The following is a 49617-nucleotide window of genomic DNA, read 5'->3' as shown; positions in this document are numbered from 1 at the left end:
AGCCAAAATCATTACTTTAATATGGTAAAGAAACCATGTTGAGTTGGGAGCTATGTAACTGAATTGAGATACATTCGTTATGTATGGTTTGCCACAAAAAAACCGGGCGCATGAACGCCCGGTAAGAGATTACAAATCGTTCTTCTTGCGGAAGAAATTATAAGCAACGGCCACAAGCACTAAATTGTAGATAAAGCCAATCCCGATATACTGATAAAAGCCCAGATTCATCTCTGCCATACCCATGTCAATTAGCGGCTCCATGAGTGAATACTGTACCGCCTTGGCCGCCCAGTGAGCAGGGGCAATGCCAAACACCCACTCTACGGCGTCGGTGAAGAAAAATCCGGCTACCGGGAAGAGCAAGGTAAAACCAAACCCCTTCATGGTCACAAACCCCTCAACTTTATTTTGGGAGAAGGCGTTGATGAAGAAGGCGACAATTGGTGTCTGGAGGGCGCTGAGCGTGGTCAAGAGCAAAACATGCCCAAAGCTCAGCTCCAATACATCTGTAAACAAAATCATGAACAGCCCGGCAAAAATCGCAAGGATGAACGCAAAGATAATTTTAAACCAGATATACCACTGCACCGGCACCGGAGAAATTTGAATCGAGGACAGCACCTGATCATCCCTGTCATCCAGCAGCGAAAAGCCGGCCATGGCCCCGAAGATAAACCCAGCAAACAGAGTCATCAACAAAGCAGTAATCCCAATGCCCTGTCCTTCCACAATCTCCTGATGGACAAGAAGACGCCCGACGCCACCAAGGATTAAGGGATAAATCAACATGACCACAGTCATTTTTTCCCGGAGGATATTCTTCAGTTCATGCTTAATGAAAGTCGAAAGCATGTTTATACCCCCGTTTCCCGCATAGCGTAATCGTTGAGCTTCGGCTTGACAACAAACTTATAGATTATCACCGTCAAAGCCAATAGGTAAGCAAAACCGAAAATCACCCGCCAGGGTTCCACATCGTTGAAAATAGCATTGAGCAGGGTCAAAGAAGCGTCCGGCGGCAAAATTATCAGGAAATTAGCAGCCTGTTCGCCAATTACTTCCAACATCGCCAAAACTGTCGGGACAAGAAAAGCAAATATATAGATGATATAGTTCACTAGCATGGATGAGAATTTTTTGGCGTAGTAAGTGAGCCATATACCAATCACTGTGTGCACCGCAGTGATTACCACCACTGCGCCTGTTGCCAGCAAATAGTTAAACGTTACGTCCTTCATAAAGTACACTGCTATTGACAGAGCAATCAGGGTAATCATTGAATTGATTATGTTGACGATAACTTTCGAAATCAGATATTCATCTTCCCGCACCGGCGAGACCAGAATCGAGTTAACGGTATGCTCTTTTTTCTCATAGAACATAGTTGCACCAACCAAGACAATCGTCATCATCGTCGTGTCCATGAGCAGAATAATTGGGATAAACATCATCAGCTCATCGACGTCTAACAACCATGCCAAACCGATCCATATCAGCAATACCACGGAGGTGGCGGTGAACAGATTGTATTTGTTCAGCCGATCCAGTTCCCCCTTGACCAGAAATCCTAGCCTACTCATGGAGCGCAACCCCGGTTACCTTAATGAAGATATCCTCCAAAGTGGTTTCACCACTATGCAATGTCTCAATGTCCTTGGTGCGTAAAAGCTCGCAAAACGCGGGCTCTTTAATTTCGTCCATGGTAAACTCCTTGGCCACCACATCGCCATTCTCCCGGTATTCCACCTTGACAGTGCGTTTGCCATATTTGAGCTTGAGATTTCGAGGGGAATCTTCTTCCCGCAACTTCCCGTCAGCAATGAACGCCACCCGGTCACAAAGCTCATCCACATCGCTCATAATATGACTGGTAAGGAAGACCGTCCCGCCCTGCTCCCGGAATTCACGGATCATGTCCTTCATAATCCGGCCGTTTACAGGGTCAATGCCGTTGGTCGGCTCATCCAGGAACAACATCTTTGGGTTGTTAAGGAGCGCCCGCACAAAGTTCAGGCGAATCTTCATCCCCTTGGAATACTCGCCTGCCTTTTTGTTGCGGCTGTCCCACAAGCCAACCCGCTTTAGAAGCGGCTCGACGTCATCGGTACTCTTATACAGGCGTTTAAAGAATTCCAGGTTTTCCATGGCCGTAAGTTTGGAAAAAGAAATGGGCATTTCAAAGGAGACACCGATGTCCTGGTAGAAATCGTCTCCATACTCTGCCAGGGGCTTACCCTGATAGAGCACCTCCCCCTCAAAATCCTTGAGCAGCTTGATCAGCAGTTTTTGCGTCGTACTCTTGCCAGCGCCGCTGGGCCCAAGGAAGCCAAAAATCTCTCCTTCCTTAATCTCAAAATCAATTCCGTTGACCGCATACTCCTCGTTCTTGGGATACCTAAACTTTAAATCGCTGACCTTAAACATTTGCAATCCCTCCCCAGATAATTTTTAGCAGATCTTCCACCTGCCGGAGCATGGTCTCTTCATCGCCAGTCTCGTAAAAATCACGGAGAAAATACATGTTCAGAGCAATGAGCATATGAATCATTAAATCGCTGTCTACATCCCGGCGAATCCGGCCTAATTCCTTATCCCGCTCAATTAACTGCCGGAAGTTGCTCCAGGCATCGGGCACCCGGGCCTGGAGCCTAGCTATGAAAGCACTATCATCTTTCTCCATTAGAGCACCAATCTTATAAAATAGCGGTCTTTCCCGGGCCCAGGCTAAAATGTTCTTGACCATTTTAATGTAAGCAGTATAAAAGTCGGCATCTTCAGGCGTCTGCTCGGGAAACGCAAAACTCATCTTCTCTTTACCGATTTCACCCAAAACGTACAGATAAAGATCTTCCTTGCCGTCGAAATACTGATAGAAACTGCCCCGAGAAATGCCGGCATCTCTAACTATTTGATTGATGGAAGCTTCACTGAAGCGACGAGCGGCAAACTCACTGACTGCGGCATCAAATATGCTTTGTTTTTTTACCGCATCCAGGTTATAGAACGTGTCTGTTGGCACTCTGTCACCTCCTTTATTGGTATATTATCACAGGCGCAGAGAAATGACAACCTTGTCACATGACAAGCTTGTCATTTTTCTGCAGCGCAAATGTACCAAGTTACTTCCATACAAAATATGACCAGCCTTAGCCGGCCATACTGACATTATTATATTTCTGACAAACCCAGAAACCGTATAATCTCTTCCTGGTTACGCTCCCAGGCCTCCGGAGAAACCTCTACCGCCAGTCTGGCAATATCATAGGAATCAAACAGCTCTTTGGTCAAATCCTGGTAATGCTCCCAGAGAGTGATAGCGCCCTCTTCCCCCTGAAGGTGATTAGCAAGTGCATAGGGCGTAGCCGTGTCCACCCGAATAAACCACTGCTTCCATTGCTCGCCCCGGGTCGCCCAGATCCTGCGGATTGACTGGTTGACATCCCGGGTCCAAAGCCAGATTAATACCGGGTTCATAGGTCGAATAATCTCCAGCTGACGATGAGCAAAGGCGAAAATGCGCTCCCGGGCCACATTATTTTGGAACAATATCCGAATCGTGTCCTGAAAGATATAGCTTTCGATAATGAACACCTCATCCGAATCCAGAGCCGAGTGGACAAACCTTTGCCATAACGGCGGCATGGCGATGATAAAGTTCTCCACCTCCTCCGGGCCTAGTTCTTCGATATCGGCTGCGGTGTAATTCAGGGGGTGCCCCGGTTCTTCTTCCTCATATAAGCGATGGGCGATATTATTGGCCTTCAGTTGTTCCGCCAGGAAGCGTCCGGTGGTGGACTTCCCGGAACCGGTGATGCCATCTATAAGTATCAGTTTAGATTTGCGCATAAAAACCCCTCCTCATGTCAATCTTAACGGCTACCTCCAAAACGAACAAGGGGTTGTCGCCAGACAGCCCCTTGCCTTTCTACAATTTTAGACGAAGATAAACAGAGACATCGCCCAGACAACCGCCATGGCCGCCAGGCTGCCGATGGCGGTTCCCACCGAGACCAGCTCCAGACCCTGCTTCATCGGCAGGTCGCCGTTGGCCTTGAGGACAACCCAGAAATGGCTGGCGTTGGCATGGTAGAAGAAAGATGAACCGGCCGCAACTGCCAAGGTCGCAATGACTGGTGAAAGTCCCAGGGCCGGCATCAACGGCAGCACAATCGCCGAGCCGGTCAACAGTGAGACCGTTGCCGAGCCGTTGGCAACCGAGAGCATCAAAGAAATAAGGAACGGAATGAATACTGCAGGCAGAGCAGTCTGGGCGATTAATTCACCCAGATAAGTACCCACGCCGGACGCACGTAAAACTGCTCCAAACGCACCGGCAGCACCAGTGGCAAGAATGATGAAGCCAGACTTCTCCACGGAAGTGCTGAACCACTTATAGCACTGGGCCCAACTCCACTGGGCGCCGCCCATCATTAAGCTAAGGATAACACCAATAAACAGAGCAAAAATCGGATGTCCGATAAAGTTCAAATAGGGCAGGATAGCCGCGCCTTCATCCAAGAATAACGAACTGAAAGAAGCGACACAAATCAAGAGAACCGGCACCAGAATGCTGGCGAAGGCCAAAAATGCGCTGGGAAGCTCATCGGCATTCCCCAGAGACAAATCTTCATCGGTAGCTGTTTCTACATTGGCCACTTGGGCCAAATCCGGATACTTGCTCACCATATACCTGCTGCTGCACCAGAGGGTGCCTGCCGCTGTATAAGCAGCTGATGAAATAAGGCCCAAAACAATCAGAAACCCCAAGTCTGCCCCCAAAGTGCCGGCTGCTGCAATCGGGCCGGGTGTCGGCGGCACCATGGTATGGGTGGCCATAATTCCAGCGTTTAACGCACCCAGGAGCGCCACCAGCGGTATGCCACCCCGGGCGGAAAGTGCCCTAGCTACAGGCGACATAATGACAATCGCTGAGTCACTGAATACCGGAATTGAAACCAGATAACCGGTCAGGCCCATGGCCAGCTTGGACCGTTTCCTGCCAACAAACTTAAGAACTGAGTTGGCAAGGACCAGGGCGCCGCCTGTCTCCTCCAAAATTACTCCGATGGTACACCCAAGAACAATCACAATCCCGATATTCCCAATTGTACTGCCAAAACCGCTTGTTACAGTTGGAAATACCTCTTCAATTGGAAACCGGAACCCCAAAGCTGCAAGGATTGCCACCAAGACCAAGGCAAATACCGGGTGAACCTTGAGTTTCATAATCATAAAAACCAAAGCGAAGATGCTAAGCACCATAACAATTAATGAACCCAAACCTGCTTCCACTCGTTAATCCTCCTTAGAAATGTACTCTCGCTGACTACTAATACTCAGTACATGGCTCATTTCTCACCCCCTGCTCTCATACTCACTGCAGAAGCTAACAGCTTTCCTTGTCGTAGAGAATCAGAGCAATATATTCCAGATCTGTATCCCCGACATTCTCAATCGAGTGGCCACAGCCGTTCTTGGTTAGAATCGCGTCTCCCGGCTCCAAAGTATGTTCCTCACCGTTGTCATTCACCAGCGCCTTACCGGCAAGAATGTAATAGACCTCAAAATCTCCTTCGTGGGTGTGATAACCAATGGAGCTTCCCGGGGGCAATATGCTCTTGGCGAAAAGCCTGCCGCTACCGGCCGCGTTCTCCTTGTCCAGAAAATGAATATTGGTTAACGTTCCTTTACCTCCCAGAAATTGCGGGTGCACATCAACTTTCAACTTCTCTGCTCTCGTGATCATACAAGTCCTCCTTGACCAAATTTATCCGAAGGAGCTGTTAAGTTAACAGCTCCTTCATCAAGACGCCCACACCGCTGCCAAGCTCCAGCTTCTGCCCGGCCTTAAACAGTGCCCGCTCGATACCGGCAATTACCGCCACCAAATCATGCATATCGATATTGCCCATATGGCCTAACCTGAACATCCTGCCGGCATAGGCCCCCAGGCCGCCGGCGACGATGATTCCGTCAGCATAAAGAGACTTTCTGAACTCGACGTCACTGACACCCTCAGGGTAGATTAAATTGGAGAGTGTAACAGCCCGGCAATTCTCTTCAGCGAGCACTTTTAAGCCCAAGGTTTCCAGGGCGGCCTGCATCGCCCGGCCCGCACGTCGATGCCTTGCATATCGGTTTTCCAAACCTTCCTCCTTGATAATCGCCACCGACTCTTTGAGCGCCCAGACTAGGTTAACGGCCGGGGTAGCAAAATACTTTGTCGGGTCGTTCATGATCGGCAGCCACTTGTCAAAGTCGACGTAAAACTCAGGAATCAACCCCAATGTGCTTCTTCGGGCCATTGCCCGGGGGCCCGCCCAGAGTATCCCTAGACCAGGGGCAACACCAAAGGCCTTTTGTGTGCCCGTGAGCAAAACGTCGATATTCATCGGATCGACATATTCCTCTTCCCCGGCGGTAGCGCAAACGCCGTCAACGATGTAAAGAGTGTCTTCAAACTGTTGCATCATCTCGCCGATCTCTTTGATAGGAGCACTGACACCGGTGGAGGTGTCCACATGGGTAGCTGTCAGGGCCTGGTATGGCTTTTCTTTCAACTTGTTCTCAATCTCTTCCACAGGTACGGCGGTCCCCCACTCGCTGGCGAGAACATCTACATTCAACCCTTTGCGCTCGCAGAGATCGATGAAACGATCGCCAAAGAAACCATGGCTGACAATTAACACATTGTCTCCCCGCTTGAGGGTGTTGGCGATGGCCATTTCCATTGCCATAGTGCCGGTCCCGGCAACAACAAATACTTCCCCTACTGTCTGCCACAGCCCCTTGAGGTCGACCAGTAGCTCCTTAAAGTCCTTGACGAAGCTGGGGTCGCCAAAAGCAGTGGTTTCGCGGCCCATTTGATCCTGAATTGACCTTACAACCGGAGTCGGTCCTGGAATCATCACCAACTTTTTGTTGTTCACGCTGCAATCATCCTTTCTCCCGAAAATAGTGATTTATTTCGGTGCGCTAAATGCCTATTCAATCCCTATGCAAAAAATGCTCAATAATGACTCTTTGCAAGGGGAAATTTGTACAACCCTTTTTAAGTACAAAAAAATCCCCCAAACTCTGTTTGAGGGAAAGAAGGTCTTTCAGTTCCAGTTAGCACTAACTAGAATCTTAATCCATATCGGGCCAAGTGCACTTTAGCGATTGCCATACGGCAGGTAATCTGGGGATCAACTATCTGGCTGATTTGCAAGTCGCCAATCACACTCATCAACATACAGATTTCATTCTTAGTGAGCGGCAGCCTATCATTGAGAAATTTATAGGTCTGGTCCAGGGTGTAACGCGCAGCCGCGTCCAGGTCCGCTCCGGTGCCAATAATAAACCAATGGTCTTTGGACTCCACAATCGGAGTCGCTAAGTCGACTGCTTTTACCAGGTCAATGCGAACAGTCGCCCGGCCAGCAACTTCTACACCGCAGATCACGACTTCGCCGTCACCCATCACTGCATGGAAATCACCCATAGCCAGCAGCGCGCCTTCTTTAAACACAGGCAAATAGAGCCGGGCGCCTTTTTTGATCTCCTTGGTGTCCATATTGCCGCCGTGATGCCCGGGGGTGCCGGTGGGGACCGGTTCGTCAGCTGGTGCTGTCCCGATAACACCAATCATCGGATCCACCGGCAGTCGGATTGCATCGTTGAATTGCACAAAGCCGTGTTCAATTTTAAGTATCCGGGATTCCGACTCCTGAATGATATGGCCCAGCGCTCCCATACCAGGAACAGCAACCATCACGCCTGTATCGGCAACCTCTATATCCAGGATATCAACAACCAGCACATCACCCGGCTGCGCCCCCTTGACGGTCACAGGCCCGGTGGCCGGATTCACCGTCGACCAGTCGGCGCTTTCAAACAAATCCTTCTCGGTCTGAATCTGGTTGCCAAAGGCATCGATGGTCTCAAACACAACCAATTCGCCCGGCTGCACCTCCGCCACCGGCGCCTTGTCCTCGCCCAGGGCATATATTACTTGATTGCCACTAATAACTCTCAATCTATCCCTCCTTCAGGCCCAGCACGCTGGCCCTTGTTTGTACAGTTAAGACCATACCAGGGTGATAAACTGCCGGAAACAAGAATTAGTCGCTTTACTCAGATTTAAAACTGGCTACCACTTCATCCACTAGCGAGCCAACATAAGCAACAGCCGTGCGGATTGCATCGGGTTTGGTCATGTCGACGCCGGCCATCTTTGCCAACTCAACCGGCGGCTTAGTGCCACCTGCCTTAAGGACATCCAGCCATTTATCCACAACCGGTTGCCCTTCTTCCCGAATCGCTTTGGCAACAGCGGTGCCGATGGTCAGACCGGCGGAGTAGCTGTAGGGATAGAGACCCATGTAGTAGTGGGGCTGACGCATCCAGGTCAGGCGGGCGCCTTCGTCTATCTCCACTTCGCCACCCCAGAATTCGTCGAGAATCTCGCCCTGCACTTTGCTCAGGATGTTGGCGGTGATCGGCTGACCCTGTTCCGCCAGGACATAGATGCGGCGTTGAAGCTCGCCCTCGATAAGATGGCGAACATAGTTGTGGTGATAAGTCATCAGGAACTGCATATTCAACCAGCGGCGCATGCGCGGATCATCGGACTGGGAGGCAATGTAATTCCCCACCAAAAGCTCGTTAATTATCGAAGGGGCCTCGACAAAGAACAGGGAGCCCCGGGCGTTGCTGGGACGCTGGTAGCGCAGGGACAGCTCCCCATGGCCGGCGTGGCCAAGCTCGTGGGCCAGAATCAGAACGTTGCGCATGCTGTCCTTCCAGGTCACGAGGATATAGGGATGGGCCTCAGGCACAGACATACAGAAAGCGCCTGTGGACTTGCCCACATTGTCCGCCAAGTCAATCCAGCGGTTCTTCAGGCCCTGGGCCATGATGTCGGTGTACTCCGTCCCCAGCACTTCCAAACCTTTAAGAATCAACTCAGAAGCGGCGTCAAAATCGGCCGGCGGGTTGAAATCCGGATCCAGGGGCGCCTCGATATCACAGTAATAGAGCTTATCCAGCCCCAGAACCTCTTTGCGCAGCTTGGCGTAACGGCGCATATGGGGGGCAAGTTCCTTAAGAATGATGTCATGCAGGTTGTTGTAAGCTTCTAGACTAACCTCCTGGCCGTGGAGCATCATCTCAGTTGCAGATTTATAGCCCCGTAACTTGGCCAACACCACCTTTTTGTTTACCTCGGTACCCCAGGTGGCGCCGTACGTATTCTGATATTTCTTCAAACCTTCGCTAAAGGATTTCCAGGCATTGCGCCGGAGCACTGGATCAGGTGACTTCTCGAACACTTCCTCGTAGACAGCGAAGGACATCTCGTGGCTGTTTCCTTCACCATCCAGGATTGGCTCGAAGCTCATATCCGCTGCCTTGGAACGGTTATAAATCAGCGAGGGCGAGTCCAAAACCTCACTTAGCGAGGCCAATGCTTTCTCGGTTTCGGGATGCAGCGTGTAGGGCTTTTGCTCAATCATCTGCTCCAGCATCCGCTCAAAATCCTTGAGACCGGGTTCTGCCTGTAGATACTGTTCGAGGGTGCCCTCAGGCAGCGCCAACGCTTCTGAGCGGATAAACGAAGTTTCTGCTTGCAGCCGAGCGCCCATGGCCGCGGCCTTGCCCATGGCCACCTGATTGTCAGAATCAGTGCCGTCACCGGCCTGGAGCAAATATGCATACCCCATGACCCGGAAAAACCGGACCTGGAGCTTTTCTGCCGCTTCCAGACAGGCCAAGAGCTCGGAAGCTCCGTCTCCCAACCGGCCCTTGAATCTAGTGACGCTGGAAATCGCCTCGGGCACAGCAGCCAATTCCTGCTCCCAGGCATCTTTGTCCGGGAACAAGTCCTTGAGATTCCAGGTCAGATGCTCCGGAACCTCGGCACGGGTCAGTCTCTTTTGCAAATTCATCATCCTCCTTCGGACAAGAAGCTCATATGTACTTCTCTCCCATTTCTTATTGACATATTCGTAACAGCAACAGTGTATTCCTGCACCAGAAATACACTAATGGAAAATGATGCACCCGAAAATCGATTATCCAACCCATAGGATATAATTGCCAGTCAATCAAGTTAGAGCTACAATACTAATGTAGCCATTCATAACATACGTATTTGAAAGGGTGATCCAGATCAAAATACTGAAACCATTGCTTAACAGGGAGGTAATCAAAAGGACCGCTCTGCTCTGGCTTGGTTTCAAGCCGTTTCCCCGCCAAACAGTGGGCACAGATGCGCAAGCTCAAGGAACTTGACTGGCAAGCAAGCGAGAAACTACTCCTGGCCCTCGGCCTTGTGCTATTGGCTGTTTCCGCCTATGTAGAAGCGGTATTACTGACTGCCTAAACAAAATACCAAGCAAAAAATTGGGCTGCCCAGGTCAGTTTACACTGAATCTCGGGCAGCCCATTTCTAATTCAAAAGCTTAACATAGGTGTTATATCCCTTTTCCAACACTTCTTCATTATTCAACTGATAAAACTTGCCGCCGTATTGTTTGTAGAGAAATATACAATTCATCGAGCTGAGTACGGCAATCTCCCAATCAAAGCGGCTGGGTTTTTCCTTAACAATCCTTTCTTGCACGCTCTTGTCCACCAACTGCTCAAAGATTTCGATATATCTTTGCCTGACCTGTTCAATCAGCTCGACAATAATTGCCTTAATCGTCGCATGGGAATCTAAGTCCTGTTTATTTAGCGTCATAAACTCAAACATATTTCTGTTAATCATTGAGCTGATGTTCCTTAAAAACCCAAGATAGGTCTCTTTAAAACCCACGTTTTCGTCAAACTGAAACTCCTCAACGCCCTTCTCAAACATATAGATTAAAGCTTCGCCAATCACTTGTTCTTTGCTGTCAAAATACTCGTAGACAGTCCCCTTGCCGATGCTTGCCCGTTCGGCAATGTCGGCGACTTTAATCCGGCTCATGTCATAATTCTCATATACGAGGCTTAAAGCTGCCTCGTATATGAGAGTTTTTTTGTCCTTAGACATTTAGGACATTTCCTCTTGCACAATTATTTCCTTCCTGTTCATTATATCGTAGAGGACGGGAATTAAAATCAAGGTGAGGAAGGTAGCATAGATCAGGCCGCCGATGGCAGTAACAGCCATGGGCTGAATCATTTCAGTGCCTGTGCCCATGCCCACCGACATGGTAGACAGAGCAATAATTGTAGTGAGGGCGGTCATGACAATCGGCCGCAAACGCACGTTGCCTGCCCGGACAATCGCCTCTTTTTTCGGCAGGCCGGATTCCCGGAGAATGTTGATATAGTCAACAAACACAATCCCGTTGTTCACGACCACACCGGTGAGAATGATCAACCCGATAAAGGCCACGACGCTGACCGGGCTGCCCGTGACAATCAGGGCCAGGAATCCGCCGGTGAAGGCTAGGGGAATGGTGAACATGACGATGAAAGGTGAGAGCAGGGACTGGAACTGGGCGACCATAATCAGGTAGATGAAGGCAACGCCCATGGCCAACATCAGGAACAGATCTCTAAAGGTATCGTTGATCATTTCCTGTTCGCCGCCGATTCGCACCCGGTAACCATCTGGAACGTTGTAATCATCCAAGTTATCACTGATCTCCCGACTAACCAGGCCAATGTTATAGCCTTCTTCCAAGTCAGCCGTGACGGTTAAAGTCCGCTGCTGGTTTTCCCGGTTGATTGCCCGATAACCGACGCCACTCTCGACTGAAGCAATCTCGCTCAGGGCAACTGCTTCGCCCTGGGGCGTCGATATAACAAGGTTCTCAATATCCTCCCGGGTCAGAGACTGCTCTTCAGCGCTGTCCTTTACCCGCACATCGTAGTCAATGTTGCCAACGCTGATGGTGGTATCGACGCCATCTTCTTGCAGCAGCCCGGAAAGTTCCATGAACACCTGGGCAACTGTCAGTCCGTGCTGGATACTTTTCTCCTTGTCGACAATCACCCGAATTTCCGGCTCACTCCGGTCAATGCCATCGGAAACTTCTGTAGTTCCTTCCACCGATGCAACGATTTCGGCGATATCATGGGCCACGGCTTCCAGAGTTTCAAAGTCACGGCCGCTGACACTGATAGAAACACCGCTACCCATCATCGCGCTCATGTCGGCGCCGGAGTCGCCTACAGATACCTCAGCGGTAATATGCTCGGTTTGCTCCCGAATCTCCCGTACAATATCCGACGTACGGTTGATATTTTCCTCATCGACAAGCACATAAATGGAGACCCGCTCGGTAGAGCCACCACCGCCGCCAAAGCCCATGCCCATCATTCCGCCGGCCCCGCCCAGGGAAGCGCCGACGTGGTCCACATAATCGATGTCGCCAATTATTGCAGCAACTTCATCGGCAACGGCTACTGTCTCATCAAACTCACTTCCCTCGGGCATGCGAATGTCAACCATCAACTGCCCGGTATCGGAAGCCGGGAAAAATTCGGTCCCCATGCTAAAGGCGCCGACTATACTGCCGACAAACAGAATTACGACTGTCGCCAGCACAATCCACTTGCGCCGCAGGGAAAATTCCAGCACCTTGGTGTACCAGGCCTTCACTGCATCAAGTTTCTTCTCTTCTCGCTTAACTTCTTTAGTAATAATATGCGAGGCAATCATCGGCACCAGGGACAACGCCACCAGCAAGCTGGCCAACAGCGAAAAGGCAATGGTCAACCCCATATCGGCAAAGATCTGCCGGGTAAAGCCCTGGGTAAAGAGAATCGGCACAAAAACGGATACCGTTGTCAGGGTCGAAGCAGCGATTGCGCCCGACACTTCCTTTGCCCCCTTGACGGCAGCCTCCTTGGCGCTCTTGCCTTCGCCCCGCATGCGGTAGATGTTTTCAATCACAACAATCGAGTTATCCACCAACATCCCCACACCAAGGGCGAGTCCTCCCATGGAGATGATGTTCAGTGTGACGCCGCTGAAGTACATCAGAACCAAAGCCGTGACGAGACTGATTGGGATCGCAAAGGCAACAACGATTGTCGGCCGGATGTCCCGGAGGAACAAGAGCAGGATCAGCACCGCCAGGGCTCCGCCAATCAGCAAGTTAGTTGTAATCGAGCCCACGACCATGTCCACATAGACTCCCTGGTCCATCAGGGCGACAAGTTCCACACCTTCATGGCGCTCCTCAACCGAGTCCATGCGCTCCCTGATACGGCTGGCGACATCGGCTGTCGAGTATTCCGCCTGTTTCTGGATTGTTAAAGTTACGGCTGCGTTGCCGTTTAAGCGCGAATACATGGTGCCGGATGTGTCGGTGACAACAACATCAGCGACATCCTCAATCTTCACCGGGTCAACGCCGGGGATTGGCAACGGCATGACAACCAGTTCTTTTAATTCATCAACATCACCAATCTTTTCCCCGGTCCGAACCAAGTAATCCACACCATCCTCAGTAATATAACCGGCCGGCATGCTGAAGTTCTGGCCCTGGAGAATTCCGGCCACCATATCCCGGTCGATAGCAATCTCCGGAAACTCCTGATCTAACCCAAAGGTCTGAAGCATCAACGCCAGTTCAGCATTCAATTCTTCAATCTTCTCTTCATTGATAATCACGTGGATGCTGTTATCCACCAGGCCAGAAGCGGAAACCGAAGCAACACCCTCGATGCTTTCGAATTCATGCAGGATGTTGTCGGAGATAAATTGTGAGGACTCACTGATCTCCTGCCCTTCCATCGCCACAGACATGACCATAACCGGCAGCATGTCCGGGTTCAGTTTCAACATCATCGGCGTGCCCACTTCGTCGGGCATGTAAGTCATAATCATATCGAGACTTTCCCGCATCTCGACAAACACGCTATCCATGTTCACATTGGCGGAAAACTCCAAGATAACCATGGACATGTTCTCTCGCGATATCGAACTTATATTGCGGATATTGGCGAGGGATGCCATTGATTGCTCAACCGAACTGGTGACAACCGACTCCACCTCTTCCGGGCTGGCCCCGCCATAAGATGTAACGACCACAGCATAGGGTAAGTTCATACTGGGCAATAAATCGGTAGTCATATTCATCAATGAGACTACGCCCAAGATTAATACAATCACTACCGCGACGACCACGGTATAAGGCTTTTTAACACTAAAACTTGAGAACACCATATCAGCTCCTTGTCGACAATTCATCCGGCCGACCGGTCGGTCAGATGTTGCTATTGTATAACTCCCCGCTTCGCGAGTCAACACCGATTATAATCAAAATTTGTGAACTCTTTATGAACTAATAGCAAATACGAGAAATTTAGAGCAGAAATAAATAATCAAAAATCACCTCTAAGGGTGATACCCATTTGAAGTCCGGTTGCTACAATGGATAATGAAAGGCAAATTGAACCCTCAGGAGGAATCGGAAGAGCATGAAAATAAAAGTGCTGGTCTTTACCCTGGCGTTCTTACTCATATGCGGCTGCACTGCTGGCAACAAGCAAACAGATATAGACGATCATACTAAACCTGACATGCCCGGGAACGAAGAAGAAACAGTCGTCATTTTTACCTGTCCAGAGCTGGAGCGAATTGTCAGAGAGGAACTGTTTATGCCCGAAGGCGACATCCTGTCCACAGACATGCAAATGCTCTATGAAATACGCATTAAAGAAGACAACGTCAAAGACCTTAATGGCCTGGAATATGCCACCAATCTCTACAGTCTTTCCATCAACAAAAACGATATCGAGTCGCTAGAGCCAATCAGCAACATCAACTCCCTGACCTATATCACAATCTCATACTCGGAAATTGAACAGCAGCCTGTGCACTTAGGGGAGTTACCAAGTTTAATCCGCTTGAGCATCATCGACTCGAACATTAGCGAGATAGATTTCCTAGAAAACTTTACTGCCCTTGAGGAATTAACCCTGAGCAGTAACTACATCGAAAATATCGACGCGCTTTCCGACCTGCACAACCTAAGACAAGTAAATCTCGCCCGCAACAACATCAGTTCGATTGAAGCCCTAGAAAATAAAAAATCCCTGGAAGTCCTCGACCTACAAAGTAACAATGTGTCAGATATTTCCGTCCTGGCCAGCGCCGAACGATTATACAACCTCACCCTGTCCTACAACCCGGTATATAATCTCAAACCATTGGAAAACCTGGCCAACCTACAAGAACTGAGAATTTACCTGGACCACGATGTCAAACATCTAATCTTTGACCACGTAGCAATCCTAGAAGGCAAAGGTATAGAAATTGCCTATCACCGATAAAACCTCTTTTCTAATCACCCGAAACCCCTGGAGATAGCGATATCCCCAGGGGTTTTGGATTACATATTTTCATCACGCAACGCGTCGATAATATTTTCCTTCTTAATTCGGGCGCTGGCGTAGAGCATGGTAGTAAACACCACTGCAAACACTGCCACCACCACAACAATATAGCTCTGCCACGGCATGGTGAAGGCAAATAAGAATCCTTCACTCATCGCCATATACAACAGGTAGTTAATCCCGAAGCCAATGGGCAGCCCGAACAACAAAGCTTTGATGCCGTAAAACACACTCTCATAGCGAATCATTCGGTTAAAGCCTTCCGGGGTCATGCCCACGGACTTTAACATTGCAAACTCCCGCCGGCGCAGGCCAATGCTGGTGGAAACAGTATTAAAGATGTTGGCGATGCAAATCAGGGTTATCAGGACGATGAACCCGGTGATGAAAATCATTACCAGCAACACAAACTGTCGCTCCTCTTGGGCCGCCTTCGCCTGGTTGTTAATATGCAAATCACCCGCAAACTGCTCCCCCAGAAGCTCCCGCAACTGTGCTTCCAGAGCGATCGGCTCCGGACTGTTCACATACAATGTCCTTCGGTCGTTGGCAAAGGTATTTTCCGGTAATCCGGCAACCATTGCATCAAACACAGTCTCCTGAACCACCAAAGTTAGAGCATTGGGACGCCCCCAGGCCGAGGAACCCATGGGCGCATGACCGGTAAACGCGACCAGCTCCACTTCTTCAAAATGTGATTCCTCCCCGAAACCAATCAAGTCTATTTCCAGCACATCGCCGACTCGGGCTTTAATAGCTTCACTTTCCACTATCATATCATCCCAATGTGCTCTGAATAGATTGAAGGCAATAGCCCCAAAACTATCGTCACTGAACACCGACAGAGGCACTCCCGCTTCCTGGGCATAATTCGCAAGCGCTGCATCGTCTAGCGAATGAAGATATACAGAGTACGTATACAAACCATCCTCGGGTTCCCAATGTTCACGCACAAGCTCATTGACGCGTTCCGGAGGCAGCTCCATTGAAGCATACAGAGTCTGCTCATACAAATATTCTGCCACTGCTTCCATACCCATGACTTGCCTGTAAAACTCCTGCTGTTCCTCAACAGAAACATTACCCAGGTAGATGCTCAGATCGTAATTTAGCCCCTGTGTATACATGTTACTTCCCACTGTGGCGAAGTTGGCGTAGCTGGACACGGTCAGGAACAACACAATACTCACAGTCAAGGAGACCACTGTCGCCCGATAGCGGCGCCGATTGCGCTTCAGATTCTTCAGCGCCAACTCGCCCTCAAAACCAAAGAGCCACCGGGTTAGCCAGGATGTGCGTACGTCCCGGCGAGATAGCTTTACATCCCGGGTCTGCCGAATTGCCTCGATTGGCGTTATCTTCGCCGCCCGCCGCGCTGGAATCCAGACCGAAATTAAGATTGTCAGGGCAGAAAAGAGTACCGCTACGGCGACAGATACCGATGAAACCACTAGACGCAATTCTACTGGCATGGCCATCAGATTGGCAATAATCGGGTCGACAAAATAGAAAGTCACTCCCATGCCGCCAATACCAGCAAACAGACCAAGCGGTATCCCCACAAGACCAATAACCAGACCTTCAAAAAACACAGAATTCTTCTTCTGCCGTCGCGTCGCCCCTACACTGGCCAGCATCCCCAATTGACGGGAGCGCTCAGATATAGAAATAGCAAAAGCATTATAGATAAGCGCCACTGAGCCGACCATGATGATCACAATTGCAATTAAGGCAAAGGTGTTTAACACATTGCCAATCAGGGGATTGTCTGTCACTCCATACATTGAGAGCAGATTACTATTATAGCGCACAAAATAGGTACGCTCTCCAGACAAAGGATCGTCATGATAAACCTGCACCCCAGCAGCCGCAGCCAGTTCCTGGCCCTGTTCATAAATCGCCCCGCTAACATTGGCAAATGTCATCCAGACATCCAACACCCCAGCTGTGGCCAGATTGTCCCGATCGAAGTAACTGAACACGGTATAGCCCGGCGCCGAACGGTTCTCAAGTGTAGGACGTGCCACTACCCCGACCACAGTATACTCGCGGACAAACTCAATCTCTAGAGTTTCCTGCACAACCCGGTCATCTGAGAGCATGAATTGCTTATCCTGCCCCAGCCGCTTACCTTCAAAATAGCGCTGGCCGATGGCAAGCTCCAGTGTGTCCCCTACAGCAATCTCAACACCGGCATTGTAACCGATATGTTCAGAGACAACCAGCTCATCACTGCGCTCCGGAAAACGCCCATCTATCAAATCTAGGGCCAAATTCTCCATACTGGCAGCATCAAATTCTTGAACAAACAGATACGGCTTAAATTCATTTGTGCTTCCCTCAAGCTCGGCATATCCAAGGTTATGCATGAACATTGCCTGTTCAACATGGGGCGAATCCAAAAACACATCGGCCTTATCCGCCTCGATATCTGAGAAATTTGCATGCCAATATCCCCGGCCCTGAATTGCATCCCGAATCATCATATCCTGAGCGGAAACCACAAAGGTGGTGACGGCAGTAATCATCGAAACGGATAAAATTACCCCGATGATTGTCACCAGCGTCCGTTTTTTGTTCAGCAACAAATGGCGTAACGTCAGCTTATTGATAACATTCATCGCCGAACCTCATCCCGCTCAATCCGCCCGTCCTCAAGACTGATGATCCGGTCGGCCTGCATGGCAATGTCCTGGTCGTGGGTAATGACCAACAATGTCTGATTGTACTTCTTATTCGAGAGCTTCAACAGCTCGATGATCTCGGCGCTATTCTTGCTATCCAAATTGCCAGTGGGCTCATCGGCCAGAACAAGCGCCGGGTTGTTGATCAGCGCCCGACCGATGGATACCCGCTGCTGCTGCCCACCGGAGAGCTGGTTCGGCAAATGTCCTAAACGGTCAGCAAGCCCCAGTGTGTCAATGATCTCGCCTAAACGACTGCTGTCCACCTTGCGCTCATCCAAAAGCAGCGGCAAGGTAATGTTCTCTTCCACGCTCAAGACGGGAATCAGGTTGTAAAACTGATAGATCAAACCAATTTGCCGGCGGCGGAAGATGGCCAGTCGCGTTTCGTTCAGGCCATAAATGTCTACATCATCAATGAACACATGCCCGGAACTGGGTCGGTCCACCCCGCCCAGGATATGCAATAGTGTAGACTTGCCCGAGCCCGAGGGCCCGACTATCGCCACAAATTCACCTTTATCCACAGAGAAAGAAACGTCATCCAGCGCCCGCACTGCCGTCTCCCCGGAACCATAAACCTTGCTTAAATTCTCCACCCGCAAAATTTCCATCACTCTTCCTCCTTCGATTTATGGTTTCAGTTTACTCTCCCCAGGTGACCAGTCAGTGACAAAAAAAGTGACAGTTTAGTCACTTATCGAAAAAACCGGAGCATGAACTTACTACCTAAATCACTGCTGCGCACGTCTACGCTCCCGCCCTGAGCCACGACAATGCTCTTGGCCATGGCCAGGCCGATGCCGATTGAATCATCGCCGGCATTCTTCCCTTTATAAAAGCGGTTGAAGATATAGGGTAAATCCGCCTTGTCAATGCCTGTACCATTATCCTCAATCACAATCTCGGTATACAATGGATAGTCCCTACAACTAATCCGAATCTCCCCGCCCGCCGGCGTATGCTCCACACAGTTCTTCAATATATTAACCAGCGCCTCCACCGTCCAGTTCAAATCACAGACAAACTCAAACTCCGGACAGTCCACAACCAGCTTCTGTTCCTTTAACTCCATTGTAATTAGCAGCGGCTCGCAGGCCGCGGAAACCAAGCGCTCAGCCGAAACAGCAGCCTTGCGAAACTCCACTGTGCCCGCATCCAGCCGCGAGAGCTTCAATAGCGAAGTAACCAACCACTCAATTCGCTCCAGCTGTCGCCGCAACTTGCCGGTAAACTCCACCCGCTTCTCCTCTGGCAAGTCGCCACACAATAAATCCGTCATCACAAACATTGAGGTCAGCGGCGTCTTTAGCTGATGGGAGATATCTGATAGGGCATCGGCCAGATTGCCCTTCTCTTTACGCAGCGCCGCTGCCTGCTCGCTCAACATAACTGTAACCTTATAGATTTCGCTCTTGAGAATCGACAACTCTCCCTCGGCATTATCCCGGATGTCCAGGCCATAGTTGCCCTCAACTACCCGGGTCAGATATTCGGCAAGCCGGTCCAGCTCCCGATAACGCCACCAGGTGAACCCTAAAAAGAGCAGAACAAAAGCCGCCGAAACAGCAGCAACAATCCCGGCGGCGCTGACTGAAGAACCAACGATTATACCAACCAAAGAAACCAACAGCATAACAGATAGCACAAGCAAAACTTCACGATTCCGAAACATTCTAAGCATCCCACTCACCCGCTTTGTAGCCCAGCCCACGCACAGTATGGATTAAGGCAGGATGCTGGGGATCGTCTTCAATCTTCTCCCGTAGCCGCTTGATGTAGACAGTCAGGGTATTGTCATTCACGAAGTCCCCGGCAATATCCCAGATGCCCTCCAGCAGCTGCGACCGGGAAAGCACCTGGCCCTCGTTATTCACAAAGGTCAACAGCAGCCGATACTCCAAGGCAGTGAGCTGAATCTCAACATCACGCTTATATACCTTGGCCTGGGCCGTGTTAATCAGCACATCCCCGAGGCGGAGCTCTGATCGGTCACCTTTCTCCCCAGTCCCACTCAAACCGCCTTCGGTCTTCCGGTAGCGCCGTAAGACTGTCTTAATCCGAGACACCAGCTCCCGAACCCGAAACGGTTTGGTGATATAATCATCGGCGCCCATATCCAGGCCCATGACAACATTGACCTCATCGTCAACAGCCGTCAAGAAGATGACAGGCACATCGGACTTCTCCTTCACAGTACGGCAAATGTCATAGCCGCTCCCGTCCGGCAAACCAAGGTCTAGGATGATTAAATCGAAGGATTCCTCAAGCACAGAAAGGGCTGAAGTCACGTCATAACAGACAGTAACCGCAAACCCCTCCTGGCCCAGGGAATACTCGAGACCCAGGGCTATTGTTTTATCGTCTTCAACGAGCAGTAACTTCTGCATATGCATCACCGGGGATATTATATCATGATGATGTAGCATATTGTGTGGCTATATTGTCATAAAGAAATAACTGCCGAATGACAGTTATAAATAATCATACCTAATCCTTTTTAGATTGCATTTTTTGGTCAATATCTTCAATTATCTTTTCAACAATTTCTCTAGGTGCTTTCGATGCTGCCTGCTCGATTTGCTCCCAAAAGTGCTTCGACTCCTCAGTTTCTACCCACTTTAAAGTGCTCTCTCTATTCATAAATCTCACTCCTCCCAAATACTCACTTTAGTAAGAGCTCTTTTATTCTTGATACAGCAGCGGCAACCACTCTTTCCCTTTCGATATAGGTCAAAGTGGAAGTTGCAAGGCGCAAGCCCAAAGGCGTATCCACCAAATTTCCTTCGTCATCTTTTCTTTTTAACCGCCTGCCATCAGCAGTATAAATGGAGAATAAAATCCAATATTTTCGTGGAGCAACACCCACAAAAGGCTCAAAGATTACTTTTTCGGTTTCTTCGCCTTCCCCATCTTCAGTAAAGGCAATTGCATCGTCATGTAAATCCTTGGCCATGCTCTTGGGGTAAGGCTCAATATATACTACGCGTTGTAACCCCGCATTAACAATGTGTTTGGCACAATTATGGCATGGAAATGTCGTTGTATATAGGGTGCCTTGTCTACAGGATATCCCCACCCTTCCAGCTCCTAATATTGACTCCATCTCAGCATGGACACATCTTCCAAATTCCGTGATATCCATTAACCGAGTGTTTTTTAATTTGTAAGATACTTGCTCTACATCGTCCGACAGCTGGAGGGCTTTAATTATATCTTCCACTATTTCTCTTTTTATCTTAGCGTTAGAGTCATATCCTTTTCTACAATCGCGAGAATCTAGTGGCGAATCTTCCCAGTATTGCCCTCCCATTGGTGCAGGAACCTCATTTGCTCCTAGAGAGATAACTTCCCTATGTTCATTCAATATGGCCGCACCAACTTGTCTGGACAGGTCGCCCGACTTAAGCGATGCACTATAAGATAAATGCATACCGTATTCATCTGCAGAAGGGGTTATTACCTCTTCCGCAAAAAGAAGTTTTAAATAGCGCTGCAGCTGACCTTCTAACTGTGGCCCATCAGCAACAAAGACGTCTGCCAAGTAATAAGTGTCCCGTAATTGTTGACCATACAATAATTCCTCGCCCTCGTCCCTTGCGAAGATACGGTCAACCTGGTCAGAACTCATTCCTTGTTTCAGCAAGTTTTGTCTTCGGGAAGCTTCCGAAGAATATACCCCTATCAAATGGAACGAGGAACCATATATTCTCCTCAGGCAGAACACTTCTTCAGGATGCTTTAATTGGCGTAAGATAAAGGATTGACCATTGAGATACAGGTGGTCCTCTGATCTTTTTACATGTATTTTTGCAGCAGCGAGTAAAGACAACACCTCGCCACCATCTGTTCTTTCCCGGAGCTCATTCCCGCGATTCATCATGCTATCAATCCGAGAATATTCGCCACCATCATGACAAACCGAACTTCTTAGAGGTAAATTTTCACAAAGAAACTTACTCAGCTCAATCTCTTCCGAAGAATATTCCCTTATTTCCATCTGTTCTTTTAAAATCTGAGTAACTTGTTTCAGCGGAGTTCCCACCGCACCAACCAAACCAAATATTATTTCCGGTTTATCTATAAAATCAAAGTGATCAAGGTTTACAATTGGCACACCACTCACCACACAAAACATATTTACAGACTATTTCGATACTGTGTGCCAAAATCCTGCTACCATTTCAATCATCCTGCACTTTGTCGCAAACGCTTATACGTCCTCACCAACATATAATCAGCCAGTGCATTTTTGAAGTCTTCATCATCCAGTATTCGGGTGAAGAAGGCTTCATTTTGTTCCATACGCTCTACCACCTTATTGAGAAACGCATTCTCGAATGCAAATCGGAAATCATCAATAGAATTATTTTGTGCCTTCTGGGTCAGCTCCTCATCCTCAGCAAAATCCTCAATCAACTGATCGGTGGATATCATATCTGCCTTGGTGAAATTGGTCCCGAACCGCTGATTCAGCCGGTCAATGATTGCCGACAGTTCTTCCTCTTCATCTTCTTTCTTGCCGCTTCCCCCCGGTATCCCCCCAGGTATCTCAGTGCCATCGCCTTCTTTAATCGACAGATCGCCTTCGAAAGTCTTCTTGCTTGTGTAATATTGTAATTCCACCTCATCAGCTAAATTCAAAGACTGCCCTCCGGCCCCCCGCTTGGTTTTCCGCAGCAACAGGTCTAAGAACAAGTAAAGCTTGTGAAGGTCCACGTCTTTGAAGGGTGTAATCTGCAAAAGGAAGGAATAGAGTCGCACAAACTTCTTGCCTAGGTGATTAAAATCATCCTGGAACTCATCATCCAACCTCCAAAATCGCTTAACAGCGTTGTCGATATAGTAATTCAGAATACCGTCGCGCTTTTTGTTGGCTTGGTCGAAATATGCTTCAGTAAATTTGCTCAACTCTTCGTCAATATACACGCCAAACTTATCTAGCTCATGCTGAAGATCGTAAAGGGTATTTGGGTCGGTCACTTCTTCAACGACTGTCTGCTCATAATACGGACGGAAAGCTTCCTGGATGTCCTCTGCTTTGTTTACGAAATCAAGGATGAAGGTATCCTTCTTCCCTTTATGGATTCTGTTCAACCGAGAAAGGGTCTGAACCGCTTTTACTCCCGAAAGTTTCTTGTCGACAAACATCGTATGTAGCAATGGCTGGTCAAAACCCGTCTGGTATTTCTCGGCAACCAGCAAAACCTGGTATTCATCGGTAGCAAACTTAGCGGGCACTTCCGCCTCTTTAAACTGGTTAAAATCTGTTTCTGTGTAGGAGACACCTTCATCATCCACAGTGCCGGTAAACGCGACCAAAGTCTTCATATCTAAGTAACCTTTGCGCTTGATATATTCATCAAAGGCCAGCTTGTATCGCACAGCATGCAACCGGGAACTTGTAACCACCATTGCCTTGGCCCGCCCGCCAACCTTATGCCGAGTAACCTGTCGGAAATGTTCTATCATAATTTCTGTCTTCTGAGCAATGTTATGGGGATGCAAACTAACAAACCGGGCCAATGCTTTGGCCGCTTTACCCTTTTCAAACTTGGGGTCATCCTTAATCCGCTTCGCCAGCTTGTAATAGACTGAGTAGGTGACATAATGCTTGAGGACATCAAGGATAAATCCTTCCTCAATTGCCTGGCGCATGGAGTACAGATGAAAAGGCCTGGGCTTGCCATCGTCGCCCGGAGTGCCAAACATCTCTAGTGTTCTTGCTTTCGGTGTCGCCGTAAAAGCAAAGTAACTTATATTATCCTGTCTACCTTGTCGAGTGATAGAGTCCAGTATTTCCTCGTCCGGGTCATACGCTTTAGCCTCAGCTTCTTCATCAGCTTTTGCTGCCTCTTCTAGACTGCCGACTGAAAGCACCTCCCTCAGGGATGCTGCATGCTTGCCTGCAGCACTGGAATGGGCCTCATCAATAATTACCGCATACTTACGATCACCCAACTGCCCTACCTTCTCTAGGATAAAGGAGAACTTTTGCAGTGTGGAAATGATTATCCGGGTCCCCCCGGCAAGAGCAGAGGCAAGCTGATCAGAGTCCTTGTCTATCTTTTCAACGACGCCGTGCTTATGCTCCAACTGATATATGCTGTCCTGTAGCTGCCGATCCAGAACAAGACGGTCGGTAATAACAATCACTGTATCAAATACAGGTTTATCAGATTCATCATGCAGACTGGATAATCGATGTGCCAACCAGGAGATTGAATTAGTTTTCCCGGACCCTGCACTGTGCTGAATCAGATAACTGCTCCCAGCCCCTTCTGAGCGGGAAGCCGCCTCTAGCTCACGTACAGAAGCTAGCTGATGGTAACGGGGAAATATCAATGTCTCAGAGATATACTGCTTGCCGTTCTCATCCTTCTTTTCTTCCTTCTCCAGATAAACGAAGCGCTTCAGGATATCCAACAGACTGTCTCTTTCAAGAATATCTTCCCATAGATATGCTGTCTTGAATCCATTTGGATTTGGCGGGTTACCCTTGCCACCATTATATCCCTTGTTGAACGGTAGAAAGTAAGTGCTGTCCCCTGCCAAACGGGTGGTCATATACACTTCATCAGTGTCAACGGCAAAGAAAACTACTGCCCTTTTTTTAAACTGGAAAAACATTTCCTTGGGGTCTCTGTCCTTTTGAAACTGCCGCATGGCGTTATTAACATTCTGATCAGTAAACTGGTTTTTCAGCTCCAGTATAACTACCGGTAAACCATTAACAGATAGAAGCATGTCCACGCTGTTTTCATTAACATTGCTATAATGCACCTGCCTAGTAACTGATACTCGGTTCTTCTGGTACAGCTCTAGCATCTCAACATTCATACTGGTGGCCGGCTTAAAAAATGCTAGGTCCAAATAAACGCCATAGTCTTTGATGCCGTGGCGCAGAACGTCAATCATGCCCCGATTATTCAATTCCTGATGAAGGCGACGAACAATCTTAAATTGATACTGTTCCTTATAGATCTCCTTGAGCTTCTGCATCTTCACGGGCTGAGTATCTTCCAAGAACTCGAACAGTAGCCGAGTATCCATGGCGAAGTCTCGATTGAAGTCCGTAGGATTGCCAGAAACATAGCCATGAGAAAGCAAATGCTCTTCGATTTGAGTTTCAAATCCCTTTTCCGTTGGCTTGGATGGAGTTGGCATAAGATCCCTCCTAGTTACCTTCATAGCTCTGTTTCAATAGTGGTTTAGCCCTCTCTAAATCGTCATCAGAGCATATGGTAATAAGTCGCCGCCAGGAAGCTCCTAAACGGAAGAGTCGTTAAGCCTTAAGTATTTAATGTCCCTCACTATCATATCCTCTGACGTCTATTTTTCCGGTAACTGCTTCGGATATCAGGGACTGGCGATAATGCTTAAGGGAATCGATACTGTTTCGGATATCAGCTATAAGGTCATCTATTTCAAAGGTTTTTTGGTCAAGGAAGTTGGCAATGGCTTGTTGTTCTCCTAGAGAAGGAAAAGGAATATAAATATCTAGGAGTTTAGGGACCCTAACGGTTTGAATTGTAGTTTTATCACAGCAGTTATCAAGTTCTTGGTGAAAATTGAAGCTTCTGAGAACCTTGATAAGCCATTGAGAATATATAGCATTTGTATCGGGTGATAACCTAAGTAGATTTGCTGTTATATTACTTCCTTCTTCTTTCAAGGTAACTATCCCAACCTTACCCATTGTTCCACGTACAGACATAACAATATCATCAACCTCAAGTTTTGTTCGAGGAAATTTACTTGCAGTCTCTTCTGAAATATATCTTGGCTCGCATGATTTCGTACAAATCGTTCCATCTTCAGAAAGCATTTCTCCTCGAATTTCAAGAACACCTGTTGATTGATATGATATCCCATAATATGTTGGGTAACGATACACCAACTTCATAACGTGCTTAAGCTTTCTGGACTTCCAATGCTCCGGCACCTGCCCTATCCACTCAACACCTGAATCCTTCATCTTTACATCAGGGTTAAGCCCCTTTGTTACTGCTTCACTGATAACTGACTGCCTGTACTCCTGTAATATCTTGATGAGCTTTTCTTTATCAGCTATAAGGGCATCTATTTCGGATGTTTTTTGGTCTAGGAAGTTGGCGATGGCTTGTTGTTCTTCCAAGAGTGGCAGATAGCAAAGGAATTGACCTATTTCAGAGGCATTGATTGCAGGGTAGCTAACACCTGTAGACCGACTTACAATTTCATTTATATAAGGCTCTGACTGCATTAGACGAAACAGGAACTTGGGGCTGATTGAATCGGTAGGTGATAAAACTGCAAAACCGGTAGAGCATATTAAATTCTTCGGGGGACTATCAAACCAAGTAATTGCTTTTAAGTAAGTTCTAACGGTTGATACAATTGTGTCCCCATCTAGAATAATTCTTCGCGCCCGACTAGGGGATTTTTCAAAGGTGACAGTTTGCACACTATTTACTTTACCCTCTGGCGTTACACTACCGATGTCAACGTAATCAATTATATAATCATTGGGTGTACTTTCTGGAAGTGCTCTTTTATTGATTTTGGCAATGTGCTTTATTTTCGTTTCCCCCCAATGCTCCGGCACCTGCCCTATCCACTCAATACCTGAATCCTTATATTTCTCATAAGGCTTATATTTCGCCATTGCCCATCACCTTCCTGATTTTAGCCAGGATGTCTTTTTCGAGTTCCTTAATCTCACCCATGATTTCCTCTGAAGGTCTAAGGGGTTCATACTTATAAAAATGCCTGGTCAATGGTATCTCGTAGCCCACCTTAGTCTTAGACTCATCAATCCAAGCGTCAGGAACATGTGGCTTTACTTCCCTTTTGAAGTATTCCTGAATATCTTCCTTAAGTGGGACATTCTCAGTATCCCTGAGTTCAGTATCTGGCTCAGGGTTTCCTTTTGAATCAGTGCAAATGTCAGCGGTCTCGTCTCGCTCGGACAGAGCACTTAAGATTGCTTTTAGCACAGGAGCAGATAAAACTACTTCCTCAGATTTAAACGCTTTCTTCAACACCTTAGTAAACTCGTCCCTATTTTTGTATACCACTGAACTATCCATAGAATATAAGACGTTAAGAATCTGTTCCTGAAATTGTTGTCCTTCTTCAATCTCTTGTTGCCCAGCTTGACCTTTCTTTCTAGAAGCAGCTAAGTTTTCAAATGCACGTTCCGCTTTTACTCTTTCTATTCGTTCCTCGGTTACTTGGAAATTTAACCTGAGAGGCCTTTCAACAACAACCTTGTGGAAGCCAAAATCATCATTATCAAAAATCTTACAGTTCTCGACATCTTTAAACTCTGCATAAATCCGAGATATTTCGTTAATCTGCTCTTCAGAGATTTCATGGCGCTTATGCCCAAGGCTCTTGCGCATCTTTTGATAATATTCTACGGCATTAACCAATTGAACTCTGCCTGTGCGGATCGGTCCATTCTTGGGATCATTGTTTTTTCGGTTGGTTACTATCCAGACATAGGTTGAAATACCAGTGTTGTAAAACAACTGGTCTGGTAAGGCGATAATGCCTTCCAGCATATCATTTTCGATTATCCAACGACGGATCTCAGATTCACCGGATCCAGCATCACCAGTAAAAAGAGGGCTGCCGTTAAAAATGATACCGATACGGCTCCCCTGCTCATCTTCCTTCATCTTAGAAATAAGATGCTGCAGGAATAGCAAAGAGCCATCAGATACCCGGGGTAAGCCTGCCCCAAACCGGCCGTTATAACCCTTGGTCTCATGCTCTTCTTTAATAAACTTCTGGGCCTTCTTCCACTCCACACCAAATGGAGGGTTGACCAGCATATAACGGAACTTCTCATCTGCGTGGCCATCTTTCGTAAATGAATCGCCAAGAACAATATTATTGGCGTTGTGGTCTTTTATCATCATATCAGCCTTACAGATAGCATAAGACTGAGGGTTTAGCTCCTGGCCAAATACCTCAACCTGGATATCAGGATTAAGCTCCCGAAGGTATTGCTCTGCAACACTCAACATGCCGCCAGTACCTGCGGCACAGTCATAGACCGTAGTAACCTTACCAGGCATGGTTAAATCCTCATTTGCTCCATTCAAGAGAATATTGACCATTAACTTAATAACTTCCCTGGGGGTATAGTGGTCACCTGCTTCACCATGTTCCGAGAACCTACGGATAAGCTCCTCGAATACATAACCCATTTCCAGGTTGCTGACCACTTCAGGATGAAGATCAATCTCTGCGAATCTAGATACGATAAGATACAACAAGTCGTTATCATCAAGCTTAGTGATGTGCTTATCGAAGTCAAAATGCTCAATAATCTCCCGAGCATTCTTTGAGAAACCATTTATGTAATTCCTCAGGTTACTGGCAATGTTATCTGGCTCTGCAAGAAGCTTTTGGAAATCGTAGGGGCTTGTATTGTTAAACTGCTGCTTTGACACACTGTTGAGGACAGGGTCAATATTTTGCAGATTGGTCTTTTTCAATGCCTCATACCGCTTTAAAACATCTTCCTTTGTATCTTCCAAGACACAATCAAAACGCCGGAGAACCGCCATTGGCAGTACTACATCGCCATACTGCTCTTTCTTGTATGGTCCTCTTAGCAGTTCCGCTATGGTCCAGATAAAGTTTACCTTGTCATTGAAATTGTTCATACTCTTCCCCTCCGTCACAATACTGAGCTATCTTAACATGATTCTACGACAATGCGCGTCAATCCTGCAGGTCGACCTAGCCAAAAAAGTGCCCTGCAGGGATGCAGGGCTTATCAAATCCATCTTATTGCCAGTATCGCATAAATAGTTTGGCTATCTGTTCTTGGTCAACTACAACTAACTTTATTTCCTGATTAAGCCTTGATGTCAGTGCCTGTTGAAGATTATTTATTTTGTAGGTAAACTGATCTGGCAAATCCCCAAGAATGAATAGGTATGCAATGCTTTTGCCAGAGTTTTCTATGCATCTCTTCAAATCTTCGATAGGTCGCTCAGTATTCACAATACCAATATGGTTTTTACATTGCACTGGCACTTCATCAAACATAATCTCTCCAGAGAGTGGATCGAAAATACGTATTAGCATGTCCCACCCTTTTCGCGAATCGCCAGCACGTGAAACCTCAATTCCGGGAATATTTTCTACTAGCCTCGCCACAAATTGCTCGAAGCTTGTAGCCTTCCATTTACGCCCTATTATCTCAAATGTACTCGGAACTACAGTTTCTATGGTATCTGCCCACTCGGCTTCAACCGTTCTTTTCTCTGAGTACTGAGGAGCATTCCACTTCTCTTCCTTGATTAACTCATCCAGCTCCTGGATTGTGTCCTCACTGTAAATCTGGTAATAATGCCCACGTTTTGATAAATCATGCCTAAGAGCGCGAGACACAACGGCTGAGTCAATGTCAATTAACGGTGTAAGTGTTCTACATGGTCTGAAATGATTAAAATCATCGCCTGGGGGATCATTGTAGCCATACTCACCTGAAACCTCGACGATCATAAACTTCCTTAGAGGTCGTTCAAACTGTACAACTAAGCGATCTCCTTTGTTTAGCCTCTCTAACATAAATTTGGAGTAGCGCCAAACAACTTTCTCGCTGTCATTGAGCTTTTGGGAGTTTTTCAGTTGCCTTAGATCATGCCACCCCCAGCCAAAATGGACCCTTCCCTTTTGTTCAATTTCCTCTTTTAAATAAGACGAGTATTTGTCACCACCCAAGGTGACAATTTTAAAATACCTGCACACCTCAAAACACCTCCACTTAATTTTCTCACATGATGCCGGCTTTACAATTCAAACCGGGTTACAACAGGGTTATGGTCACTTAAGATTCTGACAGTTTCCATCCACAAGAACCTCACAGGCTACCAGCTTTCCAGCCAGTTTCTTGCTGACATGGATGTAGTCGTCCTGCCAGGGGAAGTCGCTTTTTGAATGACGATGAGTCTGGACATCACACCGTACAAACTGATAACCGTTAAATTCTTTCTGCCTGGCAATGTGACTTCAGCCGCTACCACAGCCCCCGGGTGACTGTTGTCAAATTCTACTTCCTCTGCAGGAAAACGGGTAAGTATTGCTGAGCCCCATTTCCTTGAGCCGCCTATTTCTCGGTAAATTACATGGTAGCCTGGCAGGTTGTCAGGAGGCACACATTCCTGAAGCAAAGCAATATCCGATCGAATAACTTCAGTCAGGTATTCCCAGGCCTCTCGCCTCTGTTCATGTTTCCGCTTCCAGTGGTCCATATTCCATGTTAAAACAGTTAACATTTGACTCCCTTACGTTCTTACAAAAATAACCCCGCAAGCACAAAACAGGCTCACGAGATTAGATGTTAAACTATTCGACGTTTAATAACTGACTCCTGCGAAAAGTTATGGTTTTCTTCAATCTTTGAAGGCATCGATAGTTTTGCGGAGCAAGTTTTCTGGACTGTTTCCTATCTGCCACCGGCCCTCGGGCTGCAAGGATCTCTTAATTCTAAAGTAGATTACAGTTTGATGGACTAGGGCTAGAGGTTTTGCCAATTCCCAAGCGGCTGTAATATCCTCTATATCCCTGCCCAAGTACGTGGCCCAGCTTTTCAAGTAACTAGAGACTATGTGCTCCTTGTCTGTTTCTGAGAACTCACATTCATTTAGGAAGGGATCCAGACTGAAGAAGGGGTGGGAAATAGAGCCGTCGGTCCAGTCGAAGAAAACCACTCCGTCATCATTGATGTTTATGTTGCCGCAATACAGGTCGCCGTGCTCCAGGGTTTCGGGGATTTTGTATGCTGCAAGTTGCCGACACTTCTGCTTAATCGCCGGTACAATCCTGCCCCATTCTTTTGCAGCTGTTTCGGGTATAAGTCCCTGGGTGGCCATATTTGATGACTCAGTCAGTAAACTAGCCCAACTCTCCAGGCGATCCAAGCCGCCTCTAATGACTAAGTCAATAGCCAACTGCTTAGCATAGGGGACCTCCTCTTGCTGGAGCTGGGCATAGGACTTGAGCACAGTGGCCCAGTAAGCCGGATCGGTAAAATCACATAGCGCACGTCCACCAAAATCCCTAGTAAGCAGCCAACCCTTACCGCTGTTGGTGGATATAACCCGGGGAACTGAGCCCGGGTATCTCTTGTTCAAGTGCCTGACCAGCCCAGGCTCCCGGGAAAAGACCGGGGGCACAGCTTTAAACCAGGCCCAGCCCTGGTCAGTGGGAACCCTCAGTATGCAAGACAGGCCCCAGACTTTGACGTGCTCAATCGGCCCTGTTGCTGGCGTTCCCTTCTTTTCAAGCTTCTCCAGTATCCACTTTTCCGCCTTCTCAAACCAACCGATTCGGGCCCAAGGTGGAGTAATCGGCAACAGTTTGCCGATTGAATGTTTTGCGAGTAATTTAGAATGCTCCGAGTCTAGGCTCCCCAGTTCCTCTTTGCTAAACCAGCGCCCGTTAAGGGGAGTAATATTTGCACTGAGGTTCTCGGCTGCGTAAACCCGGAGGTGGTCCTGAATACAGTGCAATAGATGAACCCGTAATCCCAGCTGTTTTCGGATAGCCTGGGTGATTCCGTTCACCTCGGAGTGGCGTTCATTGCCAGGAAAAACAGGAAGAGTCCAGTGTACTTGTTGTTTAAGCAGAAGTACTTTTAAATCCCGGGGATTGACGATAAGAATATGGGCATCAGGCATGTATTTTACCTCCAGTGCTGTACATTTGACTCAATCATCATATCACAGAGTTTTACTATAGTGTGCGCATATTCTATGACAGCCTCACTCAGCAAACTGTTGTGTCGATAAAATGCACGCTCAAGATTGTCGGGCAAGGAGTGTAATTACTTTTGTGTAAATGGTTTATTCGCTAGTGATTTGTTTAGACTAGTATCGGCTCTTACCTTCTGGCAGATAGGGCAATGCTGGAGAGCAACCCGAGCGCCCTCGAATATCTGCTGTAGGGTGTCTTTAAAGAGGTCTTTGAGCATGTTATGGACATCATCGACAGTTTCACATTCACGGGCTAATTCTTTGATGGTTTTGTTCTCGGCTTTTTGCATAAATGGTCAACTCCTTTAGTTGGTAGTTATACCCATTTACACAATCTTTATTACGCTCTCATGAACGAACTAAGCATGGATACGGCTTCAGGGAACTAGAATCTCTGTTTAGCACTGGTCGGTTTCTTGCATTTTACGTCATGCCCAGACATCAAAATCCCACAGCTTATACCCTTTCCGAGAGGACAAGCAGACAATTGCTCGGCTGGCAAACAAATACAATATACAGATCATCGAAGATGACTACCTGGCTGACCTAGGCTCCAAGAAAGGGTCACTGCCAATCCATTACTATGACACAAGCAAAAGAACTCCTACATCCGCAGCTTCTCGAAGACGTTTATGCCTGGATTGCGCATTGGGGCAGCAGTTCTCAATAATACTTTACAAGAGCAAGTCACCAACCTTAAACACCTCAGCGACCTTAACACTTCCGGCCTCCACCAAGCAGCATTGGACATATTCATTAAGTCCGGGTTGTATGCCAAACATATCAGTAAAATAAAAAGCGCCTATACAACTAAACTAAAGAAGGCTCAGGTAATTTTTCAGGCCCTAAGCCCCCCAGGCCTCAACTGGCATGTTCCTCAACATGGTATTTTCATCTGGCTGGAGTTACCCACTCAACAAGCTGAGAGCTTTAGCAACAGACTCAAGCAACTGGGGATAATAGTCCAGTCGGCTGCGGATTGCTTTCCCGAGGATTGGGTCCCGGGCACTATTAGAGTCGACCCAGCTAAATGTATCCGGCTTTGCATAGCTGAAATCCCTGATGATAATCTCGACAGCTTTGCCACGATTTTAAAAGAAGTAAAGCCGAATTACGCCGGGGGTTCATCTGTAATTATCAATAACGCACCACAAAATGGCCATTTTCTATAACTACGTACAAAGAGGCTTGACATCATTATCGCACTTTGCCTTGACCGGCGCGAGTATTCGGCATATGCTTAGTAATAAGCTTGTCCAAGGAGGTACTGATTTGGTCTACATATTAGTTCCCTTTGTCTTATTGCTCCTGGCGCTCGCTCTCTGCATATATATCAATCCCGGTCCAAATGTGCGTCAATCGAACAAAACTGCCTGGTTGAAGCAAGTCCCCATCGCTCATCGAGGGCTGCACACTGACGATGCGGATGTTCCCGAAAACTCTATACATGCCTTTCGCCGGGCGATTGACAAGGGCTACGGGATAGAAATTGACGTACAGCTTTCGGCGGATGGACGGGTGATAGTGTTTCATGACTATAATTTAAAACGAATGATCGGTTTAGACATGAACACTGCGGACCTTACCTGGGATCAATTAGAGGGCTTGCGCCTGCTGGATGGCGATCAGGGAATTCCGCTGCTTAAAGATCTACTGTCGCTCATTGATGGCAAAGTACCGCTATTGATTGAGGTAAAAAATGAAGGCGCCGTTGGTCCGTTGGAACAGGCGCTAATCGATGATTTACAGGATTACACAGGCGATTTTGCAATCCAGGCCTTTAACCCGTTTGTGCTGGCGTACATAAAAAAACATGCCCCCCAGTATATTCGGGGACAACTTTCCAGCGATTTTAAGAACGAAGACCTGGCCTGGTGGAAGAAGTTTGTTTTACGCTACTTACTTTTGAATAAGATCAGCGAACCTTCTTTTGTCGCCTACGAAACGGGCACCCTGCCCGGGTGGCTTGCAAAGCGCCTGAAGCAAAAAGGCCTATATCTGCTTACCTGGACTGTCAAGGATATGGAGAGCTACAAGCGGGACATTCAAATATTCGACAATGTGATTTTTGAGGGGTTTGAAGCGCCACGCAAATAAGACTCAGCCACTGTAGCAGGCCTGAACCGGATATCCGGAGCCTCGCTGGGAATACTGAAGGTCAAAAAGTAGATTGGAGTGACGCTTGTGGAAGCGGCAATCTTTTTGGCCTTGCTGGCAGTTCTGGGATTCGGCATCTACTGGGCAAAAGAGTATCGGCAGAAGACCACATTGCTAAATTCCACCATCACCCAGCTTACCCGCTGCAATAAAGACATGAAAATAACTCTGCTCAAGGGATTAATCCGACGTTTTGGCAATGGTGATGACGATGAAGAAACCCCCTGGGATTTTGAACGTTTTGTTGGCCGGGTCCTTGAGCAGTATTATAATTGTTCTGTAGAAGTAACAATGGCTAGCAATGACTATGGCGTTGATCTGCGCCTGCATCAGTCCGATGGACTATACTTGGGACAGGTTAAGTGTTATCAAGAAGATAACAAGGTTGGCTTCGAGCCGATTGCAATAATCCACTCCCAGATGCTAAAGCAAAAGGCCAGGGGTGGCTATGTGGTTACGACTTCTGACTATACAGCCAACGCTAGACAATATGCAGCAGATTTGAATATCCGCCTGATTAACGGTTGTGAATTAGTGGAGATGTGGACAGAGACTGTGGAGGCGGCCGAGACAAAAAATAAAGCCGCTGCAAAACCTCAGCAAGCATAAGCGCAATAAAGCCCGGACACACACTATAACTGTCCGGGCTTTTTGATTTACTCCCACCAGAGATTAGCCAGGGGAATGTTTAGCCCCGCGAAATCGGGATGCTCCACGACTTCGGCTTCCATGCCCGCTGCCGGCCGGCTGTAATAGCCTTTGTCGTAGACAAAACACTCCAGGATTTTCTCGATTGGGTCCAGCAACCAATAATGCTGAACCTCCGCTTGTTTGTAAATCTCCATTTTGTCAATCCGGTCGCGACGACGGCTGTCCCGGGACATGACTTCGGCTATCAACGTCGGAGCGCCCTCAACTTTTGTATCCTTAAGTATGTCCCGTTGCGGGCCGGCAACATAGATAATATCCGGGCATACAATCGTGTCATCGGCCAGGGCCACATCCAGAGGCGCGCTAAAAACCTCGCCCTGGGGGTCAATTTGTCTAAAATAGGTAATGAGCAAATACTGCAACTCCCGGGCTACCCGTTGGTGTAGAATACTCGGGGCCGGGGTCAGAACCGATTTGCCGGCAAGCAGTTCATACCTGCCTCCCTGTTGTGCCGCCGGCCTGCTGGGAGTTGTCCGATAATCGCCTGACTCTTCCCCAACAGCAGTGCCAGCCAAAGCGGCAACCACTGCCTCAAGATTATAGCGATATTGCCTGCTGCCCAATTCAACATAGGGAATCCGCTTTGTCCGGGTGTACCGCCAAATTGTTTCTACCGAAAGGTCAAGCGTGTCGGCAAGTGCTTGAGCAGTTATTAAATCTTTGGCCATATTACCACCTCCGACACCATCATACAACAAAAAACAAGTAAAATCAACTAGACTAGCTTTTTAAAGCCCCGGCTTGCGCCGGGGCTACGTTTCTAACTGACCTAACCTGCCTTGACAATTTCCTCTGCATTGTCAAATTCTTTGAGCACTTCAGGAGTAGGTTCTTTGCCAAGCAGACTGACAACAACGATGGCGATGGAGGAGAACAAGAAGCCGGGAACGATTTCATAGAGGGCAGAGCCGGTGTATTCCCAGAGAATGACGGTGAGTCCACCGACAATCATGCCGACCAAGGCGCCATTCTTGGTCATCCGCCGCCAGAACAGGGAGAACAGTACCGCAGGGCCAAAGGCAGCGCCGAAACCGGCCCAAGCGTATGCCACCAATTCCAAAACCTGTCCGCCGCTGAAGGCAAGAATCAGTGCAATCCCCGCGATAACAAGCACGGCAACTCTGCTTACCCAAACCAGCTCCTTCTGGCTGGCATTGCGCCGGAAGAACGTGTGATAGAAGTCTTCTGTCAGTGCGCTGGAAGACACCAGCAACTGAGAGTCGATGGTGCTCATAATCGCAGCCAGAACCGCTGCCAGCAATACTCCAGCTATCCAAGGATTAAAGACCAGTTGGACAACTTCCATGAACACCCACTCGGGGTCAGGTAACCCGTTGCCGGGGCCAAATGCAGAAATGCCGATGAAGCCGACAAATACAGCACCATAAAGGGTGAGGACTACCCAGACCACAGAGATAAGGCGCGAGACCTTCACATCCTTAAGCGAACGGATAGCCATAAACCGAGCGAGAATATGAGGTTGGCCAAAGTACCCTAGCCCCCAGGCAAGAGCGGAGATTATCGCTACAGCGCTCATGGAGCCAAGTGAGACCCATTGTCCTCCGTTCTCGATAGCGTAATCCACATCGGCGCCAATATCCAACAAACCGGGGTTGGCGTTGCTGATGGCATCTGCCACCGCACCCAAACCTCCAACATACTGTATTGTCAAAATCGGGGCAATGATCAACGCAAGGAACATCAGGCCACCCTGGAAGAAGTCGCTCCAACTGACCGCAAAGAATCCGCCCATAAACGTATAGGCGACAATAACAAATGTACCGATTAGCAGCGCAGTTGTGTAATCCATGCCGAAGGCTGCTTCAAAGAGTTTGCCGCCGGCCACCAGTCCGGAAGCAGTGTAGAACAAGAAGAAAGTAAGAATAAAAATAGCGGAAGCTATCCTAAGAACATGGGTTTTGTCCTGAAAACGATTGGCGAAATAATCGGAGAGTGTAATTGAATCGCCAAAGGTTTCGGTGAAACTCCGCAGTCTTTTGGCCACATACTGCCAGTTTAACAATGTCCCGGTAGCCAAACCAATTGCAATCCAGATACTCCAGGCGCCGAGACCGGTAGCATATGCAGCGCCGGGCAGGCCCAGGAGCAACCAACCGCTCATGTCACTGGCCTGAGCAGAAAGCGCAGCCACCCACTTATTAAGGTTCCGTCCGGCGATTACGTAGTCTGAAAGCGTATTAGTCATGCGATAAGTAATGATTCCGACAGTTATCATGGCAACCAGATAGAAGCCAAAGGTAATGTAGGTTGGGGTCATTTGCTTTCCCCCCTCTTCTCATGAAAGTAGCTGAGGATAGCCCATACAATCAGCAGGGGCATCGGAACAAGCAGCCAAAACCAAGTTGCCGCGGTCAACTCCATTCAAATATTCCTCCCTCTCTGATTTTCTCTGGCATCCGGCCAACGTCTAATAAAGCAATGTCCCTCCTTTCCGTCGCAAGACAAACTGTTCTAGCACAGACTCACTCCCGGCCGGATTGTTATAATAATTCGGTAAGCGACAACAATATCCTCCCTTTTTTACAATTTTTGCTGAGTAAATTCTAAGGAAATAAATAAACGCCGGATTTTAGGACTTATCCGGCGTTTCTAATTCGGGCGGCAACTGAGCTTGTTAAAATTTACACTTTCTTCGGGCATAATCTATAAACCAATGCCCCTTTACTTCCATTTCCTGCTCGCGCGCCGGTGGCAAACCCCAGCCTTTTACTTTAGGCAGAGATTTGCTCGCAACATGAATATCCCAACATGAGAGCAAGCTTAGATCGAGCCCAGACAGGGCCTGGTACTCCGAAGTAAAGGCCTGCATGACATGTTGGTCAAAGGCCCAAAGCAGTTCCAAGCGGCAGTTTGCCAGGTCATAAAGGGGGCTGCCCACACAGGCATCTTCCCAATCAATAATTGCAGCCAGCTTCTGCTCCTGCCAGAGAATATTTCCCGGCCAATAATCGCCATGAACCAGAGATAATCGACCAGATGCCGGCAAAACCTCAGACTGTCGGGGCAGGAACGATAAATTAAGCAACTCTACATCTAGGGAATGTATTCTCGCCAAGGCAGAAGCCATTTGTCTGAGGTAAGCGGGCAAATTGGTCGGGGCAAATTCAGCCTTCCCCTCTATATATTCAATCACCAGACAGGGAGCGGGAAATGATGTGCAGAAACCAGCATAATAAGGGCGGGGAACGGGCAAACCGGCAGAATATAAAATATGTAACAAATTATATTCGTCGGCCGCAATGTTAGGATTTCTCTTCCTGTCGGCTTCGCCATGACAGCGAATGACCAACTTTAACAGCGCACCCTCAGACAAGGTCAGCTCCACGGCCGTTACTGTTGCCGATACCCCACCGACCAGGGGCCAGGAACGCAAAAGCCGACTACCGGGAACAATTTTCGCAGTCAATAATTCTAGGGATTGCTCCATCTCGCCGCTCCCTTGCCTAACCCTCTGCCGTCTGCTTTTCATGAATAGGCAAATTAAAGGTTTTCTTCAATTGACATAGTAAGTCCAGGGCAATCTCCAGGTGGTAGTTGAAGACTATATCTTTGTCGCTAAGATTCCTTCCTGGATTCAGCTCTAAACCGTAGAGATCTTCAAGCCGCTGAACCATTTCGGTTTTCAGTTGCAGGCCATGGCCCATAGCGGCCAACATACTGAGATTCTGGTACAGGGCGTCAAATTGTTCCTTTACCGCCTCAAAATCAATTCCATCCTCGGCACGATAAATATGCATGCGCGCTTCTTTTTTCAGAGCCGGCAGCTCGGCCTCCAGCACAGCCAACTCCTTCTCAACAGCGGTCATGCAGAGGTCATCCTTGGTGCAGAGAAACAGCTTTATCGTCCGCCGGAATTTTTCCACCAAGTCAATCGAAACCTTCATAACCCGATCACGACTGTACGGCCGGTAAATCGCCATATTCACAATCACTGCGACTGCAATCCCGACAGAGGTATCTAAAACCCGGTGCAGGCTGTAGTAAATGCTGCTTCCCTCAACCAGCATGATGGAAACATAGACAATTGAAGCAATAGGAATTGCTTTGTTCCACTTCAGCTTGTTGGCCAGGAAAATAATAACTCCAATACCAAGGCCAATCATCAGGGGATTACTCCAGGCGAGTGTAGCGCCCATCAATCCAAACCCCCCGCCGAAGACCGTTCCCAGCAATCGGTATTTTGCCATACTGAATGAGTCGACCAAATTCCCCTGGAGGGTAATTAGTGCAGCGATGGCGGCAAAGAAAGGGGAATCCAAATTTATCAAAATACCCAGATACACAGATATCGCTACCGCCACAGCAGTCTTAAAAATGCGCATTCCAATAAACAATTTCATCAGCTCCGAAACAATTTTGCGTCTACATTATACCATTGATTCGGTACCGATTGTGCCTTTCGCAAGCACGGTACAGCTATCACAACTCACTGAAGTGCGTCCTGAATAGCCAGAAGGATTGCCTTGGAACTATGGGTAGCTCCCGAAATATGGTCGACAAGCAGTTCCTGGCGCTCGATTACCGTATTTACTATCGCTTCCGCTGGTCCGCCGCGCATATGGTCATGCTCGATGATTTCAACAGCAACAATTTGCTGATTGGCAACCGTGACTTTGACTTTAACGGCAAGTACCGGTGTATTAAACTCACCAAAGTATTCACCGGCGCCAACCATGCTGAGGTCGGGATTGGCAAGCGACGCGGCAGCGAGGAGCTCAGACGTCTCATCCGCCGCCCTAACGAAGCGCAAAACCAGAGCACTTATGGCAATCGCCAGAACCAGAACGACAATACCAACAATTTTTACCGACTTCTTCATTTTATTTCCCTCCGTAGTTGAGCGCTGGATCAAGTGCTTTATCCAGCATGATAAAGAATTCTTCCTCGTCCACATCAAGACGGTTGTTTAGATAAAAAAGCAATGCCCCGTTGACGGTAAAGCCAATCATGCCTATGAGAGCCGATGCTTGTTCCGGTGTCAGCACCCCTTCAGCCACGCATTCCTGGAGAATGCGCATTAAGGTCTCATTGAAGGTCGGCTTTTCCATGGTGCTGATGAGCTCTTCAGGTGTATCTCCCAGCTCCGTAAGAAAAATAAAGCGGAAGCTATGGGGATAATCGACAAAGAATTTGGCATATGCCCGTACCGACTGACGTAATTTATCGAGTCCGGTAGGTCCGGGCATCCGCTCCGGCTGTAACTGTTGGTTAATGCGCTCAATATAGATAGGCAGACAATGCCATAAGAGATGCTTGATGTCGGTAAAATAATTGTAAATGGTGGCGTAGGAATAGCCGGCCAACTCAGCGACCCGGCGTGCGCTTACCGCTTCCACCCCTTCATTGTCGATGAGCTCAATAGCTGCGTCGATGAAATAACCCCTCATCCGCTGCCGTTGCAACTCTTTATTTGTCATTCGTTGACACTCCCGGCCAATTTGGCGATGGCTTCTTCATCAATGCGTGTGAAACTTTCCTTAATGCCAAGCTTCTTCATCAGTGCCCGAATCAGGAAATTGTATTTTTCCAGAATCACGGCGCCACCCAAAACGGTTTTGTCTGCTGCATGGGCTACCAGTTGCTCCGGCCAGGCAACGTCTATCTGCTTCCGGGCCTCCTCACCTTCATGGGCGCAGCATATGAACAGATACAAACGCTTGTTTAGCAAAGCAGTCGAATTTTCGTCGCAGAATTTTTTCATCTTGCCGGCGAGATTGCTGGAAAATATTGGGCTACCTAAAAAAACGACATCATATTGCTCCAAGTTTACAGTATTGGTTTTAGCAAGATCAATCAAGTCCGCATTACAGGCCCCGGCCAATTTGCCGGCGACTTCGGCAGTGCTTCCATAACGTGTGGTATAGATTACAACAGATTTCATTAATATCTTCCTCCAAAACATATAAATTTTTAACGGTGTTAATATTATTAACACTGTAATCCTTTTTTGTCTGCGTGTCAAAACGAATCAGTATTTGTCAATTATCTGTAACGGGTTAGAAATTATTTAACGCAAAAAACAAAGCTCCGGCGTCGAAGCCGGAGCTTATAATTTAGCCACCTGCAATTTGATGCAGGGCCTGAACCTTTGCCTGTGGTGGGATGACAAACGTCTCCCAATCCTGTTTCGGAACCGATTCTCCATTCACCCATACATGAATCATGGAAAAAGTATAGTTCATTTTATCCAAGAGTTTTTTCACGGTCATACCCTCTTCATAAGGTACTTTTCTGCCATTCACTTCAATCAAGAAAATCCCCCCGGCTTAGATTAAAGATGCTTCTTTACCACTTCCACAACTTCAGGGAAATCGATACCTAAAGCTTGCAGATGTTCGAGAGTGGGCACGCCGTCCATGGTCCAGCCCCGGCGCTTGTAAACCGTATCTACAAGAGTCTCGTACATTTCTAGGCGATGTTTACGGAGAACTTGCATTTTTTCCTCTGTGCTCATCTGCTCTGGGGAATGGCCAAGCTCTTTGAGCTGACCGTCATAACGCTCGGCCCGGGACTCGTATTCCTCGACAGTTACCGGTCCCACTGAGCGGTAAGGGATAGCGTCATGCTCCCGCTTGCCGAAACCCATCCGCAGGTTGAAGACCCGCTGGAAATTGTAGACCCGTTCCGACTGACGGATCATTTCTTCTTTGTCGATGTTTTTTCCAGTAACAGCATTGAAAATATCGACATAGTTTTGCACGTGCTCAGGCACTTTTGCAGCGTCAGGCAATTCTCTGTTTCCTTCCGGTTCTACATCATTCCAGGGCAGCTTACACAGCCCCTGTAGACCAAACCAGGTCCGGAACATGGGGAAGTAATGCAGCGCCTCCGCTTTGTCTTCGAAGGTAGGAATCTGGTTATTCACCATGTCCATGAATATCAGCCAGGCCTCATCATGCTGGGGCCCCTTATTGGTCAGGCCGAAACCACCTTGTTGAGCCAGCGATTCTTTGCTGACGTATTCAGCATACTCCAGGCCCTTGGCCTCCATGCCAATATCCTGGAGGAACTCGGGGTCGGCGCCATATTCTTTGATGAACAGTTCTTTCATCCGGCGAACACCCTGACCAGCGATTTTGCCAAAGCCCCGGCCCTGACCCATCTGATGTAGCAATTCCATGGCGGCATCCTTGTTCCCGAACTTCAGCTCCATGCCGCCGGTAACTTCCTTGTCGATGATGCCGTTCTCATAACATTCCATGGCAAACGCCATCAGCGTTCCGGTGGAAATGGTATCCAGGCCGTAAGTATCACAATAGAAGTTGGCCTCGAAAATATAATCCAAATCGAAAATGCCGCAGTTGGCGCCCAAACCGGCAGCGTTCTCATACTCCGGTCCATCAACGATAACCTTTTCACCTTTAAAGGGGCCGGTCTTGAGTTCAAAATCGTCCACTGCCTTACAGCAGGACATCGAACAACCGAACCAGCAACCGTCGTACATGCCTTGAGTGAACCGTTCAATCAGGGCCTCGGTGGAGATGTTTTTACCGTCCACATGGGAACCATACTTGAAATTGTTTACCGGCAGGAGGTCATAATCATTCATTGCTGTCATCAGGTTAGCAGTACCCGCCTGCCGCATCCGGCACTGCACATCGTCGAACTGATTGATCTCTTTATGGAGTTTCCGCCCGGTGCGGGCAATTGTATCGTAATCTACGGGGTTATTATCTTTGCCCGTCATTTTTGAATAACGGACCACCAGCGCTTTAATCTTTTTATCCCGGAATACTGTGCCGATGCCGCCACGACCAGCCTGCTTGAGGCGGGTAACTTTGCGACGGCTGTCATAGAAGGAAAAGTTCAGAAGACCGATGAGAGTGTTATCGGCGCCGCTGCCCGTTGAGACAACGGAGATATGCTTGCGGTCAGCTTCCGATTCGGCATAAGCTTCGGTTAGCAACTCGCTGGTCAGATGACTTGCGGAGGGGTCCAGGTCCACTTCTTCCAACGTGATCTTGCCGGTGTCACCGTCAATGAAAAGGACGGTATCACGCTCAGCTTTACCCTGAAGCTCCAGAGCATCCCAACCGGAGAACTTGAGATAAGGACCAAAATAGCCACCGACATTACTGTCCATAACAGAACCTGTCAAAGGCGAGAGGGTAACCACTAGCGATTTGCCGGAGCCCGGGTACTGGGTGATACCGCCAATCGGGCCGGCTGAAATAATTATTTCGTTTTCAGGGTCATTCCATTTGGTTTCAGGTGTTACTGCATTCCAGAGATACCAGAGACCAAACCCTTTGCCGCCAATAAAAACGTCCTTCATTTGCTCGGTAATAGTCTTTGCTTTAATAGTGCCGTCAGAGAGATTGACATACAGGGACTTGCCTGTATAGCCCTTCTCTGCGGCCGCAGGCTGATAGGTGTACTCGGCCAACACATTACGAGACTTCTTGATTGTTTCCACAGATGTCATCAATTTCACCCGGTTCGAGAAGACATTCTCCCTGCCAGACAGGCAGGCGGCACATAGCTATGTGTAAGAAAGCTTGTCCATAAAAACCCGCTTTCTGCGCCGGACCGGGCAATACACCCCCTTCTAATTAGAATCTTCGCACTCCAGCAGTAATTATATTGGAACGCTAACTTTATAAGTCCAATTTTAACAAAAAATCAGCATAAGTGAAACCCATAACTTATTTTCAGTCTTTTTCTAGATTAAAGGGCTGCCTCTTTGTCGCCTTACTCCTGGTGAAATCAGTCGGAAGTACACTTTTTAGCGAATCTGCGGCGGGAGCCATATACTCTAATGAGGAGGGATTAAAGTGAAAAATACCCACCAGGATTGGATAGAAATGAGAAAGGAGAGTGAAAAAATATTCCGCGCTCTGGCTGCACTAACCGAGCGCGATCCGGCGGAGGAGGAAGTCCAGAAAGCGATCGCTCGCTGGCATCAACTAATCGATAACCGCTTCTATAAATGTAACCTAGAGATGTTCAGACAGCTGGCTAATCTCTATGTTTCCGACAACCGTTCCTCCGCCAATATAGATAAATACAAACCCGGCCTGGCAAAGTTCATGCGGGATGCAATGCACCTGTATTGCGATAAGCAAGAAAAGTAGAATCAGCCCCACGAAAACGTGGGGCTGATTTAAACTAAACTCGCTAAATCTTTTGATTTAACAGTGAGACCTTACCCAAGGAAGCAGCGAAGTGAATCTTTTCGCCGGTCAGAACCTCCCTGACCAATTCGACAATCAAATCACCCTGTGATTCATTAATGTAAAACAAATTATCGATATGTTTCACCGGCTTGGCAAATGCTTCTGATTCGCCGGGCTTTCGGTCGATGACAATTAACGGTGTCTGATCGTCTGCATCATGCAAATGAGCGCAGAACTGATTCCAGTGCCGACTACCCATGTATTGTCGGTCAATAATCTGAATATCCCAGTCAAGATCAATCAATTCTTCATAGGGAGGCGAAGCAAAATGAATTAGTGCCTCCTTTTCCTCGGCCAGGGCAACTAAAAGATCTGCCAACCGCAGATTTCCGGAAATTAGAGCGAAACGACTGCTATCGCCATAAAGTTTTCGCCCCCGAGAAACACAAGCAGCCCGGGAAGTGTCGACAGCTAAACTTTCACTTTCGGCATCTTGAATATAAGCGGCCAATTCATCAAGCGGCGGCACCGAAGTCTGATTGCCAACATAGAACAGAGTCCGAATCAGCGGCCTGCGTACGTCGGCACAGCTGTCAAAAATCGCCTTGTGCAGTTTCGCCAGCACCGGCTCCGGCACAGCCAACGTATTACAACTAACCAAAGCCAGAATTTTCTCAGCCGTCAAAACTCGGTTTCGGCAATCTCCTCCACCAGCAGTGCTTTGGAGTCCTGAGGCAGCCTGTGCTCTTATGTCGGAAAAACCAACGTCCAGCAACGAGTCCAACTCCCGGGTAAATAGGTTCAGATTCACCCTTCTTACCTCCTGACATGATTTGCTTACCAAGACCTGCGCTGCCGAAAAAAAATGGTCCGGGGACTATTCTGTCCATCGGACCTGCTATTACATATTATTCGCCAGAGAAAAATAATTTCCTGCATATACTGGGAATTTGCGCATTTGACAATTTTTCCATACTAATGGTTTATTCTCCATCGCCGGGAATATAACCAATGCCATCGGGATGGATTCCCGCCGGAATCCTGTCAACCTCTTGTAGCGATTGGACATCGATAACAGAGATATCATTGGTCTTGTTATTGGCTACCCAGGCAACAGTTCCGGCAGCATTAAAGACTGTACCGCCGGGCCAGATCCCCACTGGAATACGCTTAATCTCCCTTTGGAGGTTGGTATCAACCACGCTTACACAGTCGCCCTCGCGGTTGGGAATCAAAGCATAACGCCCATCGGGACTGAAGATCAGGCGGATTGGACAGCGTCCCAGGCGGAGCTTAACTGCAAGCGATAAATCGTCTAAATTATAGATATGCAAGCTGTCCTCATCCTGATTCGCCACAAACAATCGTTTGCCATCTGGATGCGCCGCCGCCCCCTCCGGGCCCCTGCCCACCGGGAAATGAGTGATAATTGATTCCGATTCTGCATCAAATAGAGTTATGTTATTGGAGCCGATATTTGGGACATAGACTTTTTTTCTATCAGGCGAAAAGTAAATCATATGCACGAGCTCCTGATACGTGGGAATTGTTTTTCGCACCTTAAACTCTTTCGTGTCAATCAGAAAAACTGTATTTGCATAGGTTGAAGCTATCCAAAGCGTATCTTCACTGCTGTTCAGGCCCACTCCATGGGGAAACTTGAATTCAGGGTGGGTGATGTGTCCGACCATTTCCAATGTCTCATTATCAAAGACGCTAACTGAATTGCCACCGGAGCTAGTGACATAGCTCCTGCGTCCATCACGGGTAATTGCTACTTCGTGCGGATTTTGATCCACAGAGATTGTCTTTAAGGTTTGACCGGTCTGCGTTTCAATATAACTAACCGTATGTTCATCCTTATTGAGAACAAGCAACATCTCTTTCATTTTAATCCCCTCCAATTTTATTTATGCTTGCGCTTTACCTGCAACCAGAGAAAGTGCGCCAGCTCGAGAATTAGTCCCAGGGCAAACCCGGCAGCAATCAGCATCAACATGGACAGTGCGCCCACAAGACCCTCAAAGCCGCCGACATTTCTCGCAATCACGCTGAGAAACAAGATCAAGCCAGAGATAATCCCCAGCGTGGCGCAAACCACAAGGATTCTCCGTCCCCAAAAACCAGCCAGGGCAATTAACTGAAAGAGCAGGAAAAAAATTAGCACAATCCCACACAGATTGAGATTACCCAGGTTATGGTTGAAAATGACTCCATAAAACAAAACGAAAATAACGGCGACTGCCAGGGCAAGCACAGCCCCTGCAATAAACCATAACGGTGAGCGCCTTTGAGGCCACTTCATACTAGACTCCCCCTCGATAGATACATTCACATATACGCTCCTGATTCTATTGCCGGACACACTTAAGAACATAGCGCCCAGGAGCGCTAAGATAGCCATCTGTCTCAATTCGCGCGCAGACTGCAGCTACCTCCCGACGCAACGGCTCCCTGAGCTCAGACCAGGGCAGACCTGCAATTTTATCCAACATGCGTTCACGCCACTCGTTCACTATCCCTTCGAAATTGCAAAGCCGGGCTCCAGGAAATTGCTGCTGAGCGACAACGGAAAAATCCATTTGCATCAATGCTGCCTCCACTTCCTCTGGCAATGGTTCCACAGCCCACACCTCGCCACTCAAGGCCCAGATTGATTTTGCCAACTGCCAGCGCTGCCACTGCCCACGGCATTCAGGAGAATTTTCCACCGGCAGCTCGGATACAACAATCAGCTTGCCTCCAGGTTTAAGAACACGCTTGAACTCCTGGAATGCAGCGAGCAGCCTGAGAGGACGAGGATTAAGAAAAACTATTGTATTGTCACAATTGACTATGTCCACAGACTGGTCTGGCAACAGACTCAAGGAGAAAATATCTGCCTCGCGGAAATCAACAAACTGAGCCAAATCGCCAAGCAAGTCGGTTAATTGAACCACCCACTCCGGGGGCTGATCGTGATCCACAGAGATTATCTTCGCCCTGGCCCTTTGGAACTGTATAGCCTCTGCCCAGGCGCGGGTCGCTCTTCCGGCGCCGGTGGCGGCATCAAGAACTAGCTTATCCTCAAGATTTAGGTCACTAAATATGTACTCATATATTGGCCCCATATACTTTCCTCCCTTCCAACAATTATACATCTCCGTGCCTTAGCCCGCCACCCCGAACAAAAGGACATGTTTCACCAATGCCCGCCTCCATGCTATACTGGTAACAGTATAAAGACGGTTGGTGATGAGATGACTGGTTTGACGATTATTCTAGTTTTTACCGGCCTCGGTGTGCTGATTGGGAAATTTACTGGCTTTCCCGGTGCGCTGGCGGGCCTGATATTGTTGGCATTGGCACTGTTTACCGGCATTGTCAAAGAAGAGACGGTCAGCAAGTGTGGCGACTTTTTCCTGCGGCACCTCACCTTATTTTTCCTGCCCGCCGCCCTGGGTATTGTTGACCACTTCGGGCTTTTGAGCCGCAATTTGCTGCCGGTATTATTAGTAATTTCGGTTTCCACTGCTTTGACAATCTTAGTGACCGGCTGGGTCGCCGAACTGGCAGGAGGTGGCAGCAGTGAGCGCTGAAGCTTGGTTTTTCGCGGCCAGCGTCCCCCTGGCATATCTGGCCGGGATCCGTTTGGTGAGCCATCCGCGGCTGCGCAAAGTCCCTCCGCTGATTCCAGCGCTGGCGCTGTTAATCCTTTTGCTGGTGGGGTTGCAGATTCCCCATGAGCGCTTTATGGCCGGCGGCCAGGTAATCGATGTTTGGCTTGCTCCGGCCACAGTTGCTCTTGGACTTGCCCTTTACCGCCAACGCCAAACCCTGATTCGGAACTTGAAGGCGGTTTTGCTGGCCAGCTTTGCCGGCACATTGACGGCGCTTGTTTCTACTTTCCTGCTGGTCCGCCTGACAGGCCTGGACTGGCCATTGACCGCTGCCCTGCTGACCAAATCAGTGACCACGCCTGTAGCCCTGGCGCTGGCGCCGGGGCTGGGCGCATCGGCGCCGCTGGCGGTGGCGATGGTAATTATCGCGGGCAATCTGGGCGGCGCCTTTGGCCTCCAGCTCCTGTCTCTGGGCAGGGTAAAAACACCGCTGGCCCGGGGGTTGGCAATGGGCACCGCGGCCCATGCCCTGGGTACCGCTACAGTTATGCAGGAAGGTGAAACAGCGGGCGCCCTAGGCAGCGTCGCCCTGATTTTGGCTGCGCTGTTTACAGCCCTGCTCCTACCGCCGCTCATGCAGATATTTTAAAGGCAGCTTCCGGCTTGGAAGCTGCCTTTGTTTATGAACTAGAACAGTTTATTGCCACACTCGCCACAGAACCGGGTCCCCTGGGGGCTTTCGGTGCCGCATTTGTCACATTCCACCAGGCTGAGGTTAGCGCCGCAATGGTTGCAGAACTTACCTTCGCCCGCAGGCTTGTCACAGCGGGGACAGGTTGTTTGCCGGGCATCTACCGTACCGGTGAACACATCGGTCTCGGCGGCCTTGCGCTTGATATCTTCTTGGCGCTTGCTGGCCCGGGCCGCCACCACTTCGACATTCTCCCTGGGGGCATCCTCTACACAAAGCCCTTCCTGCTCATTCCAATCGTTCTCGCACACCCACTTGCGGCATTTGGGGCAGCGAATAAAATGACCCTTGGCTTCGTTCTGGGCAATCTCGAAGGCCTTCTCATGCTCTTTATGCCACTCCGGACTCATGCCGCTGCGCCGCTCGGTAAGGACATTGGCGCCCCGCTGCACCCCGTACCCCACCCGGTAGTTGCCGGTGGGATGCGGCGCTAATGATTCCGCCCAGCCCCCGGACCAGTTTCCCCTTTTTATGGGTTTTGGATTCGATAAACCTGATCTTGTACCCCTCCCGACACAGGTCACAGTAAAATGTAAATTGAAACCCCGCCTCGGTGCTGTTATCGGCAAAGTTACTTGTAAATGGCTGCATACTCATATTAACAACCTCCTGTCAGTTTTTTTTAAGTGGCTTCCCGCATTGAACACATACTTTCCCCGGGGGCTGAGTCACCCCGCATTTTGGCTCCGGACAGTTCACCTGCAGTGAAGCGTCACAGTGGGTGCAATAGTTGCCGAGGAATGTGGACTGACCGCATTGCGGACAGGTTATTCTCAGTTCAAGCCCACAATGGCTGCAGGCCGCCCAACCCTCGCGAATCGGGCTGCGACACCGGGGGCACCGCAGGGGCCCCGTCGGATTTACCTTGCCACAGGCCGGGCATACATTGGCGTTGGTCGGGACCAAATTGTCACAATAACGGCAGGGATGCTTATAGCCGACCAAAAAACCACCTCCTCTTTAAATATATATTCAAATGGTTATAAAGGAGATTCTTCCTCCCAACCCTTAAGCCACTGCTCATCGTCGCTCCCAGCATTAATGTTAAATCGCAAGAGCGCCAAGACATCTTGTTGCCACTGTTCCGGATTGCGGTGAAACACCCTGCCAATAAACCGGTCGCGCAAGCTGGCAAGCTCGGGAATTTTACGAACCGCCAGCTGATATTTTTTGTAGCGCTCTTCAGTTAACTTCTGATGAGATAGGTAGATTGGCTCCCGACGGAAATTGACCGTAAGCATACAGCGGTTGACTTCACCAATTTGCTCTGCGGCGAGAGAGTCTAACTCTTGACCATTGAGCTCGGGATACCGGCTTGCATTGTACAGTAAATCGCTGAAAAAGGCACAACCTTAACTTGAAAAGCTCGGAACATAGGGCTTTTCGTCATTTTTACAGGCACAAATTCCAAAAACCTGTAGGCACAACAATCTGCGCAAAACCCTTGTCCTTATTGGTAACACATGGTATAATGTAGGTGCCATGTATATTAGA

46 protein-coding genes and 1 pseudogene are annotated in these 49617 nt (G+C 48.4%); 7 read left to right on the top strand and 40 right to left on the bottom strand.

The genetic code is table 11. The features are described from left to right. Positions 1-129: 129 nt before the first annotated feature. The 12 genes from FH749_09885 to FH749_09830 all read right to left on the bottom strand — a co-directional run bounded on the left by FH749_09885 (position 130) and on the right by FH749_09830 (position 14149). Complete coding sequence (locus tag FH749_09885; GenBank protein MTI95775.1) at positions 130-855, bottom strand: hypothetical protein; 726 nt, start codon at positions 853-855, stop codon at positions 130-132. A 2-nt stretch (positions 856-857) separates the two neighbouring features. Next, positions 858-1583: a hypothetical protein gene (locus tag FH749_09880; GenBank protein ID MTI95774.1), complete on the bottom strand. Its 726-nt coding sequence runs from the start codon at positions 1581-1583 to the stop codon at positions 858-860. Continuing rightward, a complete protein-coding gene (locus FH749_09875) occupies positions 1576-2427 on the bottom strand; it encodes an ABC transporter ATP-binding protein (GenBank protein MTI95773.1) in 852 nt (283 codons plus the stop codon). The genes FH749_09880 and FH749_09875 overlap by 8 nt, the downstream gene beginning before the upstream one ends. Next, entirely contained in the window at positions 2420-3022 is a 603-nt protein-coding gene (locus tag FH749_09870) for a TetR/AcrR family transcriptional regulator (GenBank protein ID MTI95772.1), read from the bottom strand. The genes FH749_09875 and FH749_09870 overlap by 8 nt, the downstream gene beginning before the upstream one ends. A 149-nt stretch (positions 3023-3171) precedes the next feature. Next, complete coding sequence (locus FH749_09865; protein ID MTI95771.1) at positions 3172-3849, bottom strand: hypothetical protein; 678 nt, start codon at positions 3847-3849, stop codon at positions 3172-3174. Positions 3850-3936: 87 nt separating this feature from the next. After that, the gene (locus FH749_09860) at positions 3937-5295 is read right to left on the bottom strand and encodes a GntP family permease (protein MTI95770.1); all 1359 of its coding nucleotides are present in this window, start codon (positions 5293-5295) and stop codon (positions 3937-3939) included. Positions 5296-5389: 94 nt separating this feature from the next. Beyond that, complete coding sequence (locus FH749_09855; protein MTI95769.1) at positions 5390-5749, bottom strand: cupin domain-containing protein; 360 nt, start codon at positions 5747-5749, stop codon at positions 5390-5392. A gap of 37 nt (positions 5750-5786) precedes the next feature. Beyond that, positions 5787-6911, bottom strand: coding sequence for an alanine--glyoxylate aminotransferase family protein (locus FH749_09850; GenBank protein MTI95768.1), 1125 nt, complete (start codon positions 6909-6911; stop codon positions 5787-5789). 212 nt (positions 6912-7123) lie between these two features. After that, entirely contained in the window at positions 7124-8011 is an 888-nt protein-coding gene (locus tag FH749_09845; protein ID MTI95767.1) for an acetamidase, read from the bottom strand. Between the two features lie 103 nt (positions 8012-8114). Then, entirely contained in the window at positions 8115-9932 is a 1818-nt protein-coding gene (pepF, locus tag FH749_09840; protein ID MTI95766.1) for an oligoendopeptidase F, read from the bottom strand. Positions 9933-10432: 500 nt separating this feature from the next. Next, positions 10433-11020 carry a TetR/AcrR family transcriptional regulator gene (locus FH749_09835; protein MTI95765.1) on the bottom strand — a complete coding sequence of 196 codons (588 nt, stop codon included), beginning with the start codon at positions 11018-11020 and terminating at the stop codon, positions 10433-10435. Then, entirely contained in the window at positions 11021-14149 is a 3129-nt protein-coding gene (locus tag FH749_09830) for an efflux RND transporter permease subunit (protein MTI95764.1), read from the bottom strand. It lies immediately after the preceding gene. A 257-nt stretch (positions 14150-14406) separates the two neighbouring features. Here FH749_09830 and FH749_09825 point away from each other — a divergent pair, with 257 nt between their 5' ends. Further along, positions 14407-15261 (top strand): leucine-rich repeat domain-containing protein, encoded by an 855-nt coding sequence (locus tag FH749_09825; GenBank protein ID MTI95763.1) that lies wholly within the window; start codon positions 14407-14409, stop codon positions 15259-15261. A 59-nt stretch (positions 15262-15320) separates the two neighbouring features. Here the strand turns inward: FH749_09825 and FH749_09820 are convergent, their stop codons facing one another. The 12 genes from FH749_09820 to FH749_09765 form a co-directional block, all read right to left on the bottom strand. Then, entirely contained in the window at positions 15321-17945 is a 2625-nt protein-coding gene (locus tag FH749_09820; GenBank protein ID MTI95762.1) for an ABC transporter permease, read from the bottom strand. Continuing rightward, positions 17942-18622 carry an ABC transporter ATP-binding protein gene (locus tag FH749_09815; protein MTI95761.1) on the bottom strand — a complete coding sequence of 227 codons (681 nt, stop codon included), beginning with the start codon at positions 18620-18622 and terminating at the stop codon, positions 17942-17944. Before FH749_09815 ends, FH749_09820 begins: the two co-directional genes overlap by 4 nt. An 83-nt stretch (positions 18623-18705) precedes the next feature. Next, the gene (locus tag FH749_09810) at positions 18706-19683 is read right to left on the bottom strand and encodes a HAMP domain-containing histidine kinase (GenBank protein MTI95760.1); all 978 of its coding nucleotides are present in this window, start codon (positions 19681-19683) and stop codon (positions 18706-18708) included. A gap of 1 nt (position 19684) precedes the next feature. Beyond that, a complete protein-coding gene (locus FH749_09805) occupies positions 19685-20437 on the bottom strand; it encodes a response regulator transcription factor (GenBank protein ID MTI95759.1) in 753 nt (250 codons plus the stop codon). A 236-nt stretch (positions 20438-20673) separates the two neighbouring features. After that, positions 20674-22146, bottom strand: coding sequence for a cytidine deaminase (locus FH749_09800; GenBank protein MTI95758.1), 1473 nt, complete (start codon positions 22144-22146; stop codon positions 20674-20676). 50 nt (positions 22147-22196) lie between these two features. Next, positions 22197-25199, bottom strand: a complete 3003-nt coding sequence (locus FH749_09795) for a type I restriction endonuclease subunit R (protein MTI95757.1) — start codon at positions 25197-25199, stop codon at positions 22197-22199. A gap of 109 nt (positions 25200-25308) precedes the next feature. Beyond that, positions 25309-26655 carry a restriction endonuclease subunit S gene (locus FH749_09790; protein MTI95756.1) on the bottom strand — a complete coding sequence of 449 codons (1347 nt, stop codon included), beginning with the start codon at positions 26653-26655 and terminating at the stop codon, positions 25309-25311. Beyond that, complete coding sequence (locus FH749_09785; GenBank protein MTI95755.1) at positions 26642-28669, bottom strand: SAM-dependent DNA methyltransferase; 2028 nt, start codon at positions 28667-28669, stop codon at positions 26642-26644. Before FH749_09785 ends, FH749_09790 begins: the two co-directional genes overlap by 14 nt. Before the next feature lie 124 nt (positions 28670-28793). Beyond that, positions 28794-29762: a hypothetical protein gene (locus FH749_09780; GenBank protein ID MTI95754.1), complete on the bottom strand. Its 969-nt coding sequence runs from the start codon at positions 29760-29762 to the stop codon at positions 28794-28796. Between the two features lie 119 nt (positions 29763-29881). Then, positions 29882-30289: a hypothetical protein gene (locus FH749_09775; protein ID MTI95753.1), complete on the bottom strand. Its 408-nt coding sequence runs from the start codon at positions 30287-30289 to the stop codon at positions 29882-29884. A 117-nt stretch (positions 30290-30406) separates the two neighbouring features. Then, the gene (locus FH749_09770) at positions 30407-31693 is read right to left on the bottom strand and encodes a hypothetical protein (GenBank protein ID MTI95752.1); all 1287 of its coding nucleotides are present in this window, start codon (positions 31691-31693) and stop codon (positions 30407-30409) included. A 146-nt stretch (positions 31694-31839) separates the two neighbouring features. Continuing rightward, a complete protein-coding gene (locus FH749_09765) occupies positions 31840-32058 on the bottom strand; it encodes a hypothetical protein (GenBank protein ID MTI95751.1) in 219 nt (72 codons plus the stop codon). Between the two features lie 342 nt (positions 32059-32400). Between FH749_09765 and FH749_09760 the strand changes: the two genes are divergently transcribed. From FH749_09760 to FH749_09750, 3 genes are all read left to right on the top strand, one after another. Next, positions 32401-32940 carry an aminotransferase class I/II-fold pyridoxal phosphate-dependent enzyme gene (locus FH749_09760; protein ID MTI95750.1) on the top strand — a complete coding sequence of 180 codons (540 nt, stop codon included), beginning with the start codon at positions 32401-32403 and terminating at the stop codon, positions 32938-32940. After that, on the top strand, positions 32924-33865 hold the full coding sequence (locus FH749_09755; protein ID MTI95749.1) for a glycerophosphodiester phosphodiesterase: 942 nt from the start codon (positions 32924-32926) through the stop codon (positions 33863-33865). Before FH749_09760 ends, FH749_09755 begins: the two co-directional genes overlap by 17 nt. A gap of 87 nt (positions 33866-33952) precedes the next feature. Further along, positions 33953-34534 carry a restriction endonuclease gene (locus FH749_09750; GenBank protein ID MTI95748.1) on the top strand — a complete coding sequence of 194 codons (582 nt, stop codon included), beginning with the start codon at positions 33953-33955 and terminating at the stop codon, positions 34532-34534. Between the two features lie 47 nt (positions 34535-34581). Here FH749_09750 and FH749_09745 read toward each other — a convergent pair whose 3' ends face one another. The 9 genes from FH749_09745 to FH749_09705 all read right to left on the bottom strand — a co-directional run bounded on the left by FH749_09745 (position 34582) and on the right by FH749_09705 (position 43082). Continuing rightward, a complete protein-coding gene (locus tag FH749_09745; GenBank protein ID MTI95747.1) occupies positions 34582-35304 on the bottom strand; it encodes a DNA-binding protein in 723 nt (240 codons plus the stop codon). 101 nt (positions 35305-35405) lie between these two features. Continuing rightward, positions 35406-36914: a sodium/proline symporter PutP gene (gene putP / locus FH749_09740; GenBank protein ID MTI95746.1), complete on the bottom strand. Its 1509-nt coding sequence runs from the start codon at positions 36912-36914 to the stop codon at positions 35406-35408. A gap of 357 nt (positions 36915-37271) precedes the next feature. After that, positions 37272-38126, bottom strand: coding sequence for a DUF1679 domain-containing protein (locus FH749_09735; GenBank protein MTI95745.1), 855 nt, complete (start codon positions 38124-38126; stop codon positions 37272-37274). Continuing rightward, the gene (locus tag FH749_09730) at positions 38101-38997 is read right to left on the bottom strand and encodes a hypothetical protein (GenBank protein MTI95744.1); all 897 of its coding nucleotides are present in this window, start codon (positions 38995-38997) and stop codon (positions 38101-38103) included. The genes FH749_09735 and FH749_09730 overlap by 26 nt, the downstream gene beginning before the upstream one ends. Before the next feature lie 86 nt (positions 38998-39083). After that, positions 39084-39551 (bottom strand): FMN-binding protein, encoded by a 468-nt coding sequence (locus FH749_09725; protein ID MTI95743.1) that lies wholly within the window; start codon positions 39549-39551, stop codon positions 39084-39086. Then, positions 39478-40074 carry a TetR/AcrR family transcriptional regulator gene (locus FH749_09720; GenBank protein ID MTI95742.1) on the bottom strand — a complete coding sequence of 199 codons (597 nt, stop codon included), beginning with the start codon at positions 40072-40074 and terminating at the stop codon, positions 39478-39480. The genes FH749_09725 and FH749_09720 overlap by 74 nt, the downstream gene beginning before the upstream one ends. Beyond that, on the bottom strand, positions 40071-40592 hold the full coding sequence (locus FH749_09715; GenBank protein MTI95741.1) for a hypothetical protein: 522 nt from the start codon (positions 40590-40592) through the stop codon (positions 40071-40073). Before FH749_09715 ends, FH749_09720 begins: the two co-directional genes overlap by 4 nt. A 118-nt stretch (positions 40593-40710) precedes the next feature. Next, positions 40711-40866, bottom strand: coding sequence for a sulfur carrier protein ThiS (locus FH749_09710; GenBank protein ID MTI95740.1), 156 nt, complete (start codon positions 40864-40866; stop codon positions 40711-40713). Between the two features lie 62 nt (positions 40867-40928). Then, on the bottom strand, positions 40929-43082 hold the full coding sequence (locus FH749_09705; GenBank protein MTI95739.1) for an aldehyde:ferredoxin oxidoreductase: 2154 nt from the start codon (positions 43080-43082) through the stop codon (positions 40929-40931). 349 nt (positions 43083-43431) lie between these two features. On the opposite strand from FH749_09705, the gene FH749_09700 reads away from it, so the two are divergent. Further along, a complete protein-coding gene (locus tag FH749_09700; protein MTI95738.1) occupies positions 43432-43731 on the top strand; it encodes a hypothetical protein in 300 nt (99 codons plus the stop codon). A 43-nt stretch (positions 43732-43774) separates the two neighbouring features. On the opposite strand, the gene FH749_09695 is transcribed toward FH749_09700, so the two are convergent. From FH749_09695 to FH749_09680, 4 genes are all read right to left on the bottom strand, one after another. Beyond that, entirely contained in the window at positions 43775-44584 is an 810-nt protein-coding gene (locus FH749_09695; GenBank protein ID MTI95737.1) for a hypothetical protein, read from the bottom strand. A gap of 172 nt (positions 44585-44756) precedes the next feature. Then, positions 44757-45662, bottom strand: coding sequence for a YncE family protein (locus tag FH749_09690; GenBank protein MTI95736.1), 906 nt, complete (start codon positions 45660-45662; stop codon positions 44757-44759). Positions 45663-45679: 17 nt separating this feature from the next. Continuing rightward, on the bottom strand, positions 45680-46078 hold the full coding sequence (locus FH749_09685) for a hypothetical protein (GenBank protein ID MTI95735.1): 399 nt from the start codon (positions 46076-46078) through the stop codon (positions 45680-45682). Positions 46079-46124: 46 nt separating this feature from the next. Beyond that, positions 46125-46913 (bottom strand): methyltransferase domain-containing protein, encoded by a 789-nt coding sequence (locus FH749_09680; protein MTI95734.1) that lies wholly within the window; start codon positions 46911-46913, stop codon positions 46125-46127. Between the two features lie 36 nt (positions 46914-46949). On the opposite strand from FH749_09680, the gene FH749_09675 reads away from it, so the two are divergent. Further along, on the top strand, positions 46950-47351 hold the full coding sequence (locus tag FH749_09675; GenBank protein ID MTI95733.1) for a CidA/LrgA family protein: 402 nt from the start codon (positions 46950-46952) through the stop codon (positions 47349-47351). Beyond that, positions 47332-48021 carry an LrgB family protein gene (locus FH749_09670; protein MTI95732.1) on the top strand — a complete coding sequence of 230 codons (690 nt, stop codon included), beginning with the start codon at positions 47332-47334 and terminating at the stop codon, positions 48019-48021. Before FH749_09675 ends, FH749_09670 begins: the two co-directional genes overlap by 20 nt. A gap of 38 nt (positions 48022-48059) precedes the next feature. Here FH749_09670 and FH749_09665 read toward each other — a convergent pair. The 3 genes and pseudogenes from FH749_09665 to FH749_09655 all read right to left on the bottom strand — a co-directional run bounded on the left by FH749_09665 (position 48060) and on the right by FH749_09655 (position 49364). After that, positions 48060-48720 (bottom strand): annotated as a pseudogene (locus FH749_09665) (zinc ribbon domain-containing protein). A 15-nt stretch (positions 48721-48735) separates the two neighbouring features. Then, positions 48736-49068, bottom strand: coding sequence for a hypothetical protein (locus tag FH749_09660; GenBank protein ID MTI95731.1), 333 nt, complete (start codon positions 49066-49068; stop codon positions 48736-48738). A gap of 35 nt (positions 49069-49103) precedes the next feature. Continuing rightward, a complete protein-coding gene (locus FH749_09655; protein MTI95730.1) occupies positions 49104-49364 on the bottom strand; it encodes a hypothetical protein in 261 nt (86 codons plus the stop codon). Positions 49365-49617: the final 253 nt, after the last annotated feature.

The sequence above is a fragment of the Bacillota bacterium genome (genome assembly GCA_009711825.1).
Lineage (GTDB): Bacteria > Bacillota > Proteinivoracia > UBA4975 > VEMY01 > VEMY01.
Note: the sequence above shows the minus strand (reverse complement) of the source record. Positions and strands in the feature narration are given on the sequence as shown.

Coding starts and splice junctions, on each gene's coding strand:
- FH749_09865 (MTI95771.1), bottom strand. CDS start 3,849: ATGCGCAAATCTAAACTGATACTTATAGATGGCATCACCGGTTCCGGG.
- FH749_09735 (MTI95745.1), bottom strand. CDS start 38,126: ATGAAAAGCAGACGGCAGAGGGTTAGGCAAGGGAGCGGCGAGATGGAG.
- FH749_09705 (MTI95739.1), bottom strand. CDS start 43,082: ATGACATCTGTGGAAACAATCAAGAAGTCTCGTAATGTGTTGGCCGAG.
- FH749_09795 (MTI95757.1), bottom strand. CDS start 25,199: ATGAAGGTAACTAGGAGGGATCTTATGCCAACTCCATCCAAGCCAACG.
- FH749_09725 (MTI95743.1), bottom strand. CDS start 39,551: ATGTGGACGAGGAAGAATTCTTTATCATGCTGGATAAAGCACTTGATC.
- FH749_09710 (MTI95740.1), bottom strand. CDS start 40,866: ATGACCGTGAAAAAACTCTTGGATAAAATGAACTATACTTTTTCCATG.
- FH749_09800 (MTI95758.1), bottom strand. CDS start 22,146: ATGTTTTGTGTGGTGAGTGGTGTGCCAATTGTAAACCTTGATCACTTT.
- FH749_09775 (MTI95753.1), bottom strand. CDS start 30,289: ATGTTAACTGTTTTAACATGGAATATGGACCACTGGAAGCGGAAACAT.
- FH749_09835 (MTI95765.1), bottom strand. CDS start 11,020: ATGTCTAAGGACAAAAAAACTCTCATATACGAGGCAGCTTTAAGCCTC.
- FH749_09680 (MTI95734.1), bottom strand. CDS start 46,913: ATGTATAATTGTTGGAAGGGAGGAAAGTATATGGGGCCAATATATGAG.
- FH749_09850 (MTI95768.1), bottom strand. CDS start 6,911: ATGATTCCAGGACCGACTCCGGTTGTAAGGTCAATTCAGGATCAAATG.
- FH749_09815 (MTI95761.1), bottom strand. CDS start 18,622: ATGGAAATTTTGCGGGTGGAGAATTTAAGCAAGGTTTATGGTTCCGGG.
- pepF (MTI95766.1), bottom strand. CDS start 9,932: ATGATGAATTTGCAAAAGAGACTGACCCGTGCCGAGGTTCCGGAGCAT.
- FH749_09720 (MTI95742.1), bottom strand. CDS start 40,074: ATGACAAATAAAGAGTTGCAACGGCAGCGGATGAGGGGTTATTTCATC.
- FH749_09770 (MTI95752.1), bottom strand. CDS start 31,693: ATGCCTGATGCCCATATTCTTATCGTCAATCCCCGGGATTTAAAAGTA.
- FH749_09820 (MTI95762.1), bottom strand. CDS start 17,945: ATGAATGTTATCAATAAGCTGACGTTACGCCATTTGTTGCTGAACAAA.
- FH749_09755 (MTI95749.1), top strand. CDS start 32,924: ATGGCCATTTTCTATAACTACGTACAAAGAGGCTTGACATCATTATCG.
- putP (MTI95746.1), bottom strand. CDS start 36,914: ATGACCCCAACCTACATTACCTTTGGCTTCTATCTGGTTGCCATGATA.
- FH749_09675 (MTI95733.1), top strand. CDS start 46,950: ATGTTTCACCAATGCCCGCCTCCATGCTATACTGGTAACAGTATAAAG.
- FH749_09765 (MTI95751.1), bottom strand. CDS start 32,058: ATGCAAAAAGCCGAGAACAAAACCATCAAAGAATTAGCCCGTGAATGT.
- FH749_09810 (MTI95760.1), bottom strand. CDS start 19,683: ATGTTTCGGAATCGTGAAGTTTTGCTTGTGCTATCTGTTATGCTGTTG.
- FH749_09730 (MTI95744.1), bottom strand. CDS start 38,997: ATGAAATTGTTTATTGGAATGCGCATTTTTAAGACTGCTGTGGCGGTA.
- FH749_09745 (MTI95747.1), bottom strand. CDS start 35,304: ATGGCCAAAGATTTAATAACTGCTCAAGCACTTGCCGACACGCTTGAC.
- FH749_09685 (MTI95735.1), bottom strand. CDS start 46,078: ATGAAGTGGCCTCAAAGGCGCTCACCGTTATGGTTTATTGCAGGGGCT.
- FH749_09690 (MTI95736.1), bottom strand. CDS start 45,662: ATGAAAGAGATGTTGCTTGTTCTCAATAAGGATGAACATACGGTTAGT.
- FH749_09885 (MTI95775.1), bottom strand. CDS start 855: ATGCTTTCGACTTTCATTAAGCATGAACTGAAGAATATCCTCCGGGAA.
- FH749_09760 (MTI95750.1), top strand. CDS start 32,401: ATGCCTGGATTGCGCATTGGGGCAGCAGTTCTCAATAATACTTTACAA.
- FH749_09880 (MTI95774.1), bottom strand. CDS start 1,583: ATGAGTAGGCTAGGATTTCTGGTCAAGGGGGAACTGGATCGGCTGAAC.
- FH749_09805 (MTI95759.1), bottom strand. CDS start 20,437: ATGCTACATCATCATGATATAATATCCCCGGTGATGCATATGCAGAAG.
- FH749_09825 (MTI95763.1), top strand. CDS start 14,407: ATGAAAATAAAAGTGCTGGTCTTTACCCTGGCGTTCTTACTCATATGC.
- FH749_09790 (MTI95756.1), bottom strand. CDS start 26,655: ATGGCGAAATATAAGCCTTATGAGAAATATAAGGATTCAGGTATTGAG.
- FH749_09655 (MTI95730.1), bottom strand. CDS start 49,364: ATGCTTACGGTCAATTTCCGTCGGGAGCCAATCTACCTATCTCATCAG.
- FH749_09875 (MTI95773.1), bottom strand. CDS start 2,427: ATGTTTAAGGTCAGCGATTTAAAGTTTAGGTATCCCAAGAACGAGGAG.
- FH749_09855 (MTI95769.1), bottom strand. CDS start 5,749: ATGATCACGAGAGCAGAGAAGTTGAAAGTTGATGTGCACCCGCAATTT.
- FH749_09785 (MTI95755.1), bottom strand. CDS start 28,669: ATGAACAATTTCAATGACAAGGTAAACTTTATCTGGACCATAGCGGAA.